The organism is Maridesulfovibrio ferrireducens, assembly GCF_900101105.1.
GTDB lineage: Bacteria > Desulfobacterota > Desulfovibrionia > Desulfovibrionales > Desulfovibrionaceae > Maridesulfovibrio > Maridesulfovibrio ferrireducens.
In genome coordinates this window covers 1-57,671 of the sequence record NZ_FNGA01000006.1, presented here as the reverse complement: position 1 = coordinate 57,671, position 57,671 = coordinate 1, and the positions used below count along the sequence as shown (strand labels likewise).

General features: G+C 42.4%; 38 protein-coding genes, 3 tRNA genes, 1 other RNA gene and 1 riboswitch (1 of these 43 running past the window's edge). Of the genes, 22 read left to right on the top strand and 20 right to left on the bottom strand.

The window, feature by feature from the left end; genetic code table 11:
- The 5 genes from pyrC to BLT41_RS16240 all read right to left on the bottom strand — a co-directional run.
- Positions 1-189, bottom strand: the 5' portion of a protein-coding gene (gene pyrC, locus BLT41_RS16260) for a dihydroorotase (RefSeq protein ID WP_092163073.1). It extends 855 nt beyond the left edge of the window; the window shows 189 of its 1,044 coding nt (coding positions 1-189); the start codon lies at positions 187-189; its stop codon lies off the left edge, out of view.
- Positions 189-1,475, bottom strand: a complete 1,287-nt coding sequence (locus BLT41_RS16255; protein ID WP_244512313.1) for a Zn-dependent hydrolase — start codon at positions 1,473-1,475, stop codon at positions 189-191. The genes pyrC and BLT41_RS16255 overlap by 1 nt, the downstream gene beginning before the upstream one ends.
- A 77-nt stretch (positions 1,476-1,552) precedes the next feature.
- Positions 1,553-2,830, bottom strand: a complete 1,278-nt coding sequence (locus BLT41_RS16250) for a TRAP transporter large permease (protein WP_092163069.1) — start codon at positions 2,828-2,830, stop codon at positions 1,553-1,555.
- 1 nt (position 2,831) lies between these two features.
- Entirely contained in the window at positions 2,832-3,365 is a 534-nt protein-coding gene (locus BLT41_RS16245; protein WP_092163067.1) for a TRAP transporter small permease, read from the bottom strand.
- A 63-nt stretch (positions 3,366-3,428) separates the two neighbouring features.
- A complete protein-coding gene (locus BLT41_RS16240) occupies positions 3,429-4,448 on the bottom strand; it encodes a TRAP transporter substrate-binding protein (RefSeq protein ID WP_092163065.1) in 1,020 nt (339 codons plus the stop codon).
- A gap of 218 nt (positions 4,449-4,666) precedes the next feature.
- On the opposite strand from BLT41_RS16240, the gene BLT41_RS16235 reads away from it, so the two are divergent.
- Positions 4,667-5,554, top strand: a complete 888-nt coding sequence (locus tag BLT41_RS16235) for a helix-turn-helix domain-containing protein (protein ID WP_092163064.1) — start codon at positions 4,667-4,669, stop codon at positions 5,552-5,554.
- A gap of 14 nt (positions 5,555-5,568) precedes the next feature.
- Positions 5,569-5,913 (top strand): phenylpyruvate tautomerase MIF-related protein, encoded by a 345-nt coding sequence (locus BLT41_RS16230; RefSeq protein ID WP_092163063.1) that lies wholly within the window; start codon positions 5,569-5,571, stop codon positions 5,911-5,913.
- Positions 5,914-5,985: 72 nt separating this feature from the next.
- On the opposite strand, the gene BLT41_RS16225 is transcribed toward BLT41_RS16230, so the two are convergent.
- A complete protein-coding gene (locus BLT41_RS16225) occupies positions 5,986-7,962 on the bottom strand; it encodes a peptidase U32 family protein (RefSeq protein WP_092163062.1) in 1,977 nt (658 codons plus the stop codon).
- Between the two features lie 55 nt (positions 7,963-8,017).
- Here BLT41_RS16225 and BLT41_RS16220 point away from each other — a divergent pair, with 55 nt between their 5' ends.
- The 3 genes from BLT41_RS16220 to BLT41_RS16210 all read left to right on the top strand — a co-directional run bounded on the left by BLT41_RS16220 (position 8,018) and on the right by BLT41_RS16210 (position 9,917).
- Entirely contained in the window at positions 8,018-8,812 is a 795-nt protein-coding gene (locus tag BLT41_RS16220; RefSeq protein ID WP_092163061.1) for an iron-sulfur cluster-binding protein, read from the top strand.
- 2 nt (positions 8,813-8,814) lie between these two features.
- Positions 8,815-9,732: a dihydroorotate dehydrogenase gene (locus BLT41_RS16215; protein WP_092163060.1), complete on the top strand. Its 918-nt coding sequence runs from the start codon at positions 8,815-8,817 to the stop codon at positions 9,730-9,732.
- 95 nt (positions 9,733-9,827) lie between these two features.
- Positions 9,828-9,917: transfer RNA gene (locus tag BLT41_RS16210), tRNA-Ser, on the top strand.
- A 180-nt stretch (positions 9,918-10,097) separates the two neighbouring features.
- On the opposite strand, the gene brnA is transcribed toward BLT41_RS16210, so the two are convergent.
- Together brnA and BLT41_RS16200 are read right to left on the bottom strand one after the other, a co-directional pair.
- Complete coding sequence (brnA, locus tag BLT41_RS16205) at positions 10,098-10,334, bottom strand: type II toxin-antitoxin system BrnA family antitoxin (RefSeq protein ID WP_092163059.1); 237 nt, start codon at positions 10,332-10,334, stop codon at positions 10,098-10,100.
- Entirely contained in the window at positions 10,324-10,584 is a 261-nt protein-coding gene (locus BLT41_RS16200) for a BrnT family toxin (RefSeq protein ID WP_092163058.1), read from the bottom strand. The genes brnA and BLT41_RS16200 overlap by 11 nt, the downstream gene beginning before the upstream one ends.
- 466 nt (positions 10,585-11,050) lie before the next feature.
- Between BLT41_RS16200 and BLT41_RS16195 the strand changes: the two genes are divergently transcribed.
- From BLT41_RS16195 to BLT41_RS16180, 4 genes are all read left to right on the top strand, one after another.
- Positions 11,051-12,652 (top strand): P-loop ATPase, Sll1717 family, encoded by a 1,602-nt coding sequence (locus tag BLT41_RS16195; RefSeq protein WP_092163056.1) that lies wholly within the window; start codon positions 11,051-11,053, stop codon positions 12,650-12,652.
- Between the two features lie 394 nt (positions 12,653-13,046).
- Positions 13,047-13,568 carry a type 1 glutamine amidotransferase domain-containing protein gene (locus tag BLT41_RS16190; RefSeq protein ID WP_092163054.1) on the top strand — a complete coding sequence of 174 codons (522 nt, stop codon included), beginning with the start codon at positions 13,047-13,049 and terminating at the stop codon, positions 13,566-13,568.
- 202 nt (positions 13,569-13,770) lie between these two features.
- Complete coding sequence (locus BLT41_RS16185) at positions 13,771-14,517, top strand: substrate-binding periplasmic protein (protein ID WP_092163052.1); 747 nt, start codon at positions 13,771-13,773, stop codon at positions 14,515-14,517.
- A 111-nt stretch (positions 14,518-14,628) separates the two neighbouring features.
- Positions 14,629-14,892 carry a hypothetical protein gene (locus BLT41_RS16180; RefSeq protein ID WP_092163050.1) on the top strand — a complete coding sequence of 88 codons (264 nt, stop codon included), beginning with the start codon at positions 14,629-14,631 and terminating at the stop codon, positions 14,890-14,892.
- A gap of 171 nt (positions 14,893-15,063) precedes the next feature.
- Here the strand turns inward: BLT41_RS16180 and BLT41_RS16175 are convergent.
- Positions 15,064-15,140 (bottom strand) — tRNA-Pro (locus BLT41_RS16175).
- Between the two features lie 155 nt (positions 15,141-15,295).
- On the opposite strand from BLT41_RS16175, the gene BLT41_RS16170 reads away from it, so the two are divergent.
- Positions 15,296-16,675: an alpha/beta hydrolase gene (locus BLT41_RS16170; RefSeq protein ID WP_092163048.1), complete on the top strand. Its 1,380-nt coding sequence runs from the start codon at positions 15,296-15,298 to the stop codon at positions 16,673-16,675.
- A gap of 81 nt (positions 16,676-16,756) precedes the next feature.
- Here BLT41_RS16170 and BLT41_RS17520 read toward each other — a convergent pair whose 3' ends face one another.
- On the bottom strand, positions 16,757-16,930 hold the full coding sequence (locus BLT41_RS17520; RefSeq protein ID WP_170830396.1) for a hypothetical protein: 174 nt from the start codon (positions 16,928-16,930) through the stop codon (positions 16,757-16,759).
- 537 nt (positions 16,931-17,467) lie between these two features.
- On the opposite strand from BLT41_RS17520, the gene BLT41_RS16165 reads away from it, so the two are divergent.
- Positions 17,468-18,019, top strand: a complete 552-nt coding sequence (locus BLT41_RS16165; RefSeq protein WP_092163046.1) for a hypothetical protein — start codon at positions 17,468-17,470, stop codon at positions 18,017-18,019.
- A gap of 78 nt (positions 18,020-18,097) precedes the next feature.
- Here BLT41_RS16165 and BLT41_RS16160 read toward each other — a convergent pair whose 3' ends face one another.
- Entirely contained in the window at positions 18,098-20,083 is a 1,986-nt protein-coding gene (locus tag BLT41_RS16160) for a methyl-accepting chemotaxis protein (RefSeq protein ID WP_092163044.1), read from the bottom strand.
- Between the two features lie 179 nt (positions 20,084-20,262).
- Positions 20,263-20,416, top strand: a riboswitch (FMN riboswitch).
- A 112-nt stretch (positions 20,417-20,528) separates the two neighbouring features.
- Here BLT41_RS16160 and ribB point away from each other — a divergent pair.
- Positions 20,529-21,182 carry a 3,4-dihydroxy-2-butanone-4-phosphate synthase gene (ribB, locus tag BLT41_RS16155; RefSeq protein ID WP_092163042.1) on the top strand — a complete coding sequence of 218 codons (654 nt, stop codon included), beginning with the start codon at positions 20,529-20,531 and terminating at the stop codon, positions 21,180-21,182.
- Between the two features lie 122 nt (positions 21,183-21,304).
- Here the strand turns inward: ribB and BLT41_RS16150 are convergent, their stop codons facing one another.
- Complete coding sequence (locus BLT41_RS16150; RefSeq protein ID WP_092163040.1) at positions 21,305-21,703, bottom strand: cupin domain-containing protein; 399 nt, start codon at positions 21,701-21,703, stop codon at positions 21,305-21,307.
- Between the two features lie 300 nt (positions 21,704-22,003).
- On the opposite strand from BLT41_RS16150, the gene satP reads away from it, so the two are divergent.
- The 9 genes from satP to BLT41_RS16105 all read left to right on the top strand — a co-directional run bounded on the left by satP (position 22,004) and on the right by BLT41_RS16105 (position 27,410).
- Complete coding sequence (gene satP, locus BLT41_RS16145; RefSeq protein WP_092163031.1) at positions 22,004-22,558, top strand: acetate uptake transporter; 555 nt, start codon at positions 22,004-22,006, stop codon at positions 22,556-22,558.
- 192 nt (positions 22,559-22,750) lie between these two features.
- An RNA gene (gene ffs, locus BLT41_RS16140) (signal recognition particle sRNA small type) lies at positions 22,751-22,848 on the top strand.
- Positions 22,849-23,051: 203 nt separating this feature from the next.
- Complete coding sequence (locus BLT41_RS16135) at positions 23,052-24,329, top strand: OFA family MFS transporter (protein ID WP_092163030.1); 1,278 nt, start codon at positions 23,052-23,054, stop codon at positions 24,327-24,329.
- A gap of 21 nt (positions 24,330-24,350) precedes the next feature.
- Positions 24,351-24,806 carry a rhodanese-like domain-containing protein gene (locus tag BLT41_RS16130; RefSeq protein WP_092163029.1) on the top strand — a complete coding sequence of 152 codons (456 nt, stop codon included), beginning with the start codon at positions 24,351-24,353 and terminating at the stop codon, positions 24,804-24,806.
- A complete protein-coding gene (locus tag BLT41_RS16125; protein WP_092163028.1) occupies positions 24,807-25,211 on the top strand; it encodes a MauE/DoxX family redox-associated membrane protein in 405 nt (134 codons plus the stop codon). It begins immediately after the preceding gene.
- A gap of 73 nt (positions 25,212-25,284) precedes the next feature.
- Positions 25,285-25,361 (top strand) — tRNA-Arg (locus tag BLT41_RS16120).
- Positions 25,362-25,548: 187 nt separating this feature from the next.
- Positions 25,549-26,769, top strand: coding sequence for a tyrosine-type recombinase/integrase (locus tag BLT41_RS16115; RefSeq protein ID WP_092163027.1), 1,221 nt, complete (start codon positions 25,549-25,551; stop codon positions 26,767-26,769).
- 38 nt (positions 26,770-26,807) lie between these two features.
- A complete protein-coding gene (locus BLT41_RS16110; protein WP_092163026.1) occupies positions 26,808-27,086 on the top strand; it encodes a type II toxin-antitoxin system RelE/ParE family toxin in 279 nt (92 codons plus the stop codon).
- Positions 27,087-27,098: 12 nt separating this feature from the next.
- Positions 27,099-27,410 carry a HigA family addiction module antitoxin gene (locus BLT41_RS16105; RefSeq protein WP_092163025.1) on the top strand — a complete coding sequence of 104 codons (312 nt, stop codon included), beginning with the start codon at positions 27,099-27,101 and terminating at the stop codon, positions 27,408-27,410.
- Between the two features lie 20 nt (positions 27,411-27,430).
- On the opposite strand, the gene BLT41_RS17340 is transcribed toward BLT41_RS16105, so the two are convergent.
- Both BLT41_RS17340 and BLT41_RS16100 read right to left on the bottom strand, forming a co-directional pair.
- Complete coding sequence (locus BLT41_RS17340; protein ID WP_139167364.1) at positions 27,431-27,625, bottom strand: hypothetical protein; 195 nt, start codon at positions 27,623-27,625, stop codon at positions 27,431-27,433.
- A 535-nt stretch (positions 27,626-28,160) separates the two neighbouring features.
- Positions 28,161-31,442: a metallophosphoesterase gene (locus tag BLT41_RS16100; protein WP_092163024.1), complete on the bottom strand. Its 3,282-nt coding sequence runs from the start codon at positions 31,440-31,442 to the stop codon at positions 28,161-28,163.
- A gap of 617 nt (positions 31,443-32,059) precedes the next feature.
- On the opposite strand from BLT41_RS16100, the gene BLT41_RS17720 reads away from it, so the two are divergent.
- Positions 32,060-32,317: a hypothetical protein gene (locus BLT41_RS17720; RefSeq protein ID WP_092163023.1), complete on the top strand. Its 258-nt coding sequence runs from the start codon at positions 32,060-32,062 to the stop codon at positions 32,315-32,317.
- Between the two features lie 159 nt (positions 32,318-32,476).
- On the opposite strand, the gene BLT41_RS16090 is transcribed toward BLT41_RS17720, so the two are convergent.
- The 6 genes from BLT41_RS16090 to BLT41_RS16065 all read right to left on the bottom strand — a co-directional run bounded on the left by BLT41_RS16090 (position 32,477) and on the right by BLT41_RS16065 (position 57,639).
- Positions 32,477-32,995 carry a hypothetical protein gene (locus BLT41_RS16090; protein ID WP_092163012.1) on the bottom strand — a complete coding sequence of 173 codons (519 nt, stop codon included), beginning with the start codon at positions 32,993-32,995 and terminating at the stop codon, positions 32,477-32,479.
- 295 nt (positions 32,996-33,290) lie between these two features.
- Positions 33,291-35,300: an HD domain-containing phosphohydrolase gene (locus BLT41_RS16085; protein WP_092163011.1), complete on the bottom strand. Its 2,010-nt coding sequence runs from the start codon at positions 35,298-35,300 to the stop codon at positions 33,291-33,293.
- Positions 35,301-35,328: 28 nt separating this feature from the next.
- On the bottom strand, positions 35,329-36,624 hold the full coding sequence (locus BLT41_RS16080) for an HlyD family type I secretion periplasmic adaptor subunit (protein ID WP_092163010.1): 1,296 nt from the start codon (positions 36,622-36,624) through the stop codon (positions 35,329-35,331).
- A 2-nt stretch (positions 36,625-36,626) separates the two neighbouring features.
- Entirely contained in the window at positions 36,627-38,888 is a 2,262-nt protein-coding gene (locus BLT41_RS16075) for an ATP-binding cassette domain-containing protein (RefSeq protein WP_092163009.1), read from the bottom strand.
- A gap of 85 nt (positions 38,889-38,973) precedes the next feature.
- Positions 38,974-39,837 carry a hypothetical protein gene (locus BLT41_RS16070; protein ID WP_092163008.1) on the bottom strand — a complete coding sequence of 288 codons (864 nt, stop codon included), beginning with the start codon at positions 39,835-39,837 and terminating at the stop codon, positions 38,974-38,976.
- A gap of 42 nt (positions 39,838-39,879) precedes the next feature.
- Entirely contained in the window at positions 39,880-57,639 is a 17,760-nt protein-coding gene (locus BLT41_RS16065; RefSeq protein ID WP_211477669.1) for an Ig-like domain-containing protein, read from the bottom strand.
- Positions 57,640-57,671: the final 32 nt, after the last annotated feature.

Sequence of the window (57,671 nt, the reverse complement as noted above, 5' to 3'; positions counted from 1 at the left end):
CGCAGCGATAATTCGTCTGCGATATTCCTCAGCTCTGGCTACCGTGGTAACAGGAGGGGTGAGGTTAGGCATAACAATAGCTCTGCCGTAAATTTTTGCAGTGTAGGGCAGCACAGCCGCAAGCATATCTCCATCTCTAAGGTGGAGATGCCAGTCATCAGGTCTTATGATGGTAATTTCAGTGCTCATTATTTGAACTCCGTAATTGTGCGGCAAAGTACAGATGTGCCCCGAATGAAATCTGCAATATCCATTTCTTCTTCGGGATTATGGGAACCGTTGCGATTTCTCACAAAGAGCATTCCTGTAGGAACTCCGGCATTTGCGAAAAGTGACGCATCATGTCCGGCTCCGCTTGGTATAGCTTCTATTGGCAATCCTTCCTCTCCACAAGCTTTATTTATGCGCTCAACAATACTTTGGTCAAGCACTGCGGGAGGAGTTTTTACAGGTTTATCAAATTCGAACTGAACTTTGCGGTCATAAGTTATTGTCGCGCATTCAGAATGGATCAGCGCTTCAATGGCGGCAAGAGTATGTTCATATTGACTTCTTGCCTCAAAACTGAATGTCACTAAGCCGGGAATGCGTGACATTGCATGGTTTTGCGGGTTGGTTGTCATAATTCCGGTTGTTACAACCAGATCTCCACCATGCTGTAAAATTGTGGTCCAGTGATCGTCTATTCGGGTAATTAAATCCGCAGTTGCAAAAACAGCGTCACGTCTAAGCCAACGCGGAACTGCTCCTGAATGTCCGTCTTCACCGATACAAAGAATTTTTCTGTGTCTGATGTTGCCGCGGATTCCGGTGACAGCTGCAACAGGAAGGTTGCGGGCAATCATGACCGGTCCCTGTTCAATATGGAGTTCAAAGAAGGCTTTGATTTTAGATGTATCAATAAGCTTTTCGCCTTTAGATATTCTGTCTACATCTGCTCCGCAGTGAGCCATATGTGTTCCGAGAGTCTTGCCGTCATCGCGTTGAGGAAGAGCTTGCTCAGATTTTTCCAGTTTACCCAGAAGAGCTTTGGAACCTAAGTAGCATGCGTCGAACCACGCACTTTCTTCTCCGCGCAGGGCTATAACTTTAACGGGAGTTTCAGGGGATGTTCCGGTTCTTTTGTATTCAACCAGACATAGAAGGCCAGCAATAACTCCGGCCGCACCGTCATAGTTTCCGCCTTGCGGAACGGAATCAAGATGTGAACCAATCAGTATGTATTCCTGATCTTGAGATATTTCTTCAAGTTCAATGACAAGGTTTGCAGCCGCATCACGCGAAGTGATAAGCCCTTCACCTTTGGCAAAGTTCTCAATCATGTCGAAAGCTTTACTTTCACCTTCGCCATATGAAGGGCGTGAAACCCCGATTTTATCTCTGGATAATTCTTCCAGATCGGCAAACAGTTTTTCTGCATCACTTGTAAGATGTTCGAGACTTGGCTGAGTTTCTAATACTCCATGTGGATTCATTTTATTCGTCCCCACTGAATGTTCGTTTACTGTTGTTTGCATATTATTATTTATAAAATGTAATTTCGTTCAGATCGCTAAGGTGCAACCAGTCCGGGAAGGAAAGTTGCCAGTCCTGGAACGTAGGTGACGAGCATCAACACAAGGATATTGATGAACAGGAAAGGCCACACTCCGTTGATGATGGACATGACCGGCTTATCAAGTGTTGAAGATGCAACAAAGATATCCAGCCCGAAGGGGGGAGTGATCATGCCTATGCAGATGTTAAGGCAGACGATTTCACCGAAATGAATCGGGTCAATTCCCATAGACACTGCCACCGGGAAAAGTGGTGGGACGAGTATAAGGAGCGCGGAGTTCGGGTCTATGAACATTCCGGCAATAAAGAATGCAATGTTAACAATTATCAGGAATGTGATAGGTCCGGCCTGAATGTCTGTCAGGAAATTGGTAATCAGGATTGGAACCTGAGCAAGTGTTACAAAGTAGGAAAGAACACTGCCCATTGCCAGCAGAATGAAAATGATTGTGGTTGAAATTGACGCTCTTTCAGTAATGCGAATCAGTCTGGCAATGGTAAGGTTTTTATAAATAGCGGCTTCAACAAAGATTGCATAAACAACTGAAACAGCGGCAGCTTCCGTAGGAGTGAACAACCCTGTGTAAATACCGCCTAAAATAATAATAGGCAGGCCGAGTGCCCAGGCTGCTGCATTAAAGGTTTTAAGGAAGGGGATAGTAGATTTTTCGCCTCTGCCTACGCCTTTTCTAAGACTTTCAAAAATGACCAGACCACTGAAAGCCAGACCAAGAGTAAGTCCGACACCAAGACCACCGATGAACAGCCCTGTAATAGATGTTCCTGTCATCCAACCGTAAATAATCAAGGTGATACTTGGTGGAATGAGCAAGGCTGTTTCTGCGCTGGAAACGATTAGGCCGAGGCTGAATTTTTCGCTGAATCCGGTTTTACGCAGTTCAGGGTACATGAGCTTGCCCATGGCGGCGACTGTTGCAGGTGCAGAGCCGGAGACAGAACCGAAAGCCATTGATCCGGCAATGGTAGTGTGTCCTATTCCGCCAAGCCTGTGAGCTGTGAAATGTTTTATAAGGTCAGTGAGGCGTTTTGCAATTTGGCCTGATGCCATAAGTTCGGCAGCAAAAATAAAAAATGGAATCGCGAGAAGTGTGGAAAAGTTAATACCACCGACCATTTTTTGAATAAGTACCGGGTCGGGAATTCTTGAAAAAAGAAAAGTTTTGGTCAAAAAAGCAGGAATGCCGAGGACAAGCAGCATTTCAAACCCACAAACGAGCATTGTGAGAGCTATCAGGATTATTATCGGAGTCATATTATGCTACCGCCTTAGCTGTTGGAGCGACAAGAAGAGGTTTATTGTGACGGTCGTTTACACCAATAAGTTCCAGTCCGTATCTGAGAGCCAGAAGTATGAACCCTATGGTCGGTGCAACGTATAGCCAGTACATGGGCAGTCCAAGCGTCGGGCTGACTTGGCCTGTACTCATAACGAATTTAACAAGCGCAACTCCAAGCCATGCAAGGTAGCAACTGAATACAATCCCTGTTGTATTGATTAATAAACAGATAATTTTTTTGGGTATCTTCGGGAGTCTTTCAAGAAGAGTCGTAACCGCGACATGGCGGCCTCGTTCCAACGCAAGTCCGAGAGCTAAGAATACAGCCCAGACCATAAGCAAACGGGTTGCTTCGTCTATCCATGCGAAAGTACTTGAGTATTGGGGTAAAATTTCTCGCACCAATACATTAAAAGTATAGAGGGCGACCATGATCAAATTTATGGAAATGACGAGAAATCGTTCAACGGCCCTAATTCCTGTGAGTATGGAATTTAGTATTTTTCGCATAATTTTCTCCCGAAAAAAAAATAGGCGGGAAAGATAAGTCTTTCCCGCCTGAATGGAATGTAACTATTCTACAATACGCTTGTATTCAGCTTCGTAAAGCTTAACGAGTTTTTCACCTTCGCTACCTGCACGATCAAGGTAAGCGGCGATGGTTTTAGGATACATGAGGCTACGCATGGTTGCGCGGTCTGCGTCGGAAAGAGGGCTGACTTTTACGCCTGCTTTTTTGATTACAGCAAGAGCGTCTTTCTGAGCCTGTTCTTTATGAACTTCAACACCGGGCATAACTTCCATGAAAGCTGCTGTGATTACATCCTGATACTTTGCAGGAAGGCTGTCCCACCATGATGGGTTGAAAAGAATGAAATCTTCCATTGCGCCGTGTTCGGAAAGAACAAGGTACTTCTGAACTTCGTAGAATTTCATGCGCTGAATGGTATCAAGAGGATTTTCTTCACCATCAACAACGCCGTTCTGTAGTGCTGTGTAAAGTTCACCGAAAGGCAATGCGATAGCAGAAGCTCCGATTGCAGAAAACTGCTCGATGAGGATTTTTGAATCCATTACGCGAAAACGCTGTCCTTTGTATGCTTCAACTGAACCGAGAGGTTTGTTTGAAGTAAAGTTTTTGCGTCCGTTAGGCCAGGTTCCAACAGCTTTGAATCCTCTGGGGCCGAAACTTTTAAGCAGTTCTTTACCAAACTTGCCCTGACGAAGTTCCTGCGCTTTTGCGCGGTCAGTAGGGAGCAGGAAAGGAATATCCATGATGGATACAGATGGGTTGAATCCGCCAAGGAATGCAGCGGCAGATACAGTACCTTCAATTGTACCGAACTGAACACCTTCGTTTATCTGACGCTGGTTGCCGAGCTGGGAAGAAGGGAAAATTTTAAATTCAACAGCTCCGTTCGTGCGTTCTTTAACAAGCTTAGCGACTTTTTCAAGTCCCTGATGGCGAGGCTGAAGCGCTGATTCGATGTGTCCGATACGAGCTTCGAATTCTGCAGCTCCGGCAGATATAACTCCGCCGAGAACCATACATAAGGCCAATGCAATTGAAACAATACGTCCAGATAATTTCATTCGTAATCCTCCTGATTAAAGCAGCAATGTTTTGATTCCTAATAAGTTGAAGTACAAGGGTGATTATTGTCAAGAAGATTCTCATTTTTGAAACAAATAAAAAATCTATTCACAAAAATGAGAATTTAAGTAATTGTTATGAACAAAGTTGGCAAAACCTTTTTTTCGTATTGTTTTAGCGTTTATGATTATAAAAATTAGAATAGCGGAGAATTTAGATGGGCGAATTGAGTGCCAAAGAAATAGGTCAGAGACTCAAGGCTTTCAGGCTTGGTAGTGAATATAGTGCGGAGGACATTGCAGCGAAAATAGGTATATCTCGCGCAGCCCTTTACCGCTATGAAAAGGGAGATCCTCCTAAGCTTGAAACCCTTGAAAGTATTGCTGAATTGCTTGGTGTTTCGCTAACTTCTTTAATGGGGGTCGGGGTTGAATATGTTCCGTCTGCTGTGAGTTTTTTTGAAAGAATGCGACAGGCAGAATCCGTATCGGAACACCTGTTTGTAATGTTCGGTCCTGTTTCATACTTATTGACTACCGATGAATTTGATGACGTTTTGGCTGCCGTTCTAAAAGAAGATCTGTCTTCGGGAATACCTGATTTGAGGCAGGCGACAAGATCAGTTGATGAAATTTTAACAATTTTGAAAGAACGCAAAAAAGCTTATCATGAACGCAAACCAAGCGTGGTCAGTCTTGTTTCTGCATCGGAACTTGAAAGATTTTTGCGTAATGGTTTCATTGGTAGATATGATTTGCCCGCAAATGTGTTAAAAGAACGTAAAGAGATAGCGCGTAGAGAAGTCGAAAATGTTTTGGATATGCTGGAAAAACAGCCTATAGGTGTTCAAATCGGGATATTGCGGGACTCTATACCCAGTACGAGTTTTCAGATTTTCAGACAGCCGGAACGTTCTGTGCTTGCAATAAGTCCTTTCAGGCTTGGTGAGTTCCCTAATGTCCGTCTTGGTGTTGCAATGATAACCTCGGCACCGGAAGCGCTGGTTCTTCATGAAAAAATGGTAAACGAGCTTTGGGATAGATCTCTTAAAGGACTTGAGGCAGCCCGTTTTTTAAGGAAACTTATTCAGGAAACCGGCTCATAGAAAGGAGGTAACGTATGCCTTTTATAAGAGTTGAAACTAATATGAAAGTTGAATCTGCCGAAGCTGATGCGTTTAATGTGAAGCTTTCAGAATTCACATCAATCGCATTAGGTAAGCCTGAAGTGTATGTTACTGTCATGCTGCATCAAAATGTCAGTATGTTGTTATCCGGAAGCAATGAGCCTGCCGCGTTTGTGACTCTGGGCAGTATCTCCTTGCAGTCTGACAAGTGTGCAGAATTATCAGAAAAATTTTGCGGATTTATTTATAAAGAATTTTTGATACCCGGAAGCAGGGTCGTTATTGAATTTCGTGATCTTGAACGTTCCATGTTCGGTTGGGACGGGCGGACTTTTTAAGTAAAAAAAAGTCCCGATGCAAATTATAAAATTCGCATCGGGAATAGATTGTTCACATGTCGTCTGGGACGATTAGAGCAAGGACAGATCCCAGTTAAACGTACTGGTTCTGGTAGGGGTTGGAACGGCTTTAGGCCATGATTCGGTGATTGTCAGAAACATTGAATATCCGGCACTTTCAAGTTTCTTGGTTACAACTCCTAAATCGAGTTCCCAGCCGGGATAAACCCAGTAGTTCTGGTTGTATTTTCTGACCCAGCAGATTTCTTTTTTCTGGCTGTAGATAGGGCTCATAAGTTCAGTTTCTTCGGCAATGATCCTTGAAATTCCCAGAGGCCAAAGGCCTTTGGTCACAATTCCTAAAGGAAGCGGGCTGTGAGCCGGAAGGGCAAGGAAGTCTGCCTTTGAAAGTTCAGGGCTGACGAATGCTGAGGAAAAGCCCATTTCATAAAGTTCCATCAGCGCAAGCGGATTGGATACATTACAGAATGGTCCTGCGTGAAAGTGTAAATTGTCGTCGTCAGGGAAAAGTCCTTTCTGCCATGGAGAACCAAGAACAAATTCTGTTGCTCCGTGTTCAAGACAGTAAGCGACAAGCTGTTTTATTTCAGATTCTTCGTTCGGCCATATGACCGGAGGAAGATGCCACCAGATCTTTGACACAAGCGGTTTTGGAGTACGGTCCAGAGCATTGGCGGAAAGCCAGATACCTGTGCCGAACTTATTTTTTCCGCGCGGAGGGTTCCTTTGCAGACTAAGAACTTTAACACGCTCAGTCGGGTTGAAAGGATGCGGAAGATCCACTTGAACGGAGCTTGAAGTTTTTTCTGGTACTTTAATTTTTGAGAGAGCTGTTTCCAGCTTCTTAAGAGAATTGACCAGACCTTCTTCGCGACGGTCGATCAGGAATACTCTGGTACCTGATTTCAGGCGGGCTTTGCCTTGAATCGGAATAGATACTTTGCCGCGTTTAGGGACAGATCTTCTGATTTTCAAGGTCTGATGTCCGGGCTGATCCTGATAGCCGATGCGGAGGAAATCACCGCTCAGAAGTTCCTGACGGCATTCGAAGTAAGGTTTTCCGTTTTTCTCCTGCTTGGTAATTCCGATGAGAAAACCGGAACCGGTTTCATTATTCGGATCAAGCGGAACAAATGGACGCTGCGGCAGAAAGTTTGAGTGGGATGACGGTCTGCTGAGAGCCAGTTCAAGTAATTCAACTGCTGTCTTGCGGACTTTGGCATCATTAGGATGATCGCGCAGCATGCGGTAACCTGTGACAGTATAGTAAACGTAATGCGGACCTTTTTTACGGCCTTCAATTTTCCATGAAGATACTTCTGGAACTGAAAGCATAGGTTTGGTCAGCACGTCGAGACTTAAGTCCAGACAGGAGAACAGGCGTTTTGGCTGATCTTTACGGGAAGAGCCGCCGTAAAGCCTGCGACAGGGTTGCACACAACGTCCACGGAGGCTGCTTTTTCCGCCGAAGTAGGAACTCCAGTAGCAACGGCCTGAAACACTGTAGCAAAGGGCGCCGTGAACAAACATCTCAAGGGTGATTGATTCAGGGCAGGCTTCAGCCATCTGTTTGATTTCTTCTAAGTTAAGCTCTCTTGGGATAACCACGCGAGTGACACCCAATTCAGCTGCAACTTTAAGTGCGGCAGGGTGGCTTACATTGGCAAGGGTAGAGAGGTGGATTTCACCTTCGTAACCAGTTTGTCTGGCAATGTTAACCATTGCAAGATCCTGAACAATGATACCGTCCGGCTTAATCGTCCGGGCGACTCGGTCCAGCAATCTGGCCGCGGAGTCGATATCATCCGGTTTAATTAAGGTGTTCATAGGGATATAGGTCTTAACGCCATTTTCCCGTCCAAGCTGCGCAAGTGCAGCAAGTTCGCTGGTAGAGAAGTTATCAGCTTCCATGCGAGCGGAAAAATGTTTAAGTCCGGCGTATACTGCATCTGCTCCGGCTGCGATTGCAGCAAGGAAAGATGATTTATCGCCCGCCGGGGCAAGAATTTCTGGTTTATGTTTTGTCATAGTGTATCACGCTTTGCCGCATAATGCGGACAGCAAAAATCTATAGGATTAAATCATGAGTGCAAACAATTGCAGGGCAGTTAAAGTCATTGACGTTACGCCCCTCGGACACTCCTCACCGGGTGAGGAAATCGTCGAACTCAAGCTCGAATATCCGGGCTGGGAATCTGGCTGGCGCGTTGGCCAGTTTGTTATGATCAGGCCCGTATCGTGGCCGCTTGACCTAGTATGGGGACGTCCTTTTTCCATCAGTAACGCAGACGACACCACTCTGACTATTCTTTTTCAAGTTATCGGACGTGGCACAAAACGTCTTGCGCAACTTACCAAAGGCGAGCAGGTTAATGTATGGGGTCCACTTGGTACCTTTTTCAGCAAACCTAAAGACCGTCCAGTACTAATGCTCGCCGGAGGGATGGGCATAGCGCCCTTTTGCGGTTATGTCGACTCCCATGATCAACCTGAAAATTTAAAGCTCTTTTTTGCGCATCGCCCTCCGTTGGAAAATTATCCCTATAAGGCCCTGTCTGAAAAGGTAGAAGTTGAAGATATCCGCGAAAACAAACCGGAAGATATTCACTCTATTATTGCACGAGTTGAAGCGCTTGTTAAGGAATATGCTGATAAAAAAGGATTGGTAACCGCCTGCGGACCGACTCCTTTTCTGCGTACTGTCCGCAACGCCGCCATTAAATACGGAGTTGAAGCGGAACTTTCGCTTGAAAATCGTATGGCCTGCGGAGTTGGTGCATGCCTCGGTTGTGTAACGAAAGACAGCAACGGGCATCATACTCAGGTATGTACAACCGGCCCGGTTTTTAAAGCTACTGATATCAGTCTGGAGGGTTAGTTATGGATATGTCAGTTGATTTTGCCGGACTGAAGTTAAAAAATCCCATACTCACAGCGTCAGGCACATTCGGTTTCGGATTGGAATTTAAAAGATTCGGAGATCTCGAAAGCCTTGGCGGTATCGTTGTAAAAGGGCTTTCATTGAAACCCAGAGAAGGCAATCCCATGCCGAGAATCGCTGAAACTCCGTGCGGCATGCTCAATGCTATCGGAATTCAGAATCCCGGTGTTGAAGCTTTCATCAAAGATAAATTGCCCAAGCTGCCGTGGAAAACACTGCCTGTACTGGTGAATCTTTATGCCACTGGTGCGGCTGAGTTCGGCGAGCTGGCAGCTGTGCTTTCAGCAGAAGAGGGCGTTGCCGCGCTTGAAGTGAATGTGTCATGTCCTAACGTAAAAGAGGGTGGTATCGCCTTCGGTCAGGACCCAAGTCAGATCACAAAAGTTGCTGAAGCCGTCAAGAAGAATGCAGGCAATAAGCCTGTAATCATCAAGCTGTCACCAAATGTAACGAATATCGCCACCTGTGCCCGCGCTGCCGAAGATGGCGGAGCGGACGGAATCTCACTCATCAATACTCTGTCAGGAATGGCGGTGGATATTGAAAGACGTGTGCCACGTTTAACTAACGTAATAGGCGGCCTTTCCGGTCCTGCGGTTAAGCCAGTAGCCTTGAGATGTGTGTTTCAGGCCGTAAATGCGGTTAAGATCCCCGTAATAGGTCTGGGTGGCATAGCCTCAGCAGAAGACGCCGCAGAGTTCTTGCTGGTGGGTGCTACGGCTGTACAGATAGGTACTGCTAATTTCTTAAGCCCTGATATGGCTTTTAGAATCGCAGAAGAACTTCCGAAAGTGCTCGAAAGAGTGAATGCGAAATCTCTGGATGAGTTCCGTGGAAGCTTAAAATTGCCTAAATAAGCATTTTCTTTCATGTTATTTAAAATAATTGAATAAAAAGTGAAAAATAGCTTGCCAAGTCACTCTGATTTAGCTAAATCCTTTTTCACCCAAGCGGAGAGGTGTCCGAGTATGGCTTAAGGAGCACGCCTGGAAAGCGTGTTTAGGTTAAACTAACGGAGGTTCGAATCCTCTCCTCTCCGCCAGATTGGTTATACAGCCCCTTACAACGAAAGTTGTGAGGGGTTTTTTCGTGTTTGGGATATTTTTCAGAGCTTTTTCATCAGACTATCAAGAACTTTCACAAGTGTGTGTCCGTGGTGTAGGGCCTGTGCGGATTCGGTTACTTCATTGCCTAATAGAAAACCCCGCCGAAGCGGGGTGTATTAATGATCTGCTGGGCGTTGTGAATCAATGCGGTTAGCAATCCATGTTTTGATTACAGCCTGTCTATTTATGCCGAGTCTTTCCGCTTCACGATCCAAAGCGATTATCATCCATGCGGGGAAATCAACGTTTACCCGTTTAATGTCTTTATTCGGTCTGGTGGCTTTGGATAAGTCCAGCTGTTCAGTTATGTCCTGATCTGATTCAAAAGCTTCATCAAATTCTTTAGCTTTCATAAAGTTCCACCTCCTTCTTTCTGGAACGGCGCACTGATATAATGCGAGTAACTCCATTGCGTGGAGTTGTTACGGCTGACCAGTGTTTGCCGTTTATGATTCCAATAAAAAAAATACGGGGTTCGTCTTGAGTACGTGCCGGAATTGCCAGCAAGTTTGGATCATTCCAAAGGGCTTGCGCCTGTTTGAAGTCAATCCCGTGTTTTTCTAAATTGGATACACTTTTGTTGTTGTCGTATTCAAACTGCATACCTGTATTGTATATTTTTGTTGTTTGTTGTCAATATGAGGGAATTAAGATTCGGTCTCATAAGTGTGAGGAGCATGGTTTTTGCTTGCTCAGATGGGGCAGGGGATTAAGAGTATTCATGGAGAATAATGACAATTTCTCTTCTCTCCGCCAGATTGGTTACACAGTCCCTTACAACGAAAGTTGTGAGGGCTTTTTCGTGTTTGGTGGGTGTTATGTCGGAGTATTTAAAGCGTGAGATTTACATAGTGATGGAGCAGATGAAAGGGGATTAAAGAAATTATCAGTTTTTGTTAATAAGGTTTACTTCTTGATCTTATTTGCCTTATACAACAAAAAAATGATGGGGATATAAAGTTTATTAAAATTATTTGTGCACTATTTTTAGCACATATTTTCGAGATTTCTTGTAGTCAAAAATTACATTTTGTCATTTGATAATAAACCATTAATTAAAGAGTGCGGCATGAAAAGAATAAGAGATCTTAAGCTCGGATTTAATGATGCTTCTAGTTATAGACTTCGTGAAAACAAAAAAATGTTTGAAAATTTTTTTGTTAGAACTGACGATATAACTAAGTTGATAGACCCTAATGTGTCGTTCCTCGTTGGGGATAAGGGGACTGGGAAAACCGCATATGCAGTGTATCTTTCAAATGCTGAATATAAGAACACAAGTTCGTTCATCAAATTTATTAGCGAAACAGAGTATCAAAAGTTTGTAGAATTAAAGAAATCAAAACATTTAGTTTTGTCCGATTATTCATCTATATGGAAGGTTATCTTATATTTATTGCTTGCAGAAAAAATACGAAGTCAGAATACTGAAAATTTCCTTTTAAAAACGTTTTCAAAGTTGAACTGTTTATATGAAGCAATTGATGAATTTTATGCTTCTGCATTTGCACCTGAAATATTAAATGCAATTAGTTTTGTGGAAGACTCCAAAATTGCTGCAGATTTATTTTCTAAGCATTTAAAAGCTGGGGGAGAAGAACGTAAAACTGTGGAATTCTCAGAACAAAGAATGCAAATAAATCTTTTTTATATTCAAAAAAAGTTTGAAGAAGCTTTTAGGTCTATAAAGCTTAAGAAAAACATGATTCTTTTTATAGATGGGATAGATGTACGACCTTCATTTCTCTCTCAGATGGACTATCTAGAATGCATAAAAGGACTAGCTAGTGCAATCTGGTCAATGAATAATGATTTTTTCCCTAGCTTGAAAGATCCTATAGGTCGAATGAAGGTTGTCTTGCTTGCACGTCCTGATATATTTAATTCTTTTGGGCTTCAAAATCAAAATGCAAAATTAATTGATAACTCTGTGTTGTTAAATTGGCATACAACTTATCCTGAGCACAGAGGATCTAAAATATTTGAAATAGCAGATAAAATTTTAAAATCCCAACAGGAACGAGAAGTAAGAGATAGGTTAAAAATTGGAGATTCATGGGATTACTATTTTCCTTACAAAATAATAAAAGCTACCGGGGAAGACCCCTCCTTTATAAGCTTCTTGCGGTATGCCATTTATAGGCCGCGAGATATTATTACCATGATGAAAATCATGCAACAGCATATTCCTAAATTAGGCCAATCTCCAGTTTGTTTTGAGAAGAAAAATTTTGATAATGCACAGGTCAAAAGAGCATACTCAGCTTATTTTTTAGGAGAAATAAAGGATTATATGTCTTTTTATTATGAATTAAATGAGTATGATCTTTTTGTATTCTTTTTTACTTTTTTGGATGGAAGTTGCAGTTTTACTTATGATGTATATCTGGAAGTTTTCGAAAAGTTTAAAAAAACATATGAAGATGAGTTAGATAATATTTCAGAAGTGTTTCATACTGAAGAAAAATTTTTGCAATTTTTATATGAACTAAATGTTATTAATTATATTCAAACAACGTATGATGGTAAGCTGTTTTTTAATTGGTGTTTTAAAGACAGAAATCAATCCAATTTAAATCCAAAAGTTAAACTGGGGCAGCGCTATGAAGTGCATTACGCATTGGGGAAAGCCTTAAACTTAGGATCGAGATTTGAAAAAGGGGTTTATTGATGAAGTCTCTTTGTGAAATCTTTTTTGTGTACCTTTTTGGTAGTACACGAGGGCAAAATAGGGCTTATAAACGTTGGTGTTAATTGAACGGTAAAAACTTTGTATACGTCTAAAAATCGTGTGCAACAAACACTACAGAATCTTTAAATCCCATCCTCCCCACCAGTCAGCCCATACAGCCCCTTACAACAAAAGCAGTAAGGGGCTTTTTCATATTCATATAAATTTAAGTAATCACAATCAAAATCCAATATCCAATCCCTTAATTCCAGACAGCATTGTTACTATCCGCCTTTTTATGATAACTACGACTCTAGGGACTCAATAGTTGCCGTGATGATTCTTATTTACTTTCAATCAAGCTAACTATGAATTAGACGAACCGGAGTTTTTGATGAAAATGAAAGGTATGCGTGTCTTGATGTTTGTGGAAAATGTTTTTGAGGATATGGAGCTTTTGTATCCTTACTATCGTTTGATTGAGGAAGGTGCAGAGGTTGTGGTAGCCGGACCTGAATCCGGAACTGTTTATACTGGCAAAAACGGTTATCCTTTTCGTTCCACAGCCGCCATTGCGGACCAGCAGGCGGATAATTTTGATCTGCTTGTAATTGCCGGTGGTTTTGCTCCGGATAAACTTAGACGTGATCCTAAAGTTCTAGAACTTACCCGTGAGGTACATGAAGCCGGGAAAGTTGTTGCGCATATCTGTCATGCCGGATGGATTCCGATTTCAGCCGGAATTATGAAAGGTTTTACTTGTACCTCAACTCCCGGAATAAAAGATGATCTCATAAATGCTGGAGCAACTTGGGTTGATAAAGAAGTTGTTGTGGATCGGAATCAAATTTCTTCCCGCAAGCCGGATGACCTGCCAGCTTTTTGTCGTGCCATTGTGGATTTGGCAACAAAATAATTTGCAGGTGTTGAAAACAAAGCCAATTTAAGCCCCTTATAACGAAAGTTGTGAGGGCTTTCGTGTTTGGTATTTCGCAATTTATGCAGCCTCTTTTTAAGAACTCGTTATAATGTTAATATATATAATTTACGCGACTCGATAAATTCTGTAAGGCGGGTAGGAGTAGCTCTATTTAATAATGATTATGAGGTAGTAAAATATGAAGTTTTTAACGATCTGGCTTGTCACTGCAATTTTAATTATTGCTTCACCTTTTGCGCACACTAGTGCTGCGGAGACTTTTCGTGTCATGCTTCGGGTCGACTCTTTTCCTCCTTATTCTTTCGAAAAAGGCGATTCAAGGTCTGGAATTATTAAAGATTTATTCACAGCTCTTGCTAAAGAGACTGGAGATACCTTCGAATATGTCCGTGTTCCCTTTCGGCGCGCGCTTTATCAATTTGAAACAGGTAAAATCGATTTAGAACCGATGTGTAATCCGATTTGGCGGCAGTCATCATCATTACATGGTATTTACAGCATTCCTTTTGCCGTATCCGAAGAGATTGTTCTGTTTAATGCAGATAAATACATTCCGATCAATTCTCCCGAAGACCTATTAGGGAAGACCGTAGGAGTTATTTCGGGGTATCATTACCCGGTATACGGTCCGTATTTCGCTGATGGGCGCATAAATCCTTATCCTCTTTACAATGAAAATAAACTTATTCAGTTGCTGCTTGCCGGGCGTTTGGATCAGGCTCTCATGAACAAGGATTTTGCTCAGTATCAAATAAAAATACAGAATCTTAAGGATCGACTGATCATAAGTGAACCTTGCAGTGTTTTGGATATGATGATTCGTTTCCACCCGAGTAAAAAGGACGCGGTTCCTCGATTTAACAAGGCTATTGAAAAGCTCTTGAACGACGGTATTATCAACCAAATTTATGATCGTTATCGCTAGAATTTAAAGGTAAGTTAGAAAATGGAGCAGTATAGCTCTACACTTAACATTGACTTTCCCCGCCATCCTCCTATGATGCCGCATCAACATTAAAAATTGCGAGGAAATATAATGATTCTACCATGTATGGCTAAAGATATTGTTACTCTAATTAAAGAAAGCGGCGAAAAGTTTGAAGGGATTAAGGCAGTAATTTCTACCCAGAGAATTATTACATTTCAGATTGATTTAGATATCGCCCCTAAAGACACAATTACTTTTGAATTGCCGAGCGGCACTGTCGTTAATTACCTTGTTATTGATTCTGAGCGTATCCCGAAAGAAGATGGTGTCGATGCTCATTATCAGCTTCTGGTTAGAAAGGTTCATGCTTAAGTTTCATTAATGATTCTCTGCGTGATTTGTAGATAGAATTTTATTTTGTTAATAAAAGAAGCCCCGTACCTTTATATAGGTACGGGGCTTCTTTGGTTTGCGATTGAATATTATTTTGCTGAAAATAAAAAAGCCACTGAATTATCAGTGGCTTAGTAGGGTCTTTTTTCGTGGTCGGGATGAGAGGATTTGAACCTCCGACCCCTTGAACCCCATTCAAGTGCGCTACCAGGCTGCGCTACATCCCGACTCGAGTGAAGAGGAATTATTCTCATTCCTGATCGCTGTCAACTCAAAAAAATATTTTTCGCTTATTCTCTTCAAATGGATATTGGATAATGGCTTCAATTTGTTGAAATAAGATTAAATCAGGAATAGCATGCGGGTAAGTACAGGAGGTTCGTTGAAGTACATCGCCGCCATTCTATCTATTTTTATACACGCTTTGATCGTGTTTATACTCTGCAAAAATATTTTCATTATACCTGAAATTGTTGTGAGCAGATTTGATATTGAATTGGTTCGTACTTCTGTTCCTGAAAAAGAAATTTCTGAACCGAAATTGAAAAAAGAAATTTCTCCGAAAATTGAACGTGTGAAAAAAAATGAGCAGAAAATAGTCCGCAAAAAAAAATTATCACCTAAAAAAGTTGGATCGCCCACTCCCGTCAAACCTGTTCCTGCTAAATCCGTTGCAAAAATTAAGAGAGCGATTTCCGCGGTCTCTACGCCCCCTGTAATTGAAAGCAAATCTGTTCATAATAAGAATGCAATAGTCCTTAAACAAGGCAAAAGCATAACTATCGGTAATACTACAGTTGTGATTAAGCGAGGTTCAGAGGGGCGTACTTTCGACAATCTGGCAGCTTATTCTTTTAATGAGGATGATTTTAGCGGACATTATGAGACTGAAACCGGAAGGGCGGTTGTTGTTCTTGACGCTAGGCAAGACCATGGGCGGCTTGTTTTGCATGATCAGAAAACAGGATTGACCAGAAAGCTAAGAAAAGCTGGGTTAGGAGATTTTATTTATACTTACGGGCCGTCTTTTAATGAAGATTTTCCTGTCGAAGGATCGGTTGTTTTTTTGCCCGGTGATGAGCATTGGATAAGGCGGTTTATGTGGCTTCCCGGCAATGAATCTGCTGAATATCCGAGAAAGGGGCGTGTTCGCGAGGTTAGAGAGTCAGAAGAAGTAAAAGTGAATAATTTGTTTATACCTGATTCGAAAGGAGTGTTTCCGGCAATTATTCTTGCTAGATTCGGAGCAGCAATCCCTGATGATCAATTTTCTGAAGTGGCTCGTCATTTGTCAGGTAGAGGCGTGGTCGTTCAGGTTGTTTCACCATTAAAAGAGCTGACTGAAGAAGATCTGACACAACTGGCTGATAAAATGCGTCATATGAAAAAAGTAGATCCCGGACGTGTTGGAATCTGGATTAGAGGCTATAAGCCTCAGTCCGTCCCGTTGATGCCGAAGTCATTGCAGATGTTTGATTTTGCGTTGCTGACAATTGATTCACCTGCCGGCAGTTTCTATCCCGAAAGGATAACTTCAATTATTCCAGAAAATATTCCGATGTTTATCGGATTCAGTAATGTGAGTAATAATTGGAAAAAAATGATTTCGATAATGCCCACCGGTTTACAGTCTGTCCCCCATCAGCTTGAGGTGCTGGATAAAGCCTCAACCGTTATCGAGGCGGGGACAGACCTTGAATCTCTTGATTCATTGTCCGGGGATTTTGTAAGCAGTATATCCGCGTGGCTTGTTTCTCATTAATGCACTGCGAATTGATTACGGTGCGGATGCGAGAACTGCTTGTTTTAGTTAGGGAAGAGAGAGTAGAATGAGGGTAGATGCTTAAACTTCGTCTTGGTCAGTGTCTGATTCCAGCGAGTCGGCTTTTTCCTGATCATCCAGAGATTTAACCATGGCAGCAATGTTGTTGCTGATAGAACGAAATTTAAAAAGGTCGTTCTGTTCCATTTTTTTAAACGGGTCTGATTTTTCTCCAATTCCTGTATCTTTATTCATAAAAACCTCCATTACGTTTTGGCGTTAGCTACTTTCGTTTTGAGATTTTCTAGCCTGAATCAACAAGTGCACTATACACTAAATATAAAATTTGTCTAGAGATCATTGCTGAAAAAAAAGGAGTAAGGTTAAGGCCATGTGACTTTTAATTTAAAGATATAAATATAATGATACAAATAATTATGAAAAGTTGTAATGGAATACATAGTGTAATTGTCTTTAGTATTTTAACTAACAGTGTTTGTTCGTGTTGTTTATAGTTATAATTGTGCGTAGAGTTTCTATTGTTACACTATATTAGTATTAATAATTAAATGTAATGCAACAATTCTTTGGAGTAATAGTATGTTTACAGCTTTTTATACTGCTTGTTCATTATTGAACTTGCTTGAAGTTTTAGAAAGATTTGCACTCTGGAAAAAAAATATGGTAAAGAATAATCAGTAATTAATAGGATAATTCTTGATTGTGAACTTTAATTTTTTTAGTTATTGATTTGCATCGTAATCGCACACACGCTCAACACTGGAGGAAGCAATGAGTAATCCTAAAGAGTTCATTTTATATAGCGGCGGAGCTCCCGGCACTGAAAGTGAATTTGGAGTCAACGCTGAAAAATACGGGCTTCAGGAAGTTAGTTTTAGCTTCGAAGGGCACCAGATTGCTCGTCAACGTGGCCTGCGGGTTCTCACAGAGAAAGAACTCGAGAGCAAAGATGTCAGTTTGACGTATGTTTCCAAACTGATGAACCGCACTTTTACCCGTGCTCCTATTTTCCGTAAAGTTCTCCAGAGTATCTGCTGGCAGGTTAACAGCGGCCATGAAATTTTTATTGTAGGTACTATTCTTGAGGATGGCACTGTAAAGGGTGGCACCGGATGGGGCGCTGAATTTGCAAAAATATGCAACAAACCCCTTTATGTCTTTTCTCAGGATAAAGGTTGCTGGTACACATGGCAGAAAGAACGCTGGGCCGAGTGTGATGCCCCTGTGATCTCGCATAGATACTTTACTGCAACGGGGACTCGTTTTCTCGAAGAGTCCGGCAGGAAGGCAATCGGAAAGCTGTTTGAGGATAGTTTTAAATAGATTAATTTTAGAAAAGAATTTTAAACGCCCTTGCTTCGTAAGAAACAAGGGCGTTTTTTTATAACTATTTTTTAAAAGTTAATTAAGCTTGAAGAACAGCATTGCCCCATGAAGTTCCTCTGCCTGGCTGGAAAGCTCTTCTGAGGTCGCGGCAACTTCTTCTGAAGCTGAAGCATTTTGCTGAATAACCTTGTCCAGTTGTAAAGAAGACTGTTGAATAAGGTTAATACCTGAATTTTGTTCATCGCACGAAAGCGATATTTCTTTTATCAATTTTGCTGTTCGTTCAATTTCGGGAACCAAGGCATCTAAATCTGTATGCGTTTTTTGGGCGAGAGTCAGACTGCTGGACGATAAATCTTCGATTTCGGTTGCTGCAATTCTACTTTTTTCAGCTAATTTTCTAACTTCCGCCGCAACTACCGCAAACCCTTTGCCGTGTTCTCCTGCGCGAGCGGCTTCGATGGCGGCATTTAGCGCGAGTAGATTTGTCTGGCGGGAAATTTCTTCTATAATTTTAATTTTATCAGCAATTTCTGTCATAGCTGTCAGATTTTTTTTAACACCCCGACTTCCTTTTTTTGTATTTTCAGCCGTTGTGATGGCGATCTGTTCTGTTTTGCGTGTGTTTTCAGCATTGTTTCGTATGCTGACGCTGATTTCTTCAATTGATGAGCTTAATTCTTCAATAGCGGCAGCCTGATCGGTCGCACCTTGTGACAGTCCTTCCGCAGATGCTGCTAACTCTTCACTTCCGGCAGAAACATTTTCAGTAGAGTGTTGTACATCCGTAACTACCTGTTTTAAATTTTCGACCATATTCATCATGGAAGCATATGCACCTTGGGGTGTTTGTGAAAGGGGTTCAATGTTTAGGTGTCCATGAGACATCTGCTCTGCAATATCTGATAATTCTTCCGGCTCTGCACCAATGGTAGCTGTGATTTTATTGGCAAAAATAGTTGCCGCAATTGTGATTATAATTCCAAGCAGTACTGCAACAATTACGATTAATTTGATCATATTGTTTATTGTCTGGTTTAACTTGGTTTGTTTTTCAAGCAGAGCGTTATCAATGTCGTCGATGTAAACTCCCATGCCGATTATCCAATTCCACGGTTTGAATAATTTGACATATGACAGCTTTGGAAAATCTCCACTTTCACCGGGTTTTCCCCACCAGTATGAGACAGTTCCTTCTCCCTTACTTGTGCAAACATCAACGATCTCTTTGAATAGCAGTTTCCCTTTTGTATCCTTGAAGTCGGCCATGTTTTTACCGTTTAAAGCCGGGCTTGCAGGATGCATAATCATATTTTGCTTCGTATCATTTACCCAGAAATAGTTTCCGTCTTTCATCCGCATTTCCGCAATTTGTTCAAGAGCTTTTTCTTTCATTTCAAGGGTGATGTCATCCAGCCATGCGCCTGTCCCGATTATCCAGTTAAGTTCCGGTATGAGCTTAACATACGAAACTTTTTGAGTATCTTTATTCGTGTCCGGTTTTTTCCATATGTATGAAACAGAGCCTTCTCCGTTTTTACGGCAAACTTCAATCATCTCTCTAAAAAGATATTTGCCGGAACTATCCTTTATGTTGGAAAGATTTTTCCCATCAAGCTCCGGCGAAAGAGGATGCATGATTGTTTTTGCCTGCATATCATTTATCCAAATATAATTATTGCCTTCATATCTAATAGGTTTGACTAGTTTTTTAAGTTCTTCTTCCAGTTCAGACTTGGAGAGCTTGTTGGATTTGGATTTATAAAAGCTTGATAACTGGGTCGCAATGGAATCTATAGTGTTTTTTAATGATTTTGCTTTACTTCTTTTAAGCAACTCAATGTCTTGCGATTTGTTGTAATAGGACTGAACTGTTTTTTCAGCCATGTTGACAAGTTCATTCAGTTCTGAAATTTTTTGTTCATACATTGTTTTTCGATATTTGTTCATTTCGCTGTTTGCATATTTGTTCAGTTGATAAATGAATATAACGCACAATGATGCTATAGAGATTATTAGTACTGTGATTTGAAAAATTGTAAGTCTTGTTTTTAATTTCATCACTATCACTCTCCATGGGAAAATTAGAGATTCAGTAAAGAGATTTTTGTTAATCTTTTTAATACGTAAATTTAATGTCTATGTACACAATTTTATAATCTTTCAGTGTTAAATCATGGATGTAGTGTGTAGTACATGTTTGATTGACTAATCGTTTATTCGTGTTGTAAAAGAGCTGAGTTTATTCTCAGGGCGGGGTGCAATTCCCCACCGGCGGTGTTCTTTAATCTTTTAAAGAAAGCCCGCGAGCGCCTTTTTCATTGTGAGGAAGGGTCAGCAGATCTGGTGTGACTCCAGAGCCGACGGTTATAGTCCGGATGGAAGAGGATACGACAGTAGAAAACCCGTCATAACTTAATTTTGTTTATGGCGTGGCTGTCTTCTATCTATAGACAGCTGTCAGTTCTTGCGCCCTGATTCTGGTACCTTATTACGGAGACTTACCATGAATCAGAATTTGTTATCTCAATTCGGAAATCCCATTGAAAGAGTAGAAAAAGGACTTCTGGCCTTGAAAGAGGGCAGAGGTGTGCTTGTCACAGACAGTGAGGACCGGGAAAATGAGGGCGATCTTATTTTTTCGGCTGAGCGGTTGACTAACAGTCAAATGGCTATGCTCATTCGACAATGCAGCGGCATTGTCTGTCTGTGTCTGACTGAAGAAAAAATCAGTCAACTTGGACTTCCAATGATGGTTGCTGAAAATACCTGTGTAAATCAAACGGGATTCACTGTTACTATTGAAGCCGCGGAAGGCGTTACTACCGGAGTTTCGGCTGCGGATCGTGTAACGACGATTAAGACCGCAATCGCTGATGGTGCAAAGCCGGGTGATCTTCACAGGCCCGGGCATGTTTTCCCGTTGCGTGCAAAAGCCGGCGGTGTTCTCGAAAGACAAGGGCATACTGAAGCAACGGTAGACATGATGGCTCTTGCAGGTCTTAAGCCCTATGGAGTTCTTTGCGAAGTCACTAATTCTGACGGAACAATGTCCAGACTACCGGAAATCGTTGAACTGGGTAAAAAGTATGATATTCCGGTACTGACCGTAGATGATATTATTCAATACCGTATTCAGCTCTCGCAAAAGGCTTCATAGTATAAAGCATTCCTTTCCGGAATAGACCTTATCCCTTGATTCAATCTCGGCACCTGAATCAACACCGACACTTGATATATAAAAGCCTGCCGGAAATCCGGCAGGCTTTCTTAATTTAAATCCTACTCATATACATTACAGATGCAGCATAGAAATGTTGCAGATTCTGTTTCGCTCATATTTCTCATGCCGTGAGGCTCCATACTTTCCGCATAAACCCAGTCTCCGGGACCGCAAATTTTACTTTCGGCTACTTCATCGGTTTCAGGATCATAACTGAAACACTCAAACGATCCTTTTTCAATATACACGGTCTGCAAATAAAAATGATTATGTGCGGGAATTTCTCCGCCCGGTTCAACTGTAAAATGCCTCAGTCCATACTCAGGCTGTCCGTTTGCATCTTCACCCGATTTGGAAAGCCAGCGGATGGTAACCCCGTTTACTTCGCAAATTTCGCCTTTGTAAGGGATTTGCGCAACTTTAATGCCTTCAACATCTTTTACGTTCATAGCTTTCATTATGGATCTCCAGTATATTTAATTGTTACTGTGTTTATTAATTAAGTAAGCCAGATTAATTGTTATGGTTGTAAGAATCAAGAACCTAAAATCAGTAAGTGTGCTGATCCAATTGTCGTAATAGTTGAATTTGAGCTGCAAATTTGTAATTTACGGTTCGCACTTATTCTTCCTTTCAATTTTGTCTAGCTGATTTAGTGATTAATGTAGTATGCTATGAATCGCTAAAAACAAGGCGGATATTATATTTTAACATGATTTCAATTGATATTGGAATCACGCAATAAGGGAGAATTAGAAGTGGAGTCAAAATTAGCAAATCCGGCACCTTTGGGTCTTATGGGCTTTGGTATGACAACTGTCTTGCTTAATATTCATAATGCGGGTTTTTTCCCCATCAGCTCTATGATTCTTGCTATGGGGATTTGTTACGGTGGAATTGCTCAGGTTATAGCCGGTATTATGGAATTCAAGAAAGGCAATACCTTCGGCACCACTGCTTTTATCTCTTATGGTTTTTTCTGGTTGAGTCTGGTGGTTCTTATTATCTTGCCTAAAATTGGATGGGCTGAAGCAACTCCGCACGCCTTTATGGCCTGGTATCTGATTCTGTGGGGTATTTTTACCTTGTTTATGTATGTTGGTACACTCAAGAGTAATAAGGTTTTGCAGTTTGTTTTTCTGTCACTTACCGTATTGTTCTTCTTACTTGCAGCCCGTGACCTTACAGGCAACGCTGCCATCGGAACTTTTGCAGGTTACGAAGGTATACTCTGCGGTGCTTCGGCTATCTATCTTGCTATGGCTGAAGTTTTGAATGAAGTTCATGGGCGAACAATATTGCCTATCGGTTAATATTCGGTTTTAAATGACTTGTTAAAGGGTTCATCCGGTGAAAGGTAATTCTTATATCGGATGAGCCTTTGTTTTAATGAAATCAGTCTCTTTTGTGAATTAGCTATAAAAATGATACTTTTTGTTGATATCACTTGACAATTTAAGATCAAGTTAATAGACATTCCCTTCGTCCTTGAGACGAATTCTTTTACAGAGAGGCCAGACGGCGGGTGCGCTGTGAATCCCGTCAGGTCCGAAAGGAAGCAGCGGTAACGGTTTATCCCGGGTGTCTGGTCTCGCTGGAAGAAAGGCGTGTTCGTAATGAACACGCCTTTTTTTATTTTAAAAGTAGAATTTTATTTCATCCCATCAAAACAATTGTCCGGCAGAATCTTTTTCATCATCAAAATATTATATATTCCTGTTTAAAAAAAGGTTGCTTTAATTATTCAATGTAAGTGACACTCTCATTTATTATAATCATAAATATCATCACAGAATGAGGGTGGAAATGAGTGCATCTATTACAAGAGAAAGCCGATGGAAGATTGTTGTCGGAGCCGTGCTTGTTCAACTTGCTTTAGGTGGAGTGTACGCTTGGTCGGTTTTTACTCCTGTGCTGCATATGGGAGGCTGGAGCAAAACGCATACACAGCTGGTTTTTACTGCCGCAATCGTGAGTATTGCTGTAGCAATGCTCTTTAGCGGAACTTTAATAAGAAGGTGGGGGCCGCGTCCGCTTATTCTTTTTGGCGGCTCAACTTTAAGTGCCGGCTACCTCATTGCCGGTCTCAGCGGCACCACTTCATTTCTACCAGTTTTTTTGCTTATTGGAATTCTTGCCGGATTTGGTATTGGTTTAGGGTATATGGTACCTCTTGTTGTAGCTATGCGCTGGTTTCCTGATCGCAAGGGGCTGATTACCGGTGTTGTTGTCGCTGGGTTCGGTTTCGGCGTTATGGGGTGGGTTAAGCTTGCTGATTCATGGGGGCATCTGCTTGAGAATATAGGTCTATCCAACACTTTTGTGGTTTATGGTATTATCATTCTGTTGCTTGTTATGATTGGCGGCCGATATATGGTTTTTCCTGAGGTTGAAGCTGGCATTAAATCTCTTAATGCTACAAATTGCCTCACGCGTAGGGAGATGCTTAGAACTCCTGAATTTTATATTATTTTTGCTGCTTACGCGTCTTTAGCTGCTTCGGGGTTAATGGCTGTAGGGCTTATGAAGCTCTATCCTATGGAGTTATTAATGAATTCCGGGGTGGAGCGTGCTTCTGCCAGTGTCATTACCGGAACCGCGATGGGTGTTTTTTTCAGCCTTGCAAACGGACTGGGCAGGATTTCGTGGGGAGCTGCAAGTGACAAGCTCGGCAGAAAAAGATCTGTTATGCTGATGGCTGCGACACAGGGATGCTGGTTTTTGCTGTTTCCGTCGCTTGCGGGAAGTGAATTTACTTTGTATCTCGGTGCAACCCTGATAGGTTTTAACTTCGGAGGAAATTTTGCTCTCTTCCCGACGTTAACCGCAGACCTTTTTGGTGCGGATTCGGTTGGTGATAACTATCCGGTTGTAAATCTGGCCTTCGGGTTGGGCGGGATCATAGGGCCCACACTGGGCGGAGTTATGGGCGATCTGGGTGACTTTACTATGGCGTTTACTATTTGTGGATTTATGTGTTTCGCAGGTTCTTTTATCACTTTATTTTTGAAAAGTTCTGTACACCGATTTGCAGCAGAGCAGGACTATCAAATTGAACCTGTTAGCAATTCAAGTCGCAGTTAAATTTTATATTAGGTATACTTAATGAAAGTCGGAAAAAAATTAGTATTTGTATTCAAGATATTTTTAGTTTGTGCTGTTTCGGCAGGGTTGGCGTGGTCTTTTAATTCGTTACGACCTGTTCCACCAATAACTATGCAGCAGGCAGAAATTATTGAAATCGATGGAGCCGAAACTCTTAAATTTTTTGATTCCAATGAAGCTGTCTTTGTCGATGCCCGAAGCGATACGGATTTCGCGATGGGGCATATTCCGGGAGCGGTCAACGTACCTTCGTGGGCTATCGGAATTGAGCTGGATGGTTTGATAACAAGTATTCCCAAGGATAAAATGATAGTTGTATATTGCGATGGTCTTTCATGCGGGAAAAGCAATATAGTTGCTCGCAAGTTGAGGGATAAAGGATTTAGTAATCTGGCAGTTTACCCTGATGGACTTGACGGCTGGCTCAGTCTCGGTAGAGATTTGGAGGGCAATTAGATGTCTATTAAATCCTTACCGCGTATAATTTTAGGGCTGGTTTTTATTGTCGCATGTGTAGGGAAAATTGCCGATCCGGCTGCTTTTGGCGAGATCGTTAAGAATTATCAGATATTGCCGGATGTATTGGTCATGCCTGTAGCTTATTTTTTGCCGTGGCTGGAATTTGTGTGCGGAGCGTTGCTTGTGTGCGGGGTGCTGACTGAGACTGCAACTGCACTCATTACAGCAATGCTTGTATTGTTTATAGCGGTGCTTTCTGCCAATCTTTACAGGGGTATCGATGTAGCTTGCGGCTGTTTTTCTACTGACGGAAGTTTTAAATCTGACATGGTAATGACCATTGTCAGGGACGTGGTGCTGCTTGTTTTCGCTTTTCTGTCATTCCGGTTTAGAAAGGATTAAGTTTAAAATATTAATCATGAAAGTGTTTTTTCTTGACAGTGAACGTTGCTGATGTATACCTGTCGTTCGTTAAGGGCAATTAGCTCAGTTGGATAGAGTGTCAGCCTCCGGAGCTGAAGGTCGCAGGTTCGAATCTTGCATTGCCCACCATATAATAGATTTTTTGAGTCCCATACGGACCGTAAAGCCCCTGAATTTCAGGGGCTTTTTGTTTTTCTTGTCCTTTGTCGTTCAATGCAATCCTATTCTGTCCACGTTGATATGTGGGTAAAAATGTGGGTAATATAAAAACAGCTGCCCGCGTTTACCCACATTACCCACAAGAGGAGACAAGTAGATGGCATTGACGATTAAAAAGATTGAGGCTGCCAAAGCTAAAGACAAAAATTACCGGATTTCAGACGGGAATGGACTAAGCTTATTGATCCTTCCCAGTGGGACCAAAACCTTTGTTTATCGGTACAGGCGTCCTGTCACCAGAAAAGAGAACAACATCACATATGGTCAGTTTCCTGAGTTGTCATTGGCAGATGCTAGATGTCTTCATGCCCATGCAAAAGCTCTTCTGACAAAGGGAGTTGATCCGGGGGAAGATAGGAAAATTAAAAAGAGCGAAGAATCGGAAGACAATTCATTTAAAAATGTAGCCAGCGAATGGTTGAATAAAAACAGCACTGAGTGGACTCCTAAAACCCATAGTACCAATCAAGGGCGGCTTGAAAATCACGTTTTCCCCTTTATTGGACAAATGCCTATTGCAGAGATTACTCCGAAAACAATTCTTGCCATTCTGCAACGCATTGAAGCCAAAGGTATACATGAAACAGCCCACCGTGTTTCTGCACTATGTTCACAAGTGTTTAGATACGCTATTTTTGTAGGTAAGGTGGAAAATGATCCTGCACATGTCGTAAAGAACGCTCTTCCGCCTATTTCTAAGACTCGTAAACATCGGGCCGCTCTCACTGACCCCAAAGAAGTCGGGAAGCTTTTACGTGCCATTGAAGACTATACAGGACATTACATTGTTAAGCAGGCGTTACGGGTGGGGCTATATACTTTTACCCGTTCTATTGAAATACGTGGCATGGAGTGGGATGAAGTTGATTTGGACCGTCGGGAATGGCGTGTGCCTAGTAAACGAATGAAGATGCGTAAACCGCATATTGTTCCTCTTTCATCTCAGGTTCTATCCATTTTAAATGAAGTGAAAGAGCTTGGCTTACCTTCAATATATGTTTTTCCTAGCGTAGTGAATAATTCAAATATGCTTTCTGAAAATACTTTGAATACGGCTTTACGGCGTTTGGGGTACACTAAAGAGCAGCTATGTTACCACGGCTTCCGTGGAACATGCACGACTTTGCTTTATGAAACCGGATGGCCTACAGACATGGTCGAACGTCAGTTGGCTCATGTTCAGACAAACCAAGTCCGCGCAGCTTACGACCATGCCCAGTATATTGAGGAACGCACTCGGATGATGCAGAGCTTTGCGGACTATATTGATAGTCTGCGCGATGGCGGTAGTGTGATCCCATTTAAGAAAAGAGCTTAACACGGCCTATTGACCAGTGTTACCTAAGAGGTTACATTATGATTAAAGGATTTACCCACAAGGGCCTTGAAGCTTTTTTCAAAACCGGAACAACAAAGGGAATTCAAGCCAAACACGCACCCAAATTGGGACGCATGCTTGATAGGTTGGATTCTGCTTCGGATGTTCAGGATATGAACGCACCGGGCTTTGGCCTTCACCCTTTGAAGGGAAATCTTGTGAATCATTATTCAGTAAAGGTTTCCGGAAATTGGCGGCTGACTTTCAAATTTGAAAACGGCAACGCCTACGTAGTGAACTATCACGATTACCATTAAGCAGGGGGAACTATGCATACCACAACCCGTAAGCCGACACACCCCGGCGAAATTATAAAGTATGATTACATGGAACCGCTGAGTTTGACTGTAACGGCTCTTGCTGCTCATCTTGGGGTTAGCCGCAAGCACCTGTCTCAAGTACTCCATGAAAAAACCAGTATAAGCCCTGTAATGGCCTTACGATTGTCTCGGGCTTTCAACACCACTCCTGATCTTTGGCTCAACCTTCAGCGCAAGCGTGATCTGTGGGAAGCTGAACAGAACCCGTCGGTCTTTTTGGACGTGACCACGTTGCCGGGGATTTCGGAGCTGGGTAAGTAATTGGGTGATTTTTGTCTTTCCTATCTGTCTTCCTGACTCGTGGATGATTCAGCTCTACTTGCGCACATGATTACCATACTCAAGTTTTCAGGTTCAGCCGGAAGCTTGAGTATTTTCTTTTCTGATGGAGTGACACGTGTGTTCATGAACTCGGTGTGTTTCTCTTCATTATTCTTTATGGAGTCAAAACCTCGCAGAGGAAACCGTGCTTGCACGACTCTTAATCTTGTGTGGGATCGAAGGGAGAGAATCTCCTTCGCCAGTCCCAAATGTGCAACATTGGGTAAACTGGCTTGGACATCTACAGATTATTACTTCACACGATTCACCGACTAATTTGGTGTTGCAAAATGCTCTTTCAGGTTTAACTCCATGAAGAAATGTTAGAGCACTTTTATCAATATGAGTTCCTACCCTAAATGTGGTGTCACAAGTGTCACATCCGTCATTCCTGTTGTAGGTTGCTGATTTTATAAATGTTTTTATCGGTGACACTTAGTGACGGACTAAAAATTGGTGTCACCTTATGTGTCACTCTGTTATCATTCTGAAATTATTTACTTTTAATTGTGTTAGTGACACTTGTGACGGGTATGACACCTTTTTATCTAGAAAACGCATCCGACTTGATATGAAAGGAAAAAGCACCATCAAAATTTAGATCTTTAAGCTTATTAATTGGGTGGCAATGGTTATAATATATTTGGATAATTTTTGCTGCAATTTCATCTTTATTCATTTTCCCATTAATTAATCACTCTGTATAAGAGCCTTACTTCTAATAGTGAAGTACTGATAGTCCATAGAAGTTGCCATCGCTTTAAAACCAGTTGAACCAACTATTGCAATCAAATCATTTAGGCATTCTTCTTCATTTGTTCTTTTTTCTGAAAGTCTCCAGATAAGTGAACTTAATCTATACACTCGTAGTAATTCTTTGATTTTATTTTCATATTTTAAAATTTCCCATAAAGCATTGTGACAAGTGTTAAAGAGACCTGTTGTTCTTTGAGAAAACTGAAGCGAATAGCCAAAGCGAACTATCTGCTTGTCTCTATTGTCTATTTTTTCTAAACAGTTGTTTTTAGTCATATGCTTTACTTTCTGAGCTGCGGCTCTAATCGTATTGTATGTATCTCCTTTCGAATCGATTACACAATCATAGTATTGAATTTTTTTATCGATATTATCTTCTTCTGCTGCAAGAGTTAGTGCTACGTTGTTTGCCGTAATAATCTGGCCTTTATTTCTAGATTTTTTTTCTATATCAACAAGATCATTTTTTTTATCATTCATTTCAGCGATTATGCTTTCAGCTTGATTGTATGAAGAATCCCCTTTTGAACTCAGTTCCTTGACCTTGTTAGAGGCAATTACAGCGTTATCAGTATCTCCTTCAGTATCGTATGCATAAGCAATGTTTAGGTGTGCTGAAACTAAATCGTCTTTGTCTTTTATTAAATTTATTTTTATTGAATACTCAAGATATTCTATTGCTGATTGTCTTCTACTCAGCATCCGAAGAGCCTTACCGTGTGTTACGCAAAGACTTCCAATGTATTGATTTTCAAAACCTTCAACCATCGTGAGTATTTCTTTAGTTGCAAGAACAGCATCTCTATATCTGTTAGAATTACATATTTTTGAGCAGTATGTGGATGCTATTCTAAGGGCAGAATCTATGTCTCTCTTATCATTATTGTCCGTTGCTTTTCTTAAGACGTGTTTAATTAATGAATGTTCGTTTCCTGGACCAGTTGATGTAACTCCACGCCCACTTAAAATTTTATTTTTGGCCATTTTTAGTTTGCCTTGTCGCCAATCTGAGCCGAAAAGTATGTTCGTAATTTTTTTAACGATATCTTCCTTCTCTTTGTTAGACATTTTTAAAATAACATATTCTCTAATATGTCTGGAAACTTTTAATATCTTTTCTTGCGTGGTGATAACAGCTAGCCATGAACCTGCTTGTAATTTAAGCGATATTGGAGAGGAAGTAGTATTAATTAATGCAAGATCTTGCAGCTTAACAGCATAGTCAGGATAAAACGGCGCTCTTTGAAAAGTATACCGAATAGTTTTTAGACTTTCGCCTGAAGGAAGGAACGACAGAACTTTGAGTAATTTATAGCACCGCTGTGATACGGAATCACTGGAGTTTTCAAGCTTTGAGATAGCGTATTTTAAAGATTTTGGTATAGGCTCACCAGTGTCGGCAGTTAAGCCATCAAACTCATGTTCATCACTATATATTTCATTGAGAGAGACTACTCTTAGTTTTCTAATGATATTGTCTATAAGTATCGGAATGTTTCCAGACTTATCTGAAATAGCATCGAGATACTCTTCTGTCAGCATCTCTTGGGTTATATTAGGATTGCTTGATATATACTCTTTTACATCATAAATGTTTAGAGGAAAGATTTCGACAGAGTCTCGGATAAATACAGGGGAGGTGTATCGCGACGCACATATATATTGTGAGTTTGAATGTACATCTTTTAAAATGTCTATTTTTTTAAATAATTCCTCTCCATAGTTTGAAATTAATTCTGTACTAATGTTATCAAGAATAAACGTAACAGGGCTTTCTGGAGGTAGGTTTGCAATAAACTCCTCTAGATTTAAACCAAGCCTTTCTTTAGAACTATTATGGACTTCGTCTATTGCCAACACTTCATCAAGGTCGATGCGATAGACAGCTCTTTGCTTTTTTTGTATTTCATTTTTTAATAATGCACCTAAGAAGCCTTCTTTTCCCATTCCCCAGTCGCACTTGATCCATAAAAAATTTGTTTGTTTCAAAAGTTGACTTGCTTTTTTTAGCTCAGAAATTCTTATTTTCGCATGTCGTACATCGAAGGACGGTGTGTCATTTCCGATTTTATCAAGAGTTTCCTTGCTAAACTCATCTGTAATTGGAGTATCAACTATTGTATCATAGGTATCAGGCTCAGGGTCACTTGTACTTTTTTGCTCTTCAGCTTTATTAAAATTGAAGATTCTGGTTAAAGTATTTTCTTCATCTAAGTCATATTCGTGATTTGGAGTAAGCTTGTATCGGCCATCATGAAGCTTGAGTGCATTTCGTGGTTTTACACGTTCAACCATACTATCTTTGTCGATGTTAAGATTATAAAAAGAGTACCCATGCACCCTCCTTTTCCCAGAGGCAGTATCCTCCAACCCAAATAAAGAAACCCCTTGCCTCATACGTCTTTCTTCAGAACCTCCTTCTGAAAAAGAAATATCTGCAGGGTCATGCATATGACCATAAAAATGAGCATAAAACAGTGAAGGAACGTATATTTCACTTCTATATTCTTCTTTCGAAGATTGGGTGTACCAATCTGGGCCATGATGTGTTGTCAACATAGATATAGTGTTTTTATCACACCAACCATGTGGGTTTGAATCTGTAACATAACTTAATTGTTTTTTACTAAGTGCTGTGCCATCAGTCTGTTTCAAATCAGCAAAATGCAAAAAAGAACTGTTCAGACCAGCAATGCCTATTTGAATTCCGTTAGCTGTAAATGAAGAAGAAAAATCTCCTGGAAGATAACCCTTCTTGAACAACTCAGGTTTCGGCAGTTTTATATTGTCATACCAAGACTGGTAGTTTGCAAAAGAACTCTTAATAAACTGGTAATACTCTGAAGCTTCGTCCCATAGTTCTTTTTGAACATCAGGTTGATCCTCCCACATTTTAAGCATACGTGCAGCCGCTGACGGACGATCTTGTCTTACAAGATCGTGGTTTCCTGGTACGCAAAAGAAAAGTGGAGTAGATCCGAGCTTGTCGAATTTGTCCCATAATTCGTATAAAAAATCAGAAGCCGCTTTGAACTGATCTGTTTGCCCTGAAAAGGTGACATCACCTGAAAATAATACGAAATCTATTTTTCCAGAAAGATCGTAAACCTGTTCAATGTCGCGATAAAGGTCAGCTTTTATAAATGACCATGACCCTTCATTTTTAGGACACCCAATATGTAAATCAGAAAAGTGTAACCAGCTTATGTTTTTCATATTTCCTCCAACTTGTGTGTTATAGCAGTTATCTTTTGAGTTCAAGTTGTTAGGCCTATTTTATATGCGATGTTTCAGAATTTTTGAGGACTAATTTAATAATTTACCGTATGGAAGAATTCAGACTACTTGTGGGTAAAAAAGTGGGTAAAAAAAAGTTAACTTTTTTATTCTGATTTTATTTCAGCTAGTTAACTAGGAATTTCGACTCTTGCATTGCCCACCATATTTTAAAAGCCCATCCTGTGTAAACAGGGTGGGCTTTTGTTGTTTGCTGATCAAAGTTAGTTTTAATATATAGTCCACTGCATTCGTATATTCACCCAACACCTGAAGCGGAGGCAAAAGCGGTAAAGCCTTCCGGGAAGGCCAGAACTAAGGGCCGAGTGTAGGCTTTAGCTTTCCGGTTTTCGTGATGTGCGCTTCCCTTTACTCGCTTTTTTTGGGTTCATCCGGCCCGAGCGTACTTTTCGCAAAAAAAGGTCTTGTGGCGAAATTGCAAGTGTCTTTTCTGTCCGATTGCGGTTTATTCGAATAATTGCGGTATTTCCTAAAGATTTTCAGAACATGTGCCGATAATAATTACAAGAATAAAAAAGAGATCCAAGGAGGATTGCATGGAAATCAGTGGAATCAGTCAACCGATGGTACTGCCCAAGCAGCAAGCAGCTGAGCAGAAGGTGACGGAGCAGCAGCAAAGCGGTGCAGAATCGAACGCGAACGATATTAAGAACATCAAAAAAGCAAAGATGGAGCGGCAGGTCATGGCTGATCCTTCCCTTGCGGGCAAGCTTGTAGCAACTAAAGCTGCTCCCACTTACAACACAAATGGGTCTGTTATCCAAGCCACGTCTAACTCTCTGGGTGAAGTATAGTCGGCAACGTTTCTTTCATACGATAAGATAGGCCCTCTGTACCATGTGCAGGGGGCCTTTTGGGTTCTTTCTTAAATTGTTTTTATAGATCAGCAGGGTATATTTGAATAACGTCTTAAGCGGCAGAAAATGCGGGATAAGGGTAATGCGAGTTTAGGTCTACTCTGACGGAATATTGCTTTGTAAAGTGGCTGCAAATTCGTCCTCAATTCCTTTCCATGTTATAATGTCCAGCAGTCCAACGTAGCTTTGGAAAGAAGGGTGGAAGTTTTTCTCTTCATCATCGCGGTAAACATGAATATTAAAAAAAAAGTCTTTTGAAATTGGAGTTCTATCGATTCTAAATCTGGAAATATGGCCCGAACTTATTAGAGCATTAAATGCCTCAATGAGCTTTTTTCGGAAAGCTGTAACAACTTCGCCTGTTATTGGGTCACTCTCATCTATCTGTCTCACCATAGCACCGACAAGTAAAGATTCCTTATTCTGAAACTCAATAATGTCTCTGGAAGAGAATTGACGAGAAAGGTCGCCTGCTTTTAGTTTAAAAGGAAATTCTTCGTTGTCTGAAGGAGTTATCTCGTAGTGCGCAATGGTCTTGTTGGATTTTTCTTTTTCCAGAAAGACAGTGAGGTTTCTTTTAAATTCTTCGATTTTATCTGCTAGTTTTTTAGCCATTGTTATCATTCTCCTTCGCCCGTTTGTGGATATAGTATTCTAGAAAAGTTTCTTCGATGTCTTTTAGTTTTATCTTGCGACCATCATCTGTATAAAAAAATGTGTCAACCTCCCTGTACTCTCGTTGAACCTTTACGTAGGTCTCACTCGCTTAAAAATAGGGTACCCTTTTTTTTAACCAAGTGGCGATGTAGGACGAGTACGGTTTAAGGAGCACGCTTAGAAAGCGTGGTTTCGTATTATTTTAGGGAGGGGCGGATGCAGAGTACTTAATTAAATTTTTACTTGCTGGAATTTAAAACTCGATTTTGTTTTCAGTGAGAATTTTTTTACCGCGTTGTGAATTGATAACAGCATTCAGAGCATGAATTACTGTACCATCAAATTTTTTATCTGCCATGCTTTGCAGAACTTCAACGGCTTCTTGAGCTGTTTTAGCCTTTCTGTATGAGCGGTGCTGTACCAATGCACTGAAGGTGTTTGTTACCCCCAGAATTCTTGCGAGGAGTGAAACTTCTGTTCCCTTGAGTCCGTTTGGATATCCTGAACCGTCGATATTTTCCTGCATCTGCCAAAGAGTTTGTGTGATGGGAAGAGAAAATTCGATTCCTTCTAATATCTTACAAGTGTGCTCAATATATCTTTGTGTTTCAAGAAGTTCTTCCGGAGTAAGCTTACCCGTTTTCTGCATAATTTCTTTGGGAATAAAGCTTTTTCCGACCTGAGATAATATAGCTGATGCTTCAACAGTTGCACAGTCTGCATTGCTTAAAAGCAGGGTTTCGGCAATTTCTACGGATAAGAGACGCATGAGAGCGGTGTGACCGTCGAGGAAAGGTACGCTTTCTACCGCCCGGACCAAGGCATCAATAATCTGCTGGCGCATTTCAACATTTTGTGTGTTGATGACTTTTTCTTCTGATATATCTCTAAATATTCTTAGTATTGAGTCGTTTTCAACTTTTTGTTTATACGGTATTCCAGATACTTGAAGATGTGTTTGTTCAGACCCTCTATCTAAGGTCATTTCTTGAGTATAGATATTTTCTGACATATTAGTCATTTGGCCGATATGCGTTAATGTTTTTGTCTCAGAGTTAAGGAAAGTTCTTTGGTCTGTTGAGCCTAGTGCATTGTTAAAATTAGTTCCGGTTAAATCGGCAAAAGCTTTGTTCACGAAGACATATGATTCTGTTGTGTTGTCTTTTAAACAGAGTGGAATCGGCAAAGTTTTGCAAATTTTTTCCAGCATGTCTTTACGCATTTTTGTCGGGATAAGCTCTGAATTGAGTTCCTGACTTCGGTTAAGATATTTTTTGCGCGAGAATAGTAAGCTGATGGTCAGGAGAAGGAAAGCTATAGCTGCAAAAGCAATCATCGCTATTGTTTCAGCAAGTTCCTTGTTCTTATTTAATTGAGCGTAAATTTGATCTGCATCGGTTTCCACCATAACCCACCAATGAATTGTCGGGATGCTTATAGCAGAGGAATAGACTTGTTTTGCTTTATATAAATCTGAGCGTACTCCAAATTGTATTCCAGAAACACCCTTTAAAGAGACCCCTACAGATTGCAATTTGAGGTTGTCCGGGTAGCTGAAAGAAACTTCCTGAAATTTATTTTCGTCTTCTTGAATAATATGAATCGTACTTCCATAGTTCAGTCTTTGATCGGTGGCTAAAAAGCTGCGAAGAATTTCAGTCATGGGAACGGTCAGTACAAGTACCTTTATGGGAGCAACAGAATCCGAAAGCGCTTTGGCGGGAAAGATAGGAAGGAAAAGTTCTGAGACCAACTGACCATATGACGGGCGTAGTCTGGAAAAAATAGGAACGCGGTTTTTTAATACGTGCTGGATTGACTTCTGATATGAAATTTCTGAACCTTCGAGCCTTCCTTCAGTCGTTGCAAATAATTTGCCGTCCAAATTAAAAAGATGTCCGGCTGTAAAACCGGATACTTTGATAAAGTTATCAAAATCTTCTTGAGCTTTTTGAACTTTTTCTTCTTTTGTACTGGCTAAACCTTCAAGGGAAAGTCTGAAAATTCTGGCTTTAGCAAGATTTCTTCCCTGAACAACAAATTTAACCAGTTGTGAAGAGAGTGATTCAGTTTCACTATTAAGCACTACCGATTGGTATTTTTCTAAGTCATTGATTAAAATATTTTCTTGTTTTTCCAAAAAGATTGAAACGAAGTAAATTGTTCCGGCTGCAATGAAAAGCAGAGCAAACAGGAGGGCAACTTTTTTTCTGTTAAAAAGTTTTTTAATCTTATTCAATACATTTAATATTTTATTTGCCATTAGAAGTACCTAATTTTTCGTAAATTAACTATCGCGTATTGTGTTCGGAAAGAGCGCCACGCATCCCGCGGGTGATGGGCGAGAGGAGATATTCCAGCACGCTTTCTTCCCCGGAAAGAATATTGACCTCAACAATCATTCCGGGCAAAAAATTCTTTGTCTTGTTTATGTCATCTCCAACAGTGTCAAATATCACACGGTAATACCATGCTCTAGTCAGGTCATCGAAATATGTTTTTGCAGAGATATTAACAATTTTTGCATGAAGCATAGTGTCATTTGAAAATTCATATGACGAAGGTCTTATTTTTGCCAGCATTCCGTTCCAAATTTTAGTACGGTCGCTAGGCTGTATTTTCCCTTCAATGCGAATGGTTGCGGCAGAAGGAACAATTTCAGCAAGGGCCTCACCGGATCTAACAATTCCGCCGATGGTATTTGCGCTGAGTTTGTAAATGGTTCCTTCAATAGGAGATCTTATTATACTTCGTATTATTTGTTCATTAGCCGCATTAAGTTCTTCTGTTACAGTCTGAATCTCAGAGCTGACGGTGCTCATTTCTTCGCGGATATCACGATAAAAATTAAGCTGTTCACCTTTTATTCGTTGTTTAAGCTCCGTAATTTCCAAAGAATATTCTTCACGTTTGCTGAAAATTTCAGCTATACTTGTAGTGATTTTAGCAAGCTCTGCTTTTCGCTGTAAAAGAAGCTGTCTTGAGCCGATCCCTTTTTTTACCATTGGTTCCAACATGTCATATTGCTGTTTCAAAACGGATTCTTCATCAAGCATGTTCTCCATGTGATTTTCACTGGCAGCGATGGCGGCTTGAGTCTGTTGTATTTGTGTTTTTAATATGTTGATTTTTTCGTCTAAAGAATCCTGTCTGTAGCGTGCGAATTGTAATTCTCCAAGTTCTTCGGAATCCATTGAATCCTTTTGAAGGTCGGCAGTTGTATTGCCTATTTCTGCTGAAAGGCGACCCAGCTTAGCTTTTAAAAGTTTAAGCTTAATCAAAGATTTATTTCTTTCTTTGGTAATGTTTAAGTTGGCGATAGTAAGCAGCTTTTGCCCCTTTTTAACCTTGTCACCTTCCCGAACAAATACATTTTCAACGATTCCACCTTCAAAATGACCTACAATCTTATCCGTCAGGTTGGTTTCAACGACTCCCTGTGCGCGAACCGTTTTTTCAATTTGGTTAAAATTAGCCCAAACCAAAAAAGAAATCACAAATATAAGAATAAGAATGAGGACAACAAGGTTGCCCATACTTCTTTCAAGAGACCAAAAAAGGTTATATTTCCATGAATTACGTTTCATATCTATTGGTTGGATAATTTAGAAATTATGCGTGCTCTGGTGTCATCCGCGACAATTTTTCCCTGATCAATCACTAAGATTCTGTCCACAATTTGTAAAATATGCGGTCTGTGTGTCACTATAAAAAGTGTTTTATCGGCCATGGTGTTTTTCATGCGTTGAATGAAAATCTTTTCCTGTGTGGAATCCATCGAACTGGTCGGTTCATCCAGCAACATTAAGGGAGGATTGCCAATGAGAGCCCTGGCTATTGCTACAGCTTGCCGCTGTCCTCTGGATAGGTTTTTACCGCCTTCAAGTATTTGCATTTTTAGCCCGAGTGGATGTTTTGATACAAATTTTTCAATGCCGGAAATAGCCAGCGCATTCTGTAAAGTCTCTTGGGTAACAGTGCGGGCCCCCATCAAAAGATTAAATTCTAATGTTCCATAAAAAAGAACCGGAGATTGCGGAACAACTCCCATATGCTCGCGTACTTTTTCGATATTTAAATAAGCCATGTTGTGGTCATCCAGAAGGATTACTCCCTCTGTAGGAGTGGCAAGTCCGGCAATCAATTTCAAAAGAGTTGTTTTTCCGCTTCCCATAGGCCCGATGATACCTATTTTCTCGCCCGCTTTTGTTTTAAATGAAACATTTTCTAAAACAAACGGAGATTCTGGAAAGTAGCGAAACGAGACACCGTCAAAGCTTATAGCACCATGAACTTGTTGAACTTTATATTGTTTTACTTCAGTGGTTTCTTTTTCGAGGCTGAGTAATTCTTTTAAATCTTTGTAGGATCTTCTGGCGAAAAGGTAGGATGTTATCAAGTTTGACATGCTGGCAGATGCAGCAATACAGCGGCCTGAAAGTACCATCGTGGCAAGAAGAGCTCCGCTTGTCATTGATCCGTCGCTAATCAGAAAAAAGGCAACTATCAGTAATCCCGCAGAGTTAAGTTGACCCAAAAAGCCTGTAGTCATGGAACATCGAGCTTGAGCAATGCGGTATTTGGAACTCATTTCACCTGATTTTTCTACTTCGGTAGTCCAGCGTGAAATAAAGAGGCGGGCCGCATTTGTGGTCTTAATTGATTCGATGCCTTGAAACACTTCATTCAAGAAGGAGCTTTTACGCGATTGCAGTTTGCTTTGTGCCGAGACATTATTGTCAATGAAGAAACCGTAAACAATAGAAACAAGAAGAACCAGAAAGGATATTAATGCTGGTACGATAAAAAGCATTCCGCTGTTCAGATAGATAACGAAAAGGAAAAAGAATAAGAAGAAAAAGTCAATAGATCCAACAACAAGCTGAGTTGTGAAAAGAGATTTTATGCGAGAAAATTCTTGAACAGAGTGAGTAAGGTGGCCTGATGATGATGGAAGCTTAGCATGAACGGTGTCGAGTATCTGGGCCAATAAGTATGGCTCTGCTTCCCGTTCAACCCGTAAGGCCGCTTTTTCCACTAATGATGTGCGGATATTTTTCAAGATGTAATCAAAAAATAAAACGAAAATTGCGCCTGTTATAAGAACCCGCAAAGAGTTTTCTGCGAGGTTGGGGAGAATTCGGTCATAAAAAATTCCCATTAATAACGGGACAACCAAAGTAAAACAATGAATAAGAACTGTTGCCAGAATTACTTGAGAATACAAAGGCCACATTTTCACGACCTGTCCGATAAACCAAGATAGGCTCAGGAATGAAACTCTGTCCGTTTCGAATATTATATCGAAAGAGCAAGTCCAATCGTTAAAATGGCATAAGTCTTCTTTATTATTTCTAATTGTTTCATTTTTACCACTCCATATTGAAAGTTGTTTACCTATTTTTTTTTCAATTACGGCAAAACTTCCATCGGGGTATTGAACAATCGCAGGGATATCTTCTTTGGTCAGTTTTGGAGGAAGTGGAGTGAATGTGGTGTCAAGTCCCATGTTTTCTGCTTGCAATCGCAGATACTCATTGAGTGAAGAAGTGTTTCCCATCTGTAGGGACTGTTCCGTTGCCACTATACCGAATTTGTCTGCAACTTTCTTCAAACATGAAGCAATGGTCGTTCCGAGTTCTTCTATTTCTTCTTCTTCATCATTCTCGAAAATTCCGAGATCTTCATCCTCTTCCGCGCTATCACTGTCATTTTTTATTTTCGTACTCACAAGGGAACAGTTGGTTGCTTCTTTAGAAGTAGCAACACCGACTGAACCGGAGTTAACAGTTATACAATCCTCGTTTTGAGTTTGTTCAGAAGAGCTGTTTTGATCATTTGAAGAAGTCAATAATACTGTCCTTTAAATAAAAACATAATGAGATTGGAGCTTAACATATTGTATTAGGTTATCGCGCTTTAATTACAGGTAATTTTTATTTTTTACCTAAATTAATAACCACCTGATTAGTTCCGGGGACTCCATCACCTAATGCTCTGAATGTGATTTTAGCTTTCGGGATTTTTCCGTCCTGATTAACAACCTTTATCAGCCCGTAGAGTCTTTTATATGAGACTGAGTTAGACATGCTGGAAGAAACACCATTGTGGTTGAGAGTTGCAGTTAACTGTAATCCTTTTTGCATAATGGCTGCTTTGTTTTTCGCAATCCATGACAGTAATTCTGTTCTGGTTGAATCTTCAAGAGTACTTGTGAGCTGGTTGTATAGGATAATAATACGGTTTTTACTATCTATACCTTTTACCAGTTTCGTCACGAATGGTGTGTTCTGAGGCGTTTCTTCTGCGTCTATTTCGCGTTCTATTCCTCCGCTGGAGGATTCGAGTACTGCAATTCTAGCTAAGGCTTGTTGCAGTTTCTTTTCTGTTACCGGATCATTTACAACCTGTCTTACCTTTTTTGCGGCAGCTTCAGCTTTGACAAGGCGTGCTTGAAGAACTGCTTTTTCCTGCTCAATTTGTTCAATAGTAACTTCCGGTTGAGCCGGGGTGGGCATGAGGTCTTCTTTTTTCAATACAACAGCCTCATTCAATGTATCTTGCAGGGCTGTCATAGCTGAAGAACTTTCAGGAGATGCAAGATCTTGAGAGGCGGCGACCATTGTCTCAACCTGTTCTGTTGAGGCCGAAGCATTCGGGGTGACTTCTTTTAACGCAACAATATACGACAAAGTCCCGACGACTAAGACCATGAGCAAGGTAAAGAATACCATCATCATTAAAACTGTTGATAGAGCATCAACAAATCCAGGCCACGGAGGCCCGTTATCAGCGGACATATAATTTCATTCCCTTTTTGTTATTAACGTAAAATTTTACAATTAAGCTAAGCTGTCAATATGTTCAGGTTCAATAGGCGGGGTGTCAACTCCGTCAGTCGTAAAGTGAGAGCTTTCTTCTGCCGGGGTATCGCTTTCCGCCGGAGTCTCACTGGAGCTTTCAAATAAACTTTCGCTCTGGGCGGCTTCTGACAGTTCGCTTGCAAGCACAGAAAAGTCATATGTTTGATCGCCAGCTAAATCAACAACCTCACCACTTGTATTTAAAGCTTCAAAGTTGAGATCGTAAGTTCCTTCACCAAGCTCATCAAGGAAGTCGTATGACCAACTGCCATTCTCTCCATCTACTGAAATTGTTTCTTCAATGACAATATCAGGATTGTTGTCTCCGTCAGTATCCCCTTCAATGGTAAGCTTTATTTCAGTTACATCAGAATTATGAACAACTCCTTCTATTGTGGGAGTGTCTGTGTCGGCAATGTCATCACCATCTGCATCGGAAGATTCAGAGAGAGACATTGATGATTCTTCGCTGCTGTCTGCTTCGTCATCAGGAGTGTCTGCTTCTGGCTCGTCAGTGGAATCCGCGGAAGGTTCAGACTCTTCCGGAGCGGCGGTATGTACCTCTTCTTCAGGAGAAGGACTGAGGTCCGGTTCCGAATCTGGTTCCGAATCTGGCTCTGTGTCCGGTTCAGGAGCAGCAGCGCTCATCATCATAGGAGCCGCCATTGCACTCGATGTCGGTGCAGGAGCCGGAGCCGGCGGAGTTATTCCGTCATCTGCATCAAGATCTACAACTGTCTGGGCAGATACGTTACCTGCCGGGTCCAGAACTTCGGCAGTCACATAGTCATATTCGTAAATTTCAGGCAGGGAAACAGCAATACTACCTGAGCGCTGGGCTAAGATTGTTATGACTTCACTCGCATCACTACCGTCTATGCCGTGGAATGTCAGTTTTACCTTACACTCATGGTCTTCCGCCACTGCAAATCCGGTGTTACCGACAAGCAGGAGGGTTCCCCATGCATCCACCAGATTCAAAGTTGGAGCCGCCAGAATCTTATCGTAAACAGTAAAGCCTATTGAACTGTTACTGACATTACCGGCGAGATCTTCTGTGTGTGAGGTCGCCACGTAGTGTGCATTCTCAAGAGAACTTAATTCTCCTTCACCGAAGTTAATTTCCCAATTACCGTCAGCGTCAAGTGTTAGATCATCTTGTGTGAAAGTTTTGAACGCCGCACCATCTTTAGTGATGGTTATGCTGTACTCTCCAGTATCGGTGAGTATCCGTCCGGTTAAACTGAGATTTTCATCACAGGTCAGATTGTCATTACTATGAAATCCAAGGTCATCTGCTGCTGGTAAATCAATTGAAGTGACAGGATTCTCAGTGTCAACAACGAGATCGAAAGACTTGGAGTCTGCGTTATCGTAGTTACCCGCGGTGTCACTGAATCGCACTGTGACCGGATATGATCCGTCGACCACCGCAGGATCGACAGTGAATTGAACAACACCGTCTCCATCTGTGTCTTTTGCCCAGTGTCCACTGAAACCTGCGCCGCTGATGGAAGCCCATGTTCCGGGTTCCACATTAATTTGCAGCGTGGGATTGTTTACATTGGTTATGAAGTCACCTTGCGCTCCGCCGTCCTGCAAAAGGACAACAGGAGTATCCTGAATGACTGGATTATTTGTATCAATAGTTATGGTCAGGGGAGAGGATTGCTCTACATGTCCTGCCTGATCCGCAGTTACCAGTTTATAGGTGTGATCTCCGTCCGGTAGGTCAGCGTCAGGTGTGTAGCTCGCATAAGAACCGTTAAATACGTCTGTTTTTACGAGCACATCGTTTAAGAACAACAGGTAAGTTGCGCCGTTATCTCCATATAAGGTGAATGACGGTCTGGATGTGTTGGTAATATTGTCATGCAGATAGCTGCTTAGGGAGGTTCCAAACGGGCCGTGATCCGAGGAAGTATGCATATCAATGGCTGCGGAGCTTGTCTGGGTATCTATAGTCACATCAAGCGATGGAGTGTGATACTCATTACCGGCCATATCTACGGAAGTAACTACGAAAGAGTAAGACCCGTCCGGCATTACTCCGGTGGGGTAGGTCCATGTTCCGGTCTCATCCACGATGAAAACATCGGATTCGCCATAAAGTTCGCCACCATTATAGTAGGTGGTTATTTTTATTCTTGAGCCTGCTTCGGCTGTTCCTTCCAATGGAAGATTGTTCACACTTGTGAATCCGTCTTTATGGGAGGAAAAGTTGTCCGGTAAATCTGAGATGTTAGCCGGAGCTGGAACAGATTCCACCATGGTGTCTGCGCTGTCCGGCAGATCCACAAAAGGCATATTTAAAGTAGAATCAACTTTTAAAGGTTGCTCTACCCCTTCAACAGAGTTGCCGGCTTCGTCGGTGTTAACGATTCTGATGGTATATTCGCCGTTATCCAACTGAGGGAAAGTGAAAGCCCATTCTCCGTTAGCTTCCATAGCTTCTGGGGTAATTATTCCCATGTTGATAAATTTGAAGCCGCCGGGAGATTCTGAGTCCGCAACTTTCATTTGAACTTGAACAGTACTGCCTATTTCAACAGAACCCTCAATGGTAGGACTGGCATAGTTAGTTTCCCAGTCCTGGTAGGTTTCAGTGTTAAAATCTATTCCTGCCGCAATTTCTTCCGGGGTGCGCCATTCGTTATCAATACCTGTGTCAACATTTTCAGCAAGCCTCAGAGTGGATGCTGTTGTCCCGGAATCTATTTTTAGTTCAAACGGGTCGGATGTATAAGTTGTTCCGTTAAAATAGGTACTTTTGACGTAGTAGGAATAATCACCGTCGGCAACTTCGCCTTCTGCGTTTTCAGGAAGATCCCATTTCCAGATACCGTTACCGGCAGATCTGACTGTTGTAACAAGGACATTGTTTTTGTCGTATATTTCAACATCTGTGAATGATTCGGCAATACCTGTCAGGGTTACGTCTTCATTAACGTTTGTTATTCCATCCTGTAAAACATTGGAATCATCTTCTTCTATCAAACCGATGGTGGGCGGTTCGGGATCTACCGCACTGACCAGAAGGCTGGTTGTGCTTGAACTGCTGTTACCGGCATCATCTGTACTGGTTATGATTGCGTCATAAGGCCCATTAGGAAGCTGATCCGAATCTGGAATCTGGAATGTCCAGTTGTCGTTCGTATCTACTACTTTGAAAGAGTATTTTCTGAATTCATCATCTCCGCCATATGCCAGAGTAACAGTTACTGTTGTATCAAATTCAGCTGTTCCTGAAAGCATCGGAGTAACATCTTTGGTCATATTCGGGGTTAAAGGATCAATATCCCCACCGGTTCCGAATTCCATAGTAGGAAGCTCGGGAGCTTGTGTGTCTATGGATATTACTGTTGTGACAGTTTGCGGGTTCCCGGCTTTATCTTCCGAAACAACGGTGACTTTATATGAACCGTCGCCAGTTACAATGCTTGGAGTATAGTCCCATGAGGTTGTTCCGTCCGGGAGTATGAATTCTGATTTTAAACTGCCGAGTTCAGCACTGCTTCCCGCTACTGTTTCGTTTAAATGCGGTCCGCTGATGTATACCCTGATAGCACTTCCGGCTTCCGCAGTTCCGACAAGCTGAGGCGAGGTTGTATTCGTCAGGCCGTCTGAGCTTGAAATTCCGAAATCTGAATCAGTATGAAGCTGAACAGAAAGATCCGGAGTATACGAAGAGTCAATAGTAATAGGCAGTGTCGTCGTACTGCTATTTCCGGCGCGGTCAGTACTTACTATAGTATAAGTGTGATCTCCGTCCGTAAGTTCGTCGACTTGCGTATAAGTGTATGAGCCTGTGTTTGCTCCCGGTTCAAGGGTAAATGCAGGAGTCGCGGAACCGTCCAGGAATATTTTAACCTGAGTATCGGCTTCTGTCGTGATCTTGAACTGCGGAGTTTTTGAACTGGTGATGTCATCCGTATCGCTTCCAAAGAATGTTCCTTTGGAATCAAACGCTTCCATCATATCTACGCCGGGTTCTGCGGGGTCCACAAGGTCAACCGTATAATTGAGAACTTTATCTACAGTATTTCCTACGCTGTCAGTTGCCCGCAGTGTGTAGGTATGTGTTGTTGTCGTTCCGTCGGCTTCTGCGGGGAAGGAAAATGTCCAGTCTCCATTAGCATCTACTGCTCCGGCTGAGTAAACAACATCCTCACCATCAAGAATTGTGATGACAGAACCTGTTTCCCCGTTGGTTCCGAGTATGGTTACAATTTCTGTATTTACTATGTTGTCATTATCAAAGAGTCCGGTGTCGTTTGCAATTTCAAAATCAAAATCAGGCGGAGTTCCGTCGATGGTTAATGTTTCTGAATGGGTGGAAGGATTCCCTGCTTTGTCGTTCGCAACAACCGAGATTGTGTATGTTCCTGTGGGAAGAATTATTGAAGCATCAGAAAGTGACGGTTCCCATATGCCATCTGCCGGAGGTGTGTTTTCCGTGAGAGAGTACATGGTGTCACCATCGCTGTTAAGGATGGTGAGAACCGCCTTGTCTGAATTAGGCTCCAGAGTGATATGAAATGTCGGGTCAAGGACACTTGTCTTCATATCCGTGTTGGAAGCTCCGGTGTCATCGGCGGAAACAAGAGCGATAACCGGAACATCTCCAGCTTTATCTATTGTTATAGTAAGCGGATTCGAATGTTCGGAAAGATTCCCCGCTACGTCATAGTCTTTGACAGTAACAAGGTGGTTGCCTTCAGAGAGGGCCCCTTTATCAGCGGGGAAGGGCAGCTCCCATTCTCCGGCAGCGTTCGCGGTGACAGTTCCGTATAGTTCACCGTCAACGTATACCATTACTTCCGTATTGGCTTCCGCTCCGCTACCTTTGAGGTCAGGAGTTGCATCGCTTGTATAACTGTCAGAAGTATTTTCACCTGTGTCGGAAGAGCTTTTTACTTCCGTCAGCAAAAGGTCTTTATTCGGTGCGGTTGTATCTATTACAACTACACCCGTTATAGAAGCCGTGTTTTCTGCATGGTCTTCTATGTCGGCTATGAAGGTGTTGTCTCCTTCATTCAGGGTTACTTTATCAACCTGTATAGACCAGTTGCCTTCGTCGTCAGCCAGAGCTGTATGTGATCCTGCCAGAATTTTGTGTCCGGACCCATCTTCCCAATATAACGTAACTGTTGAACCCGGCTCGGTTTTACCTGTTATAGTCGGATTTTCGTTGCTGGTAATATTATCTGTGGTGTCGCCGGTATTTGAGACAGGATCGGAACTAAGTAAAACTTCACCTTCCGGAGAAACTGAAAGATCTATCGAAAGCGTTTTTTCAATAGAAGTTTTGTTGCCGGCAACATCTTCGGTTACAACTTCGATGGGATTGTCGCCGTCGTGAACAGAATCTGCGGGCAGGGTGTAAGACCAGTTTCCGCTACCGTCGACAGTTAAATAACCTGTTCCTTCGGTATTAACCTGAACTCCGTTGACGGAGATATAGAGACGGGATCCGCCTTCGGTAGATCCGGTTAAAGTCAAGTTTGCAACATTACCATTCGTGGTCCAGTCGCCTTTGGTACCTGCGTCGGAGTCGTTGTGCAGGTTAACTTCAACAGCAGGACCGATATTATCAACGACAAGGTCACTGACGATTTCTGTGGCGGAAATGTTGTCGGACACATCTTTGAAAACAGCTTCTACCCTGTAATTGCCGTCATCAAGGGATTCTTCACCGGGGATACTCCATGTATTATTTCCGGTTGGTGAATTTACCGTGAAGGTTTTAATCAGAGTATTATCATCTTTGTCATACACTGAGATCGTTGCAGTTAAATCTTCTTTTGCGATCCAAGTAAAAGTTGGTGTCGTATTCTGCGTGTTATGGTCATTGTTTTCAAAGCCTGAGTCGTTTCCATCTCCGGCAAGCATATTAAAGCCGGTGGAATCTACGCTTTCATCAATTTCGAAATCATAAGTAGTGGTCGCAGAGTTACCGGCGTAGTCGGTTGATGTGATGGTGGCTGTATAGTCACCTTCACCAAGTTCATCCTGAGAGTCAGGAACCGCATATACCCAGTCCCCTGAACCGTTTGCGGTTGTAGTTCCGGTCTCACCGTTGATAGTTACTTCAACAGTTGATCCGGCTTCCGCCTTACCTTCAATTTGCGGGCGGGTGACATTGGTGAGGACATCACTCAATGCTCCGGAATTGGATATGTCAGAGAGTGATACTCCTGATATCGGTTCTGCGGAGGTGTCCACATTGAAAGTATAAGTTACTGTCTGCGAAGAATTACCAGCTTCATCTACCGCAGTTACGGATATGTTGTGTTCTCCGTTAGTGGTAAATGTGGTGTCGTCGTATGTGTATGTGCCATCTGCTCCGACAATTGGTGAATCTACGGTTACGCCGTCTACTTTTATATTAAGCTTGGTTCCTTCTTCAAGGTTGCTTAAATTAAAGGAAGGTTTGGTTATATTTGTGTATACACCTTCGTTTATGCCGTCATCAATATCAGCATGAGCGGTTGCCATGGAGATTACCGGGTCAACTGGATCAACTCGATCGACAGTGACTGTGATATTTTCTGACGTTACAGATTCATTGCCTGCAATATCGATGGCTTTTACATAAAACTTATACTCGGTATTGTCGGGTATGGAACTCTTAGGAACAGTGATACTCCAGCTTGTCGCATCATCAGCAAGGGTTACTGAACCTACAGGTGTATCCACTCCTTCGATATAGAGATAAACTTCGGAACCAGCTTCAACTGTTCCGGTCAAAGTTATATTATCTTTGTTTGTTAAGTTGTCACTATTGTTACCGAAAGTGAAACTACCATCCTGATAATCTGAATCGGATGCTGTTTCCAGATCAATATCGCCGGGCTTGGCTATTTCTCTGTCTATTTCAACGGGAATAGATGCTGATGAATTAGAGTTGCCGGCATTATCTTCAGTTTCTATATGGAAAGTGTAGGAGCCGTTAGCATCAATCTGTGTTTTATCGGCATTGTCAGCATGGGCTGAACTGCCGATTGTGTAAGTCCAGTTTGCGTTCTCAGCAACAAAACTTCCCACTTCTGCTTTGGTTCCGTTTTCATAAACTTTATAGACAGTTACAGTGTCTCCTAAATCCGAAGTTCCAGTGAAAACCAGATCAGTTGCATTTGTGATCTTGTCGTCGTCCTCACGGCCGAGGTCCGATTCAGTATTTAAAATAAAAGTCGGGTTGGTGATGCTTCTGTCTATTTCAATAACAACATCAGCATGACTTTCGTTGCCTGCATTGTCAGTTGTTATGCCTCTGAAAGTATAGGTTCCGTCGTCAAAACCGGAGGCATCCATTTCAAGAGACCAGTCAGAACCTCCGGTTGAATAATTAAGGGTTCCTGCAACTTCTGTCAGCGAGTTGTCGCTGTTTACAAGGTAGACTTTAAATTCACTGTCGCCGGATAAATCGGTATCTCCACTGAAATTAAGTGTGGTGGCGTTGGTCAGATTATCATCGTTTGTGCCTTGTCCGCCCATGGTGTCGGAATCAAGGTTGATGGATGTATCTGCGATGGTCCGGTCAACGGTGATATCAAGGACATCGGACCATGTTTCATTTCCGGCTTCATCCTGAATGCGGACTTTAAAGACATGGTTCCCTTCACCAAGATTGTTATCGGCATGTGCATCACTGTCATTGAAAATATAGTGCCATCCTGAACCGGCATTATACTCGGCTTCACCTATTTCAGTATCACCTTCAAACAGTGTGACGGAAACTTTGTCAGAAGCTTCTACGACATTGCCGATATTTAATTTGATAAGCTTGGAATTGGTAAGCGAATCACTCTTGTCGGCAGAGTTGGAAATGTCATCCAGATCCAAAGTCGGCTTTTCAGGATCTACACGGTCAGAAGTTACAGAAATGGTTGCCGGAGCCGTGTTACCTGCCAGATCTTCTGCAACAGCGGTGAGATTCATTACTTCATATGTATTCTCTGTCGTACCGACTTGTGCTGTCCATGTCGTTACACCGTCTACAGTTGTGACGATCGCTGTGGTTACATATGTGCTGTCATTAAAAGTATCTGCGCTGTTGTAAATTTTTACGATGCTTCCTTCTTCAACCTCTCCTGTGAGAGTGAGATTTTCAGCATTGGTAATATTGTCTGTATCGGTGCCGACATGCTGACCTTTCGAGTCTGAGTCGGTATGAAGATCAATATCAACAGCAGGGGCGCTGATATCAACCACAACTTCCTGCATCGAGGAGGCGGTAATGTTTCCGGCGTTATCTTCCACCAGAATCTGATATTTATATGTTCCGTCGAGGCCGTTAAGACTGTCTCCGCTGAAGGTCCATGTCTTGTCTGCATTGATGGTAGCCTCACCGAGAGCAGTCATTGCTTTGAGCTGCTCGGCGGTGTTCTCTCCGTTTACAAGGTAGACATGTACGGAAACATCATTCGAACTTTCTTCAAGTGTTCCTTCAAGTACGATATTTGTAGCACTGGTAATATTATCATCAGTGTCATGTCCAAGGTCTGTTGCGTCAGTAAGAGAAGGCGCGTGTGCAACAGGTGCGGTGCGGTCTATGGTAATGTCCAATTCTTTTGTTAAAGAATTACCCGCAAGATCTTCTGCAACCGCTACTATTTTATAGTTTCCGTCATTGAGCGCAGTGGAAACATCTTCCGGTATGTCAATGTTCCATTGTTTGTCACTGCCGACAGTGTATGTGTACTCAATCGCAGTACCTTGGACAGTCAGTGTTACTGTGCTTCCGGCGTCGGCTTCACCGTCAAAAGAAAGAACTTTTGCGTTGGTCCGGTTGTCTGTGTTTGTTCCATCAGGCTCGTTGCCCGAAGAATCTGAAACATCCATAAGATTCAGACTTAAAGTTTCAAACGTTCTGTCGACTGTTACAACCAGCTCTGTTGATTCATCGGACTTGTTGCCCGCATTATCAACTACATATGCAGTGAGTTTGCGTTCACCTTCTGCTGGAGTGTAGCTGTAAGTCCATGTGTTTGTGTCATTGTCTATGGTGGTTTCACCTACAAAGACATCGTCATCATAAAGATAGACTGAAACAGCATCACTGTCTTCGGCAACGGCTCCGGTAAGAACAAGCGGGGCCCCTTTTGTGTTGTTATCATCGGCGGATGAACCTGTGTCGCTTCCGGTGGCAATATTTACTGTGGTTGCATCCGGAGTGGTGCGGTCAACAGTTATGTCGTGCGTGGAAGTATTATGGTTGTTAGCGTTGTCTTCCACTCTAGCTTCAATGGTAAGATCCTTGGTCTCTCCGTCAGCCACGTAAGAACTGACATCAATTGTGGTGGACCAGTTCCCGGACGCATCAATAGTTATTCCGGCAACAGAGCCGGACGAAGGGTCGACTTCGGCGATAAGAACTGATCCGAGATATAAAGAAATTGTGCTGTCTGTGGCTATTTTACCAGTCAGTTCCAAGCTTGTTTGACTCGTCGTGTTGTCGGAGTCTGTTCCGGTATTTGCACCGTCCGGGTTATCGAAATAACTGTCTGATGTCGCTTCAAGATCAATGGTTGAAGCCGGAATTTCTCTATCCAGTGTTATGGTGAGATCTGTTGAATTTATATTCCCTGCAATATCAGTGGCAACGGCGGAGAGAGTGTATTCTCCGTCATCTGCAAAATCAGCATCCCCGTTGATATTAATTGCAAAGGTGTAATCTCCGGTGGCTGCGTCTATGGTAGCATTACCGAGTGAACGTGTGCCGTAGAATATTTCAACAGTGCTGTCTGTGTCAGTTGATCCAGAGAATTGAAGGCTTTCAATATTGGTGAGTTTGTCACTCGTGGTTCCGACATTTCCGGCAGAGTCTGAATCAAGCTGAAAGTCGGGTGCTGCAAGTGTTCGGTCGATTTCAACAGGAAGTGCGGCAAGAGTGGTCTGGTTTCCTGCGTTATCTTCAACAACGGCTGAAAAGGAATGATCTCCTTCGGCTATGTAGTTCAGCATAGAGTCGTCATTGCCGACAGTGAAGCTCCACTTGTAACCATCGGTTGCATTTCCGGTTACGTCTGCAAGGCCGAGTTCTGTTGTACCATCAAAGATTGTGACTTTAACCGCATCTGCACCTTCTGCAAGAGTTCCGGTTAAGAGAATCTCTTTAGCATTGGTAATTTCATCGTGTCCGTCTTTTCCAAGGTCGGAAGCATCAGCAAGGTCAATGATTCCGGCAACCGGATTTACATCATCGAGAGTAAATGAATACTCTGTTGAATCTGTGTTTCCGGCTCCGTCAGTAGAAACCGCAACAAAGGTTAGATCTGTAGTCTGTCCGGCATAGCCTGTCGCATCAAAGGGGACCAATGACCAGTCACCGTTTGAGTCTACAGTCGAAGTGCCTACATAAAGATCATCACCGCCGGAGACTTTGAGAAATACTTTGATGGTACTGTCAGAATCTCCGCTAACACGCAGATTCAGGATATTTCCATTGCCGTCAACGAATCCGGTGTAATCATCTCCGACAACTCCGGCAGGTCCGCCTGTTGTATCCGTGCTGTCGTCGAGGCTTATGTCCGGCGCATTGATATCACGGTCAACTGTTACGGCTAACGGGTCAGAATAAGTTGTGTTACCTGCTTTATCCTGCACGAGAATACTGAAATTGTATGTGCCCTGATCAAGTTCTACACTGGTATCTGCGTAGTTGTAGGTCCATTCACCCGTGGCAGCGTTTATATCAGCCTGCCCGACAATGTCGTCACCGTTTTTAAGGTAAACAACGACATCATCACTTGGGTCGTTTAATTGGCCCTTGAGTACAAGATATTGTGAGTTGGTTTTATTGTCCGCTATACCTGTGTCACTATCGAGAGAGATTGCAGGATCGCCGAGTACAGGGAAATCTTTATCGACAACCAGTTCAAGATCAACAGTCTTGTCATTGCCTGCAATATCGACAACTTTTGCTTCAAAGTTGAAGGTGTCTGAATCGTTTACCCATTCACTGTCAACGGCATATTCCCATGTTCCGTCTGTTGCAGTGACTGTGCCCAGTTCATGCTTAACACCGTCACTGCCTGTTACAGAGATAGTTACGGAGCTGTCTTTTTCAGCATCACCTAAAAGTTTAAATTTAGTGAGCGACGTATATTTGTCTGTGTTGTCGCCGTAGTATTCACCATAAGTATTATGATCCTCAAAAAGTTCAATAGTCGGGTCTGCAAGTTGAGTATCGACCGTGACTGTCAGTGATGAGGACTGATTGGTGTTTCCGGCATTATCTTCAATGACAACATAGAAGTCGTGATCACCGTGTGTGACATCAATACCGGGGTATTCCCACACGTATTCTGTTCCCACGAGGGAGATGGTCGCTTCACCGGCGGCTTTGATTCCATCAACGTACAGAAAGACCGCAACAGGGTCAGTTGTCGGATTATATGAAGCAAATTTACCTGTGAGGGTAATCTGGTCAAGTTTGGTTATTGTGTCGCTTTGGCTTCCGGTGTTGCTTGCATCTGCTAAAGTAATAGACGGGGCGTCAACAATTGTTGTGTCGCGGGTAACAACAAGGTTTCCGGTCGCGGACCTGTTACCTGCGGCATCAACAGCGACAGCTGTAAAATTGTATTCGCCGTCAGCATCACTGGCGTCAAAGGTTGCGGCGTGTTCCCATTTGCCGTGAACATCTGCGGTAACGGTTGCTATGTAAGTTCCGTTCCTGAATATTTCAACAATGGAATCGGCTTCGGCATCTCCGTTGAAAGTTGTGGTGGAGAATCTGGTCTGGTTGTCCTGAGCTGTACCTTCGTTACCGGAGGAATCAGACGTGTCGAGCATGTCGATGGTTGTCTGATCTATGGTGCGGTCAAGAGTAACATCAAGAACTTCCGAGACGCGGCTGTTGCCCGCAGTGTCGGTAACCTTAGTGACAAATTCATGTTCGCCGTTAGGCAGAGATGAAGCGTCATAGGTCAACTGCCATGTGCCGGTGGCGGAAATGTATATAAGATTGCCGGAATCTACAGTAAGCGCCGCGCCTGTGGGATTTCCTGCTGCGTCGGCCTTATACAGCTCGACAGTGTTTTCCTGTCCTGACTTAATATCGAAAACAAGAGTTCCATCCACACGAGCCTGTGTGATGTTGTCAGAGTCTGAACCGACATCAACGCCGTGATCCGTTACGCCGTAAGTATCACTTCCGGCTTGAAGGTCTAATTCAGGAATTTGAAGAGAATTGTCATAACTTACGACAAATTGTGGTGAGTCGGAATAGTTTCCGGCATTGTCTACGGCTCGGGCTACAAAGGTATAGTCTATTTCTCCGTCTGAAAGATTATATTCGAAACTCCATGTCCCATCGGTAACAGAATCAGCATCAGCGACATAAACCAAAGTACCGGAACCGTTTACACGGTAGATTTCAACGCCTACGGAGCCGTCGTTTTCTGCGATTGATCCTGTGAGTACTACCGGGTTGGCATTGGTCAGCCCGTCAGTGTGGTCGTCTCCGGTATCAGTTGCCACTGTTAACTGGATATCAGGAGTGCTCGGCGGAACTTTATCAAAATTAATGTCTATGCTTGATGTTGCAGGGTTGTTTGCAGCATCTACAGATTTGACCGTATAAGTGATAGTTTCAAGACCTGCATCTCCGTAAGTTCCGGTAGAAACATTAGGCAGTGTCCAGTGTCCGGTGGCGTCGGTTGCCACACTTCCGATAACGGTATCACCGATAAGGACAGTGATATATGTTCCGAGATCGGCAGTACCTTCAAGGACAATGGTATCCTTATTGGTAAGATTATCTACAGAGGTTCCAGTATGTCCTTCGGAGTCTGATACGGTAGCCAGATCAATGGTGACGCCGCTGTTTACTCTGTCAAAAGTCAAATCCAGATTCTGAACTGAATCAGCGGTGTTGCCAGCGTGGTCAGTGGCTTTGGCAACAAAGGATATTTCCCCGTTAAGGCCGGAGACATCAAGATTCTCAAGAGTCCAGTTACCGTCTGCATCAGGAGTAAGTGTTGCAATCGGATTTACCAGATCGTTAGTATTGAATATTTCAACCGTACTGTCTGTGTCGGTAGTTCCCTTAAGGGTGATAGTCGTTTTATTTGTGATATTGTCAGTATTGGAGCCGAGGGTTCCGATACCGAAACTGTCCGATTCATCTATAAGGTCAATAGTCGGAGGAGTTACGTCGCGGTCAACCAGAACTGAATATTGATCAGATTCTGAGTGGTTACCTGCGACGTCTTCGGCAACGGCAATAAATTTGTATGACCCTTCATCAATACTTCCGTAATCATAAGACCAGGTAAATGTTCCGTCACCGTTATTAGTGATGGTAACATCATTTGTCCCGTCAGCGTCGGAATCAGTCGCACTGTTGGCAAGTTCTGTTCTGGTTGCACCGTCGATTTTATAGATGGTTACAATCAGGTCATCTCCGCCTTCGGTGACGACTCCTTTGAGGGTAGCTTCAGTATGTTTGACGATGGCATCATAAGTTGCGTCAGTCGACCCGTCCATATTATCAAGTTCAATGGTGGGTGCTGCGGGCAAAGTGCGGTCAACATCAACAACAAGATTCGTTTCAGCTGTGTTATTCGCCTTGTCACTGGCAACAGCTCTGAAATTGAGGGATTCTTTTCCCGCCAATCCGTTATTTGTGGAGTCGTAAGAATATTCCCACAAACCGGTAACACTGTCTGCGTAAATAGTACCAATCAGTGTTTCTGCGCCGCCTGCGACAGTCAGATATAGGTCTACAGGATCGCCAGCTCCGGCTGTTCCTTTCAGAAGAAGGGTGTCGGATTTTGTGTAGTTGTCATGATCATTACCTATTAAATTATGACTTTCCGATGTGTCGGAATCTTCATGCAGATCAAGCGTCGGCTGAGTCGGCGGAGTTCTGTCGACTGTTATACTGATGCCTGCGTCGGTTGATATATCCTCGACGTTTCCGGCTATATCTGTAGCTTGAGCTACAAACTTGTATGTTCCGTCTGTATCAATAGCGATATTTTGAACTTCAAAAATCCAGTCTCCGCCAACTTTCGAGGCAAAACCGAGGGATGTGTATGTTGTTCCGACAACTTTGAAAATTTCAACAGTTGCGGTGTCCGAATTACTGCTGATTGTAAGGTTCAGAGTTTCTTCGTTTGTATAATTATCAGTATTTGTTCCGCCGGCCTCAGTGTCAAAGGAATCGGACCCGTCATTAAGATCAATACTTGATGAGGGTAGAGTATGGTCGACAATTACTGTCAGCGGAGTTGCCGAGTCTATGAAGTTTCCAGCATTATCAACTGCTCTGGCATAATAATTGTGTTCTCCCTCGGCAGGATCATAGGTGAAGGACCATGACGTTCCTACCACAGTTGCCTGTCCTATGGAATTTATGTTGCCTTCTTCAAATATATAAATAGCTACCGCGTCCGGGCCTGCATCATCCGGGGACAGAGTCCCTTTTAAGGTGACTGAGGTTGCGCTGGTTATATTATCATTATCTAAAATTCCGAGATCGCTTGCAGCGTCAAGGTCAACCTGAGTGGCAGCCGGAGGTGTGCGGTCTACCTCAACACTGAATGGGTTGGTCTGCTCATTACCGGCTAAGTCGGTTGTATGAGCTGTGAATTGGTAAGTTGCATCAGGGTAAGCAGTTGCATCTATTTCAATAGACCATTCACCCGTAAGTGAGTTTGCAATTACAGTGGATCCGACCTGTGTTCCGTTGAGAGTTATATATACTTCGGAAGAACCTTCGGTCACACCTGTGATCAGTAGTTTGTTTGATGAAGTGAGAAGGTCGTGATTGGTTCCTATGTTACCGGATGTATTTGTGCTGGTATCCAGAGCAATAGTAGTTCCCGCATTGGTACGGTCAATTGTTACATCAAAAATTTCAGATGTGGTGACGTTTCCGGCAGCATCTTCAACTTCAATTTTGAAATTGTATTTACCTTCTGCAATGGAATCATAATCGTATTCCCAGTATGAACCGTTAACATCTGTTTTTATATCCGCAGTATTTCTAAGAATTCCGTCTTGGAATACCCGCACTTCAACAGCGGCTTCGCCGAGTCGACCTGTGAGGACTACATCTTGTTCTTTTGAAATATCATCATTGTCGAATCTTCCGCTGTCAGTCGCATCGGAAAGTCCGGCCTCCGCTTGAGTAGGGGCCGTACGGTCAATTGTTACTCTTTGAAGAATGTCATCCGAGACGTTGCCCGCAATATCTTCGGAGCGGGCATAGAAATCATGCACCCCGTCATCATAATCCGTGGTGTTGATAGCCTTGGTCCAGTTACCGTGCTCGTCGGCAATGGTATAGCCGATAATATTTCCTTCATAGACAATGGATACTGTTGAAAACGGTTCCGCATCTGTTCCGTCAAAGGTCAGGAACTTTTCATTAGTGAGGTTGTCTGTTTTGGTTCCGCCGGTACTTGCCGGACCTGTGGAATCAGACGCCGTGTTCAAATCAATGGTCGGATTCGTAGTGTCGTAATCTACTTCCACAGTCAGAGTGTCGGAAACAATAGATCTGTTTCCGGCGTAATCTTCTACTACGGCCGTAAAGTTGTGATTGCCTACTCCAGCTTTACTTGCGTCCGCTGGATAGGTGAAGCTCCATGTTTTTCCGTCAATGACAGCTTCCCCGAGATAGACCCCGTCTTCATATATATAAACGCTGACTGCGTCTTCAGTCTCAGTAATATTCCCTTTCAGTTTTAAGATCTCTGCATTTGTGATGTTATCTGTGGACGATCTGCCGAGGTCCGATGAACCATCAAGGTCAATGGTACTTTTTGTCGGATCTGTTGTGTCCAGAGTAATTTCCAGAGACTTGGACGCGGAGTTGTCTGCTTTGTCCGTTGCAGTGGCTGTGAATGTGTAGGTATCATCCACAAATCCGGTGGCATCGACTTCAAAAGTCCAGTCCGTTCCATTGAGAGCGATTGTTGCAAAACCTAGAGATTCATTACCTCTGAAAATTTCAAGAGTTTTTGTGTCGGAATCGGTTGTTCCGGTGAGCAGAAGTTTAGAATCTCCGCCACCGCTGGTGTACATATCACCCGCAACTCCGTTACTACCGATGGTATCATCCGCAGGGTCGAGAATCATTGTCGGAGCATTTATTTCTTTGTCGAGTTCTATCTCAAGCATACTGGAGTTTACAGAAGGGTTACCAGCTTCGTCGGTTGATTTTACAACGACGTTGTAAGTTCCATTCGTAGTTCCAAGGCCGGAAGTCTGATATTCCCAGTTGCCGCTGTCGTCTGCTTTTACAGAGTTACCTGTATTGAGTTTTACTGTCGTACCGTCAGGCTTGGTTACATAAATTTCGATAACACTTTTAGCTTCTGCTGTTCCGGTTAGCAGAACATTGCTGATATTGGTTATATTGTCCGAAGTGTCACCGGAATTGGAACTGCTGTCCAAAACTACTGTCGGTTGTACCGTGGTTCGGTCAATTACGACGGGCAGTTCACTTATTTCAGAAACATTACCTGCGGAATCAGTTGCAGTGGCTTTAAAAGTATAAGTTCCATCTGAATTCAGTGCGGAGTTGGGGATTTCCTGCGACACCCAGTTTCCGGCTGCGTCAGCAGTAACAGAATAGGTTATGCCGTTCAGAATCAGATTGACGGTGCTGTCTGGTTCAGTGGTTCCTTTAAGGACGAGCGAATCTTTGTTGGTGATATTATCACCGTCGATATTGCTGTCATATCCGTCTGCAAGTTCCATGAATGGTTTTTCAGGAGCACCGGTATCAAGATAAATATTAATGGTCTTAGTTGTGACGTTTCCGGCTCCGTCTTCAGCTTCAACAGTGACGAAGTTTTCTCCTTCGTTCAGATGAACCGTGCTGGAATCGAAAGTGAAATTCCACGCCCCATTTGGTTCAAAAAATTTATGTTGTTCACCGTTTGCGGTGATTTTGAAATATAACCCTTCATCACCGCTTCCGGTTAATGTCGCAGTGGTGTCATTGGTAATATTGTCATATTCACCGGAAGATAGCCCGTCTTCAAGATTCACACTGAAAATAGGATCTATTGAGTCATAGGTGAAAGTAATATCAGTCGGAGCGGATTCATTTCCGGCGAGGTCTTTGGATATGACCGTATAAGTGTGCTCGCCCTGAGTCATGTTTGAATTAAGTACAGGGTGATCACTGAGGTTCAGTTTCCATGTTCCATTGGGATTTAGAACCGCTTCGTATTGGTTGCTTGTGTTTCCATCAAGCGTAATCAGCACCTGATTAACATCATCCAGATCAAATGAGCCTGTCAGATCTGCAACGTTGGTAATGTTATCGCTGTCAAGGCCGGAATCTGTGAAAGCCACGCCGGGGGAGGGTGGATTTACTGTATCGATAATCAGGTTCGGAGTAAGATCTCTGCTTGCGGTATTTCCTGCTTTATCCTCTGAAGTAATAGATACTGCATAGTTTCCATCATCCAATGTAGATGAAGGAGTGTAGTGCCAGGCTCCGTGTTCATCCGCAGTCAACAATATAGGAGCAAGCCCCCCAATGGTAAGGGTCAGCTTTGTGTTCGCATCTGCTGTTCCTTCCAATGTCGGTTGGTCTTCAGAAGTGCAGTTGTCGTCTTTAAAATTGGTGTTGTCGTCACTGTTCAGTTGAATTGTCGGGGTCGCAATTTCGTTATCAATGGTTATTTCTATTGTTTTGACAACAGACTTGTTACCCGCCAGATCTTCCGCATAAACTTCTACGGAATACTTGCCGTCATCCAGATTCAAATCATTTTGAGCGATTTCCCATTTACCGTCAG

Excerpts from the sequence above, each read along its gene's own strand:
- BLT41_RS16235 (WP_092163064.1), top strand. The coding sequence starts at position 4,667 with ATGGGCGAATTGAGTGCCAAAGAAATAGGTCAGAGACTCAAGGCTTTC.
- BLT41_RS16090 (WP_092163012.1), bottom strand. The coding sequence starts at position 32,995 with ATGGCTAAAAAACTAGCAGATAAAATCGAAGAATTTAAAAGAAACCTC.
- BLT41_RS16160 (WP_092163044.1), bottom strand. The coding sequence starts at position 20,083 with ATGAAATTAAAAACAAGACTTACAATTTTTCAAATCACAGTACTAATA.
- BLT41_RS16110 (WP_092163026.1), top strand. The coding sequence starts at position 26,808 with ATGATTAAAGGATTTACCCACAAGGGCCTTGAAGCTTTTTTCAAAACC.
- BLT41_RS16190 (WP_092163054.1), top strand. The coding sequence starts at position 13,047 with ATGAAAATGAAAGGTATGCGTGTCTTGATGTTTGTGGAAAATGTTTTT.
- BLT41_RS16195 (WP_092163056.1), top strand. The coding sequence starts at position 11,051 with ATGAAAAGAATAAGAGATCTTAAGCTCGGATTTAATGATGCTTCTAGT.
- BLT41_RS16080 (WP_092163010.1), bottom strand. The coding sequence starts at position 36,624 with ATGAAACGTAATTCATGGAAATATAACCTTTTTTGGTCTCTTGAAAGA.
- BLT41_RS16240 (WP_092163065.1), bottom strand. The coding sequence starts at position 4,448 with ATGAAATTATCTGGACGTATTGTTTCAATTGCATTGGCCTTATGTATG.
- BLT41_RS16135 (WP_092163030.1), top strand. The coding sequence starts at position 23,052 with ATGAGTGCATCTATTACAAGAGAAAGCCGATGGAAGATTGTTGTCGGA.
- ribB (WP_092163042.1), top strand. The coding sequence starts at position 20,529 with ATGAATCAGAATTTGTTATCTCAATTCGGAAATCCCATTGAAAGAGTA.
- BLT41_RS16225 (WP_092163062.1), bottom strand. The coding sequence starts at position 7,962 with ATGACAAAACATAAACCAGAAATTCTTGCCCCGGCGGGCGATAAATCA.
- BLT41_RS16130 (WP_092163029.1), top strand. The coding sequence starts at position 24,351 with ATGAAAGTCGGAAAAAAATTAGTATTTGTATTCAAGATATTTTTAGTT.
- brnA (WP_092163059.1), bottom strand. The coding sequence starts at position 10,334 with ATGAAAGCTAAAGAATTTGATGAAGCTTTTGAATCAGATCAGGACATA.
- BLT41_RS16085 (WP_092163011.1), bottom strand. The coding sequence starts at position 35,300 with ATGGCAAATAAAATATTAAATGTATTGAATAAGATTAAAAAACTTTTT.
- BLT41_RS16070 (WP_092163008.1), bottom strand. The coding sequence starts at position 39,837 with ATGTCCGCTGATAACGGGCCTCCGTGGCCTGGATTTGTTGATGCTCTA.
- BLT41_RS16150 (WP_092163040.1), bottom strand. The coding sequence starts at position 21,703 with ATGAAAGCTATGAACGTAAAAGATGTTGAAGGCATTAAAGTTGCGCAA.
- BLT41_RS16105 (WP_092163025.1), top strand. The coding sequence starts at position 27,099 with ATGCATACCACAACCCGTAAGCCGACACACCCCGGCGAAATTATAAAG.
- BLT41_RS16255 (WP_244512313.1), bottom strand. The coding sequence starts at position 1,475 with ATGAATCCACATGGAGTATTAGAAACTCAGCCAAGTCTCGAACATCTT.
- BLT41_RS16185 (WP_092163052.1), top strand. The coding sequence starts at position 13,771 with ATGAAGTTTTTAACGATCTGGCTTGTCACTGCAATTTTAATTATTGCT.
- BLT41_RS17520 (WP_170830396.1), bottom strand. The coding sequence starts at position 16,930 with ATGAATAAAGATACAGGAATTGGAGAAAAATCAGACCCGTTTAAAAAA.
- BLT41_RS16220 (WP_092163061.1), top strand. The coding sequence starts at position 8,018 with ATGAGTGCAAACAATTGCAGGGCAGTTAAAGTCATTGACGTTACGCCC.
- BLT41_RS16215 (WP_092163060.1), top strand. The coding sequence starts at position 8,815 with ATGGATATGTCAGTTGATTTTGCCGGACTGAAGTTAAAAAATCCCATA.
- BLT41_RS16115 (WP_092163027.1), top strand. The coding sequence starts at position 25,549 with ATGGCATTGACGATTAAAAAGATTGAGGCTGCCAAAGCTAAAGACAAA.
- BLT41_RS16245 (WP_092163067.1), bottom strand. The coding sequence starts at position 3,365 with ATGCGAAAAATACTAAATTCCATACTCACAGGAATTAGGGCCGTTGAA.
- BLT41_RS16125 (WP_092163028.1), top strand. The coding sequence starts at position 24,807 with ATGTCTATTAAATCCTTACCGCGTATAATTTTAGGGCTGGTTTTTATT.
- BLT41_RS16250 (WP_092163069.1), bottom strand. The coding sequence starts at position 2,830 with ATGACTCCGATAATAATCCTGATAGCTCTCACAATGCTCGTTTGTGGG.
- BLT41_RS16200 (WP_092163058.1), bottom strand. The coding sequence starts at position 10,584 with ATGCAGTTTGAATACGACAACAACAAAAGTGTATCCAATTTAGAAAAA.
- BLT41_RS16100 (WP_092163024.1), bottom strand. The coding sequence starts at position 31,442 with ATGAAAAACATAAGCTGGTTACACTTTTCTGATTTACATATTGGGTGT.
- BLT41_RS16165 (WP_092163046.1), top strand. The coding sequence starts at position 17,468 with ATGAGTAATCCTAAAGAGTTCATTTTATATAGCGGCGGAGCTCCCGGC.
- BLT41_RS17720 (WP_092163023.1), top strand. The coding sequence starts at position 32,060 with ATGGAAATCAGTGGAATCAGTCAACCGATGGTACTGCCCAAGCAGCAA.
- BLT41_RS16180 (WP_092163050.1), top strand. The coding sequence starts at position 14,629 with ATGATTCTACCATGTATGGCTAAAGATATTGTTACTCTAATTAAAGAA.
- BLT41_RS16230 (WP_092163063.1), top strand. The coding sequence starts at position 5,569 with ATGCCTTTTATAAGAGTTGAAACTAATATGAAAGTTGAATCTGCCGAA.